The sequence below is a fragment of the Bacillus sp. SA1-12 genome (genome assembly GCF_000981385.1).
Lineage (GTDB): Bacteria > Bacillota > Bacilli > Bacillales > Bacillaceae > Metabacillus.
In genome coordinates this window covers 1-57,671 of the sequence record NZ_LATZ01000010.1, presented here as the reverse complement: position 1 = coordinate 57,671, position 57,671 = coordinate 1, and the positions used below count along the sequence as shown (strand labels likewise).

Annotated in this window: 53 protein-coding genes, 1 pseudogene and 1 riboswitch (1 of these 55 running past the window's edge); of the genes and pseudogenes, 9 read left to right on the top strand and 45 right to left on the bottom strand. The window is 37.5% G+C overall.

The genetic code is table 11. From position 1 onward, the window contains the following. The 18 genes and pseudogenes from WQ54_RS08950 to WQ54_RS08870 all read right to left on the bottom strand — a co-directional run. Positions 1-428 carry the 5' end (the start) of a carbohydrate ABC transporter permease gene (locus WQ54_RS08950; protein WP_046515182.1) on the bottom strand. It extends 520 nt beyond the left edge of the window, so only the first 428 of its 948 coding nucleotides appear in the window; its start codon is at positions 426-428; the stop codon falls past the left edge of the window. An 82-nt stretch (positions 429-510) separates the two neighbouring features. After that, positions 511-1,344 (bottom strand): carbohydrate ABC transporter permease, encoded by an 834-nt coding sequence (locus WQ54_RS08945; protein WP_046515180.1) that lies wholly within the window; start codon positions 1,342-1,344, stop codon positions 511-513. A 5-nt stretch (positions 1,345-1,349) separates the two neighbouring features. After that, a complete protein-coding gene (locus WQ54_RS08940) occupies positions 1,350-2,291 on the bottom strand; it encodes a carbohydrate ABC transporter permease (RefSeq protein ID WP_156177839.1) in 942 nt (313 codons plus the stop codon). A gap of 64 nt (positions 2,292-2,355) precedes the next feature. Next, a complete protein-coding gene (locus tag WQ54_RS08935; RefSeq protein WP_046515177.1) occupies positions 2,356-3,621 on the bottom strand; it encodes a sugar ABC transporter substrate-binding protein in 1,266 nt (421 codons plus the stop codon). A gap of 25 nt (positions 3,622-3,646) precedes the next feature. Beyond that, on the bottom strand, positions 3,647-4,627 hold the full coding sequence (locus WQ54_RS08930; RefSeq protein ID WP_046515175.1) for a Gfo/Idh/MocA family protein: 981 nt from the start codon (positions 4,625-4,627) through the stop codon (positions 3,647-3,649). Then, positions 4,627-5,634 carry a Gfo/Idh/MocA family protein gene (locus WQ54_RS08925; RefSeq protein ID WP_052737718.1) on the bottom strand — a complete coding sequence of 336 codons (1,008 nt, stop codon included), beginning with the start codon at positions 5,632-5,634 and terminating at the stop codon, positions 4,627-4,629. The genes WQ54_RS08930 and WQ54_RS08925 overlap by 1 nt, the downstream gene beginning before the upstream one ends. A 15-nt stretch (positions 5,635-5,649) precedes the next feature. Next, positions 5,650-6,642, bottom strand: a complete 993-nt coding sequence (locus WQ54_RS08920) for a Gfo/Idh/MocA family protein (RefSeq protein WP_046515170.1) — start codon at positions 6,640-6,642, stop codon at positions 5,650-5,652. A 14-nt stretch (positions 6,643-6,656) separates the two neighbouring features. Beyond that, on the bottom strand, positions 6,657-7,496 hold the full coding sequence (locus tag WQ54_RS08915; protein WP_046515168.1) for a sugar phosphate isomerase/epimerase: 840 nt from the start codon (positions 7,494-7,496) through the stop codon (positions 6,657-6,659). A 53-nt stretch (positions 7,497-7,549) separates the two neighbouring features. Then, complete coding sequence (locus WQ54_RS08910) at positions 7,550-8,761, bottom strand: ROK family transcriptional regulator (RefSeq protein WP_046515165.1); 1,212 nt, start codon at positions 8,759-8,761, stop codon at positions 7,550-7,552. Positions 8,762-9,245: 484 nt separating this feature from the next. Next, positions 9,246-9,938, bottom strand: a complete 693-nt coding sequence (locus WQ54_RS34240; protein ID WP_197089572.1) for a rhamnogalacturonan acetylesterase — start codon at positions 9,936-9,938, stop codon at positions 9,246-9,248. Positions 9,939-9,989: 51 nt separating this feature from the next. Next, a pseudogene (locus WQ54_RS08905) lies at positions 9,990-10,916 on the bottom strand (pectinesterase family protein); the annotation flags it as partial. Between the two features lie 11 nt (positions 10,917-10,927). After that, entirely contained in the window at positions 10,928-11,836 is a 909-nt protein-coding gene (locus WQ54_RS08900; protein WP_046515162.1) for a dienelactone hydrolase family protein, read from the bottom strand. Positions 11,837-11,861: 25 nt separating this feature from the next. After that, complete coding sequence (locus WQ54_RS08895; protein WP_046515160.1) at positions 11,862-13,220, bottom strand: glycoside hydrolase family 28 protein; 1,359 nt, start codon at positions 13,218-13,220, stop codon at positions 11,862-11,864. 18 nt (positions 13,221-13,238) lie between these two features. Next, positions 13,239-14,351: a glycoside hydrolase family 105 protein gene (locus tag WQ54_RS08890; RefSeq protein ID WP_046515157.1), complete on the bottom strand. Its 1,113-nt coding sequence runs from the start codon at positions 14,349-14,351 to the stop codon at positions 13,239-13,241. Positions 14,352-14,370: 19 nt separating this feature from the next. After that, on the bottom strand, positions 14,371-15,939 hold the full coding sequence (locus WQ54_RS08885; RefSeq protein ID WP_046515156.1) for a glycoside hydrolase family 43 protein: 1,569 nt from the start codon (positions 15,937-15,939) through the stop codon (positions 14,371-14,373). Positions 15,940-16,275: 336 nt separating this feature from the next. Further along, positions 16,276-17,799, bottom strand: a complete 1,524-nt coding sequence (locus WQ54_RS08880) for an extracellular solute-binding protein (protein ID WP_156177837.1) — start codon at positions 17,797-17,799, stop codon at positions 16,276-16,278. A 119-nt stretch (positions 17,800-17,918) separates the two neighbouring features. Beyond that, positions 17,919-18,533, bottom strand: a complete 615-nt coding sequence (locus WQ54_RS08875; RefSeq protein ID WP_231597490.1) for a YesL family protein — start codon at positions 18,531-18,533, stop codon at positions 17,919-17,921. Positions 18,534-18,593: 60 nt separating this feature from the next. Further along, on the bottom strand, positions 18,594-19,451 hold the full coding sequence (locus WQ54_RS08870) for a sugar ABC transporter permease (protein ID WP_269431557.1): 858 nt from the start codon (positions 19,449-19,451) through the stop codon (positions 18,594-18,596). A 418-nt stretch (positions 19,452-19,869) separates the two neighbouring features. Between WQ54_RS08870 and WQ54_RS08865 the strand changes: the two genes are divergently transcribed. Then, positions 19,870-20,784: a carbohydrate ABC transporter permease gene (locus WQ54_RS08865; protein ID WP_046515150.1), complete on the top strand. Its 915-nt coding sequence runs from the start codon at positions 19,870-19,872 to the stop codon at positions 20,782-20,784. Positions 20,785-21,005: 221 nt separating this feature from the next. On the opposite strand, the gene WQ54_RS08860 is transcribed toward WQ54_RS08865, so the two are convergent. From WQ54_RS08860 to WQ54_RS35225, 13 genes are all read right to left on the bottom strand, one after another. Continuing rightward, positions 21,006-23,273 (bottom strand): helix-turn-helix domain-containing protein, encoded by a 2,268-nt coding sequence (locus tag WQ54_RS08860; RefSeq protein WP_046515147.1) that lies wholly within the window; start codon positions 23,271-23,273, stop codon positions 21,006-21,008. Between the two features lie 219 nt (positions 23,274-23,492). Continuing rightward, positions 23,493-25,784: an Ig-like domain-containing protein gene (locus tag WQ54_RS08855; protein ID WP_231597482.1), complete on the bottom strand. Its 2,292-nt coding sequence runs from the start codon at positions 25,782-25,784 to the stop codon at positions 23,493-23,495. A 332-nt stretch (positions 25,785-26,116) separates the two neighbouring features. After that, positions 26,117-27,064: a rhodanese-related sulfurtransferase gene (locus WQ54_RS08850; protein WP_046515143.1), complete on the bottom strand. Its 948-nt coding sequence runs from the start codon at positions 27,062-27,064 to the stop codon at positions 26,117-26,119. 270 nt (positions 27,065-27,334) lie between these two features. Then, complete coding sequence (locus WQ54_RS08845; protein ID WP_046515139.1) at positions 27,335-27,922, bottom strand: nitroreductase; 588 nt, start codon at positions 27,920-27,922, stop codon at positions 27,335-27,337. 425 nt (positions 27,923-28,347) lie between these two features. Beyond that, complete coding sequence (locus tag WQ54_RS08840; protein WP_046515136.1) at positions 28,348-29,265, bottom strand: endonuclease I family protein; 918 nt, start codon at positions 29,263-29,265, stop codon at positions 28,348-28,350. A gap of 64 nt (positions 29,266-29,329) precedes the next feature. After that, positions 29,330-30,325 (bottom strand): S8 family peptidase, encoded by a 996-nt coding sequence (locus tag WQ54_RS08835; protein ID WP_046515134.1) that lies wholly within the window; start codon positions 30,323-30,325, stop codon positions 29,330-29,332. A 516-nt stretch (positions 30,326-30,841) separates the two neighbouring features. Further along, complete coding sequence (locus WQ54_RS08830) at positions 30,842-32,149, bottom strand: CitMHS family transporter (protein WP_046515132.1); 1,308 nt, start codon at positions 32,147-32,149, stop codon at positions 30,842-30,844. A 273-nt stretch (positions 32,150-32,422) separates the two neighbouring features. Continuing rightward, complete coding sequence (locus tag WQ54_RS08825) at positions 32,423-33,343, bottom strand: phosphatidylinositol-specific phospholipase C/glycerophosphodiester phosphodiesterase family protein (protein ID WP_084821910.1); 921 nt, start codon at positions 33,341-33,343, stop codon at positions 32,423-32,425. Positions 33,344-33,376: 33 nt separating this feature from the next. Beyond that, the gene (gene tatC / locus WQ54_RS08820; RefSeq protein WP_046515130.1) at positions 33,377-34,099 is read right to left on the bottom strand and encodes a twin-arginine translocase subunit TatC; all 723 of its coding nucleotides are present in this window, start codon (positions 34,097-34,099) and stop codon (positions 33,377-33,379) included. Between the two features lie 83 nt (positions 34,100-34,182). Next, the gene (locus WQ54_RS08815) at positions 34,183-34,380 is read right to left on the bottom strand and encodes a twin-arginine translocase TatA/TatE family subunit (protein WP_046515124.1); all 198 of its coding nucleotides are present in this window, start codon (positions 34,378-34,380) and stop codon (positions 34,183-34,185) included. Positions 34,381-34,719: 339 nt separating this feature from the next. Then, the gene (locus WQ54_RS08810) at positions 34,720-36,363 is read right to left on the bottom strand and encodes a PhoX family phosphatase (protein ID WP_046515120.1); all 1,644 of its coding nucleotides are present in this window, start codon (positions 36,361-36,363) and stop codon (positions 34,720-34,722) included. 528 nt (positions 36,364-36,891) lie between these two features. Then, complete coding sequence (locus WQ54_RS08805) at positions 36,892-37,860, bottom strand: S8 family peptidase (protein ID WP_046515117.1); 969 nt, start codon at positions 37,858-37,860, stop codon at positions 36,892-36,894. A gap of 153 nt (positions 37,861-38,013) precedes the next feature. Continuing rightward, the gene (locus WQ54_RS35225) at positions 38,014-38,145 is read right to left on the bottom strand and encodes a hypothetical protein (protein ID WP_269431556.1); all 132 of its coding nucleotides are present in this window, start codon (positions 38,143-38,145) and stop codon (positions 38,014-38,016) included. A 409-nt stretch (positions 38,146-38,554) separates the two neighbouring features. On the opposite strand from WQ54_RS35225, the gene WQ54_RS08800 reads away from it, so the two are divergent. Further along, on the top strand, positions 38,555-38,878 hold the full coding sequence (locus tag WQ54_RS08800) for a hypothetical protein (RefSeq protein ID WP_156177833.1): 324 nt from the start codon (positions 38,555-38,557) through the stop codon (positions 38,876-38,878). Between the two features lie 91 nt (positions 38,879-38,969). Continuing rightward, entirely contained in the window at positions 38,970-40,049 is a 1,080-nt protein-coding gene (locus WQ54_RS08795; RefSeq protein WP_046515115.1) for a sorbosone dehydrogenase family protein, read from the top strand. A gap of 77 nt (positions 40,050-40,126) precedes the next feature. Here WQ54_RS08795 and WQ54_RS08790 read toward each other — a convergent pair whose 3' ends face one another. Then, complete coding sequence (locus WQ54_RS08790) at positions 40,127-41,314, bottom strand: PLP-dependent aminotransferase family protein (RefSeq protein ID WP_046515112.1); 1,188 nt, start codon at positions 41,312-41,314, stop codon at positions 40,127-40,129. Between the two features lie 504 nt (positions 41,315-41,818). Between WQ54_RS08790 and WQ54_RS08785 the strand changes: the two genes are divergently transcribed. Then, positions 41,819-42,475: a TrkA family potassium uptake protein gene (locus tag WQ54_RS08785; protein WP_046515109.1), complete on the top strand. Its 657-nt coding sequence runs from the start codon at positions 41,819-41,821 to the stop codon at positions 42,473-42,475. A gap of 68 nt (positions 42,476-42,543) precedes the next feature. On the opposite strand, the gene WQ54_RS08780 is transcribed toward WQ54_RS08785, so the two are convergent. Then, positions 42,544-43,371 carry a glycerophosphodiester phosphodiesterase family protein gene (locus tag WQ54_RS08780; protein ID WP_046515107.1) on the bottom strand — a complete coding sequence of 276 codons (828 nt, stop codon included), beginning with the start codon at positions 43,369-43,371 and terminating at the stop codon, positions 42,544-42,546. 568 nt (positions 43,372-43,939) lie between these two features. On the opposite strand from WQ54_RS08780, the gene WQ54_RS08775 reads away from it, so the two are divergent. Continuing rightward, a complete protein-coding gene (locus tag WQ54_RS08775) occupies positions 43,940-44,695 on the top strand; it encodes a LysM peptidoglycan-binding and 3D domain-containing protein (protein ID WP_046515104.1) in 756 nt (251 codons plus the stop codon). Between the two features lie 129 nt (positions 44,696-44,824). On the opposite strand, the gene WQ54_RS08770 is transcribed toward WQ54_RS08775, so the two are convergent. Further along, positions 44,825-45,451 carry a metal-dependent hydrolase gene (locus WQ54_RS08770; protein WP_046515101.1) on the bottom strand — a complete coding sequence of 209 codons (627 nt, stop codon included), beginning with the start codon at positions 45,449-45,451 and terminating at the stop codon, positions 44,825-44,827. Between the two features lie 152 nt (positions 45,452-45,603). Between WQ54_RS08770 and WQ54_RS08765 the strand changes: the two genes are divergently transcribed. Continuing rightward, complete coding sequence (locus WQ54_RS08765) at positions 45,604-45,933, top strand: MGMT family protein (RefSeq protein WP_046515098.1); 330 nt, start codon at positions 45,604-45,606, stop codon at positions 45,931-45,933. 51 nt (positions 45,934-45,984) lie between these two features. On the opposite strand, the gene WQ54_RS08760 is transcribed toward WQ54_RS08765, so the two are convergent. Then, the gene (locus WQ54_RS08760; protein WP_046515096.1) at positions 45,985-46,314 is read right to left on the bottom strand and encodes a hypothetical protein; all 330 of its coding nucleotides are present in this window, start codon (positions 46,312-46,314) and stop codon (positions 45,985-45,987) included. 117 nt (positions 46,315-46,431) lie between these two features. Then, the gene (locus WQ54_RS08755; protein ID WP_231597481.1) at positions 46,432-46,635 is read right to left on the bottom strand and encodes a methionine aminopeptidase; all 204 of its coding nucleotides are present in this window, start codon (positions 46,633-46,635) and stop codon (positions 46,432-46,434) included. A 588-nt stretch (positions 46,636-47,223) separates the two neighbouring features. On the opposite strand from WQ54_RS08755, the gene WQ54_RS08750 reads away from it, so the two are divergent. The 3 genes from WQ54_RS08750 (at position 47,224) to WQ54_RS32520 (ending at position 49,479) form a co-directional block, all read left to right on the top strand. Then, entirely contained in the window at positions 47,224-48,393 is a 1,170-nt protein-coding gene (locus WQ54_RS08750) for a glucose-1-phosphate adenylyltransferase (protein ID WP_046515093.1), read from the top strand. A 533-nt stretch (positions 48,394-48,926) separates the two neighbouring features. Beyond that, positions 48,927-49,112 (top strand): hypothetical protein, encoded by a 186-nt coding sequence (locus WQ54_RS08745; protein ID WP_046515091.1) that lies wholly within the window; start codon positions 48,927-48,929, stop codon positions 49,110-49,112. 274 nt (positions 49,113-49,386) lie between these two features. After that, a complete protein-coding gene (locus tag WQ54_RS32520; RefSeq protein WP_046515088.1) occupies positions 49,387-49,479 on the top strand; it encodes a YjcZ family sporulation protein in 93 nt (30 codons plus the stop codon). Between the two features lie 155 nt (positions 49,480-49,634). Here WQ54_RS32520 and WQ54_RS08735 read toward each other — a convergent pair whose 3' ends face one another. The 9 genes from WQ54_RS08735 to WQ54_RS08690 form a co-directional block, all read right to left on the bottom strand. After that, positions 49,635-50,042: a disulfide oxidoreductase gene (locus WQ54_RS08735; protein WP_046515085.1), complete on the bottom strand. Its 408-nt coding sequence runs from the start codon at positions 50,040-50,042 to the stop codon at positions 49,635-49,637. Positions 50,043-50,051: 9 nt separating this feature from the next. Beyond that, positions 50,052-50,735, bottom strand: a complete 684-nt coding sequence (locus WQ54_RS08730; protein WP_046515082.1) for a DsbA family protein — start codon at positions 50,733-50,735, stop codon at positions 50,052-50,054. 40 nt (positions 50,736-50,775) lie between these two features. Beyond that, on the bottom strand, positions 50,776-51,162 hold the full coding sequence (locus WQ54_RS08725) for a DoxX family protein (protein ID WP_046515080.1): 387 nt from the start codon (positions 51,160-51,162) through the stop codon (positions 50,776-50,778). 170 nt (positions 51,163-51,332) lie between these two features. Beyond that, a complete protein-coding gene (locus WQ54_RS08720) occupies positions 51,333-52,181 on the bottom strand; it encodes a M56 family metallopeptidase (RefSeq protein WP_046515078.1) in 849 nt (282 codons plus the stop codon). Continuing rightward, positions 52,181-52,600: a BlaI/MecI/CopY family transcriptional regulator gene (locus WQ54_RS08715; RefSeq protein WP_046515075.1), complete on the bottom strand. Its 420-nt coding sequence runs from the start codon at positions 52,598-52,600 to the stop codon at positions 52,181-52,183. Before WQ54_RS08715 ends, WQ54_RS08720 begins: the two co-directional genes overlap by 1 nt. A gap of 157 nt (positions 52,601-52,757) precedes the next feature. Then, positions 52,758-54,176 carry a PAS domain-containing sensor histidine kinase gene (locus WQ54_RS31830; protein ID WP_052737717.1) on the bottom strand — a complete coding sequence of 473 codons (1,419 nt, stop codon included), beginning with the start codon at positions 54,174-54,176 and terminating at the stop codon, positions 52,758-52,760. 259 nt (positions 54,177-54,435) lie between these two features. Further along, positions 54,436-55,137, bottom strand: coding sequence for a TerC family protein (locus WQ54_RS08705; RefSeq protein WP_084821921.1), 702 nt, complete (start codon positions 55,135-55,137; stop codon positions 54,436-54,438). A gap of 228 nt (positions 55,138-55,365) precedes the next feature. Further along, positions 55,366-55,466, bottom strand: a riboswitch (yybP-ykoY riboswitch). 302 nt (positions 55,467-55,768) lie between these two features. Next, positions 55,769-57,129, bottom strand: a protein-coding gene (locus WQ54_RS32515; protein WP_156177831.1) for an IS3 family transposase whose coding sequence is annotated in 2 segments (ribosomal slippage) — positions 55,769-56,673 and positions 56,673-57,129 — 1,362 coding nt in all. Because the reading frame shifts where the segments join, the coding sequence is not laid out codon by codon here. A gap of 164 nt (positions 57,130-57,293) precedes the next feature. Further along, complete coding sequence (locus WQ54_RS08690; RefSeq protein WP_046515064.1) at positions 57,294-57,428, bottom strand: BA3454 family stress response protein; 135 nt, start codon at positions 57,426-57,428, stop codon at positions 57,294-57,296. Positions 57,429-57,671: the final 243 nt, after the last annotated feature.

The following is a 57,671-nucleotide window of genomic DNA, read 5'->3' as shown; positions in this document are numbered from 1 at the left end:
AGAATACTTGTAGCAACTAAAGAAACCACATTAGGTAAAAAGTAAACTCCCTTAAAGAAATTTCTCCATTTTAGCCAGCTAATATTGTGAATTAAACTTGCTAGTATAAATGATAAGGATACACCTAAAATAACGGATAATACGCCCATGTAAAACGTATTATAAACAGATTTCCAAAATAAGGAGTCCGTTAGGACATACTTATAGTTACTTAAGCCTGCCCATTCTCCTGAATAAGATTGTGATGATTTTTTAAAGCTGAGGATTAATGCACCAATCATGGGGTAAATTGAAAACACTATTATTCCGATCAATAAGGGTGCAGAAAATAAATAACCAGCCCAATCTCGGCGAGTAAAAAATTTTTTCCTCCTCACACCTGTTGTACTCACTGGAGTCCCTACGGAGGTTTTTAATTCAGTTGACATAACCTCACTCCTTTTAAAGATATCCAATCATTCAAACCATTTTGCCAATAGCAAAGTTGGAACAGATACTAAAAAAATACAATTACCCTTTAACTCCGCTTAGTGCAATTCCTTCAATAAAGTACTTTTGTAAGAATAAAAAAATGATAATCATTGGTGCGGTTGACATTAACGCTCCTGCCATTAATAGCGGATATTCTGTGGCGTATTGTCCTTGGAATGTCGCAATGCCAATCGATAAAACCCTCATTTCATCTGAGTTTGTGGCGATTAATGGCCATAGGAAATCATTCCATGCTGCCAAGATCGTAAAAATGGCAAGTGAAACAAGTGCCGGCTTTGACAAAGGCATGATGATTCGCCAATAGATCCCAAAAAAGGAACAGCCATCGATTTTAGCAGCCTCGTCCAGTTCTTTTGGAATAGCCATAAAGAATTGCCGCAAAAGAAATGTTCCAAATGCGCTAAAAATTCCTGGAACTATAATTGCGTAAAACGTATCAATCCATCCTAGTTCTCTCATAATGACAAAGCTTGGAATCATAACAACCTGTGAAGGTACCATCAGGACAGATAAGATGGCAATAAAGATTAGATTTTTTCCAGGAAATCTTAATCTAGCAAATGCATAAGCTGCCAGAGAGCAAAGAATGAGCTGAAATGCCGTTCTTGCAACTGTAATAATAATCGTATTCATGTAATATTGAGCAAAATTTATTTTTTCAAAGACCTCTAGATAATTTTCAAACTTAAGCTCTTTCGGAAAGATCGTTGGCGGTACTTGCATCGATTCGGCGAATGATTTTAACGATGTTGAAACCATCCATAAAAAAGGCATAATCATAATAATGGATCCGATTATTAACAAACCATGGACAACGATTTTCTTCCTATTTCCTGCATGCACCATTTCCATCCCTCCTACTGATAATGCACCCATCTCTTCTGGAGAACCATCTGAATGATCGTGATAATAAGGATGACAACGAATAATACTAACGCTTGTGCTGAAGCATATCCCATATTGAAAAATTTAAATCCGTTTTCCCACACGCTATATACAACTGTCCTTGTAGGATCTAATAAAGAGGCATTATCGCCTATCATGACAAAGATTAAATCAAACACCTGCAGTGAATTGATCATTGACATGACTAATACGAAGAATAAACTTGGTGTTAATAAAGGAACCGTGATGTTCATAAATTTTTGAAATTCATTTGCCCCATCTAAATTTGCTGCTTCATAATAAGTTGCTGAGATTCCTTGCAGGCCGGCTAATAAGATAACAGCGTTATATCCAACACTCATCCAAACACTAACAAGAATAATAGAAAATAAGGCAAATTTTTCATCAAACAGCCAACTTGGCTGTGGTAAATGAAGCAGGCCTAGAATATAGTTTATTAATCCGAATTCTGTATTGTACAACCAGCGCCAAACCATGCCGATCGCTATCGGCATCGTTACAACGGGAATAAAAAATAAAGTTCGATAGATGACAATCCCTTTTATTTTTTGATTAAGTAAAACTGCGATTATTGTTGCACAAATAATTGAGATAGGGACAGATATAACCGTAAATACAATGGTATTGATCATTGATTGTACAAATATTTCTTCTTGAAATAATGTGATGAAATTCTCCAGGCCGATGAAAACAGGTGCCGTAAGTCCATCCCACTTTGTAAAGGCCAGATAGAATGATGAAACAGCAGGTGCTATGTAAAAGATGGTTAATCCTAATACAACAGGTGCTATAAAGATGTATCCCCATAATGCTTCAACAGAGGCCATTCTTGATCTTTTTTTGCGGTTTGTTGTTTTAATCATTTGCTTAGAGCGGGCAGTTTGCGCTTCCATTAACTAACACCCCTTTGTTTAGATCAGGGGGAAGCCCGGTAAACCCCGAGCCTCCCATGCCACGTTAATTTTCGGATTCCTTCGCTAGGATTTTATCCATCTCAGAAGCAATTTTCTTCGTAGCCTCTTCAACCGATTTTTTCCCTAACAAAGCATCTTGAATTTCTTTATTCTCTACTTCCTGCCATTCCGCAGTATTTTTCGATACAGGATATGGTACTCCAAACTCTAGGCTATCAACGAATACGTTTAGATCTAAAGATGGAATAGACTCTAACCATGCATCTTCTGTGCCCGTGTAAGCAGGAATACTAAAACCTGATTCCGCCATCCATTTACCTGCTTCTTCACCAGATAACACTTTTTGCAGCTCCCATGCCAATTCTTCATGCTTTGTCTTTTCATTCATAACCCAGCTTAACCCATGAACAATACTGGCCTGTTCTTTTCCTTTAGGAAGAACCGCAACACCTAGGTCTTCACCTAGCATTTCATGCAAAACAGGAGCATTTACAGAAATATTCGGCAGCATGGCCGCTTTACCTGAACCGAAAATTTGGTTTACCTTTGTTTCAATTTGTGCCTGAGCTGAAGGTGAAATACCCTCATCCATTAAATCCTTTGTCCATTGTAGTGCGCTTTGCGCTTCAGGAGAGTTAAATCCTGATTTTGTTTTATCATCACTTATGATAAAGCCCCCTGCTTGATGAATTAAGTTATAGTAACCAGCTTGGTTGGATGATGAAGCAATATAACCATAAATTCCATTCTCTTTATCAGTTAGCTTTTTGCCAACTTCCTCTACCTTTGACCAGTCCCATGTCTCATCTGGATATGGAATGCCAGCTTCATCAAAAATTTTCTTATTATAGAAGAGACCAATTGAATCTAAAAAATAAGGTAATCCAAATAATTTATCCTCGTATGTGTAGAGGTCAACTAATGCAGGTGTATAGACACTAGTATCTAATTTGTCTCCATCTATTAACGGCTGAATATCCTTAATAAGTCCTGTAGATGCATATTGATAAAAGTTAGGACCATTCATCCAGAAAATATCAGGACCGCTGCCGCCGGCGAGACTTGTTTTTAACTTGGTCCAATAGTCAGCATAGGGAGTATAGGTTACTTTTACCTCAACCTCTGGATGCTTTTCTTTAAATAATTCAATGGACTTATCTACCACTTCACTAACATTCTCATCCCATAAAGCAACGTTTAATGTCACTTTATCAGACGATCCTCCTGAAGCACCTTCCTTGCTGCATCCTGCCAGAAAGACACTTCCAATCAGCATGACTCCCAGCAATAGCAAGAACATTTTTTTCATCCCTAATCCCCCCTTGTATTGAAAGCTATTTATTTAATGAAACAACTTTTTTCAATCTGTCAGATTCATAGGCTGCCTTTACAACTTCCAATGTTCTTAAGCCATCCTCACCGGTAATAGAAGGATTTCCGTTTTTCCTCACACATTGTAGAAAATCAGCAATCAGCCCTTGATCCATGTCATCAGCCCATGATAGATGCTGGATTTTTTTCTCCATATCGTTATAATAGGTCGAATGCTGTTTAAAGGCATCAACAGAAAGGGTTCCTTTTGTACCGACAAATTCTAATAGAACATCACCCCAGGCAGGGAATGTTTTTGGACGTGACCAGCTTGGGTCAATTGTCGCAATGACGCCTGATTCAAGCTCCAGGGTGACAATGCCGCAATCCTCTACATCTATCGAATAAAACTTGGTATCAAGCTCTGCATAAACATGTTTTACTTCATCATTTAAAATCCAGCGGATGAGGTCCATAACATGAACGATATGATCAGTTGCTGCTCCGCCACCTGATAATTCTTTTTCAATAAACCATCCGCCTGGCATCTGTCCGTGATTGGTTCCATTTATGGCAACTACTTCACCAATTGCTCCCGAACGGATTAATTCTCTAACTCTTTGAATGGCAGGAGCAAATCTTACAGGATAGGCAACTTGTAAAATGACACCAGCCTCTTTACATGCGTGTATCATCTCTTGTGCATCTTCCACTTCGGTTGCAATCGGCTTTTCACATAAAACATGCTTTCCAGCACGGGCTGCAGCTAGCACATGCTCCTTATGCATTTTATTTTCCGAACATACAACAACTGCTTGAATTTCTAATTGGAGTAATTGCTCTAAATCGTTAATATATTGACAGTTAAAGAGATTAGCCATTTTAGACCCTCTCTCATGGTCTTCATCCCATATCGCGGTAATCTCAACCTCAGGATCGGCAAGCAAATGCTTTGCATAGCTAAAAGCATGCATATGAGCAAAACTAATCATTCCGATCTTCATTAAACCACCTCTTTCTTTGACAGCAACGTAACAGGCTGCCCGCTTTTAGCAGATTCAATAGCTGCTTTTGCAACTTCAACTGCATGAATCACATCTTCAGCAGAGACGAGCATTTTTTCTTCCGCTACTAAACATTTTCTGAAATGTTCCAGCTGCTGTTCGAGCGGGGAAATGTTCCCTATCCTTTCAGGTACAATTACACCGTTACCGATCTCATTCGATGGAACTGTTATGTTCAGTTTAATTGGATTGCTTTCACGGTCATGATGAGCAAGCATCCCTTTATCCCCTGTTATCTCAAAGCTTGATTCAAAAGACTTTTTTGCCCAGGACAATTCAAGATGTGCAATTGTTCCGCTTTGCATGCGTAATGTGACAAACGCATGCTCAATTGGCGTCCCATCCTCACTCTCTCTTTTAATCTGTTTTGCCATCACTCTTTCAACTTCACCAAACGTCCATCTTAACCAATCAAAATCGTGAATTCCCAAATCCAGCATAACCCCGCCGCTCTTTGCTTCATCCTTATACCAAGCATCTATTCCCTTTGGGTAAGGGCCTCCTCTTGACAATCTGACGACACCAGGATTGCCAATTGCACCGTTTTTCACTTGTTCACGTGCATGTATATATTCTGGATAAAATCGCAGGGTGTGCCCGACAAGAAGCTGGACATTGTGTGCTGTGCAAAAATCATAAAGCTCCTTACACTCTTTTCCATCTAATGCAAGGGGTTTTTCACAAATAATATGCTTGCCGCTTTTAGCAGCTTTTCGAATAAACTCACTATGCAAATAGGTTGGCAGGCATATATCAATTACTTCAACATCTGATTTAAGCAGGTCCTCATAATCGGTAAAACCTTTTGTCTTGTATGTTTCAGATAGCTGTTCGACCACTTCATGGTTGCGTCCCGCAATCCCGTTAATTTTAACCGCTTTCATTTTTGACCATGCCTCTAAATGAAGCTTTCCCATTGTACCTGTTCCAACAACACCAATTTTCACTTCATTCACCTCTCTTTATAGCGAAATTTTATCCTCGATTAAGGAAGATAGTTTAATAGGTAATCCTAATTCATTTGACTTATTGGATGCCAGTGTTGCAGCAAGGGTTTTTACTCCATCCTCATAATCAGACAAGAGAATTGCAGGATCTCCTTTCATGACAGCTTCAATAAAGCGATTATCCTGTTCTTGGTAAAAGTTAACCTTTGATTTATACGTCATTGTAAAATCCTTTTCAACAATTGATACATTTACTCCATCTATTACAACGCGGAAATCCTTTCCAAGAATTTCAATTCCCGTACGATGATCGAGCTGGGTCATGGATGAATCTAGATGCCCCACTGCCCCTGATTCAAATGTAACGTTTACAGAGGTGACATCTGGAATATTCATGTTTGGTATGTCGGATAATACTTGAAGGCTCATATTAGCATAAACGGAATCAATTTCCCCTCCTAAATACCTCATCAAATCAAGTGTATGGGTGGATTGTTCAACCAGCTGACCACCTGATTTATTCATTTCCCGGTACCAAGGTGTTGGCACAAAGGATGTTATGTAATGCCCTCTTACCATTGCAATTGTTTTGTCATTTAAGTATTCCTTTGCTTTAGCAACTGTATCTAAATAACGTAAACAATAACCAACTCCGCAAATAACGCCTGCATCTTTAATGACTTTTGCTTTCTTTTGCACGGTTTCGATATCAAGGCCCAACGGCTTCTCTACGAGTAAATGAATGCCTTTGGCTACAATTTTTTCTTCTATATCACCATGTGCAAATGGGGGAACACAGACAAAAACAGCATCCAGCACTTCCTTCTCAAGCATTTCATCAAGATCTGTATAAGCTTTTGCATTGTATTGTAAACCTTTTTTCTTTGCACTTTCCTCAGCAATATCACAGACAGCGACAATTTCTGCATTTGAGTTTTTCGCTACATTTTCTAAATGCACACCTGCGATTCCGCCTACACCTACAAAACCTACCTTTACTTTACTCATTTTTTCCATCTCCTTTAATTTTTCACTTTAGAATGAGTTGATAAAATAACGTCCATATGACGGACTGTATCAATCGGCAGTTGTTTCGGTCCAATGGCATATGGACTAAGCTCTGCTGTAAGGACGTCGTCATAACCAATCTCTTCAAGTGCTTCCATTACAGCAGACCAATTCACATCACCAGCTAATAACGGGACAAACCCTGTTATATTGCCAACCTTTGTACTAAAATCCTTTACATGCACCTTTTTAATTCGATTTCCAAGGATGCGAATCCATTGCTCAGGATAGCCAAACTGAAGAACATTCCCGACATCAAAGTATGCTTTTGCATATTCGGATTGCAATTCATCGATATATCGTGCCATTTCAAGCGGTGATAGTAAAAATTTATTCCAGACATTTTCGATTCCAATTGCAACTTTTTGCTTCTCTGCTTCCTCAAGCACTTTTTTTAATTCTTCCTGACTAAACTTATAACAATCATCATAGGCAACTTCTTGAGACACAGAACCTGGAACAACGAGAACGGTGTCGATTCCCATAATCGCAGCCAATTCAATTTGTTTAAGAATAATTTTTCTTCCTTGTTCCCTTACTGCTGAATCAGGTGAAGATAACGGACTTTGCCACAATAATCCGGTAGATAAGCTTCTTAATTGCAATCCGTACGATAGGGCTAGCTTAGAGATAGCTTCGGCCTCGACTGGAGTTGTATCCATTGTTAAACCAATTCCTCCAGCATGATAGAGATTTAATTCTACAGCATCAAAGCCGGCTTCCTTGCTGTAAGTAAATACATCCTCCAATGATGTCCCTTCTGGGTAGCACCATTGATTAATTCCTTTTAACATTTACATCCATCCCCTTTATTTTCCATTCTACTAATCAATTAGATGGTTAACTTTTAAACTTGCATAAGTGAGAAACGAAACTTATCCTGCAATAAAACAGATGCTGCACCAATCATTTCAAGGTCTCCGCCTAAGGAGGGCAGAGATATTTTTAAGTCTTCAGCCATCGCTTCCATGACGTTCTCTAATACCGAGGTTCTAAGCTTTGCTAAATAAATAGGATTATTTGCTACAACATCACCTCCTATAATGATCACTTCTGGATTAAATAAATGAACAAGATTGATGACACTTTTTGATAAATACGATACCGTTTCATCTGTTAATTTAATGGCTAACTCATCCTCTTCGTGGAGGGCCTCACTGAAAATGGCAGGAGTGATATCCGTCATATTCCCATTCACCATTTCTAGCATTTTTGAGGATCTGCCGCTGGAAAGGGAGGAAAGGATTCTTGAGAAAATGGCCGGCCAGCTCACATAATTTTCAAGACAGCCAATATTCCCGCATTCACATTGAAAGCCTCCGCGGTCAATGCTAGTATGGCCAAATTCACCAGCCCCGCCGTTATGCCCCCTGTAAATTTCACCATTTACAACGATGCCTGCACCAACCCCGTCCCCTTGAGTAATATAGATCATATTTTGATTTGAGCTGTATAAACCGAAGTTTTTTTCAGCAAGAATATATGCGTTTGTATCATTGTCCAGATAAACCTTTTTCTGAAATTTTTGCTCCAGTAAACTCTTTAATGGGACATTTTTCAGTTTCAGCTCCGCATTGTACCTAACGACCCCTTTAGAAGAATTGACAATCCCCTGCGTAATCATTGAGATGCCGATACAATGCTCCTTATTTTGGGACCGACCCATGAATTCCTCTATCAAGTTAAGTAAATACTGGATGAATGCCTCGCCTTGATAGGATTTTGTTGAAACCATTTCCTTCCTCTTCACCTCTGCCTCTAAATTCATTTCCGCCATCGTGATCACAGAGTTCCGAATGGAAACCCCAATTAAATATTTAGAATCTGGTGAAAAACGGACAAGAATTGGCTTTCTGCCGCCGCTTGAATGACCAATTCCGTCTTCATAAACAAGGCCTTCATGAATTAATTCAGAAACCGCAGAAGTAACGGTTGTAGGGCTTAATTTATTTTTTTTTGCAATATCTGATCTTGAAATTGGTCCCTGCAATCTAATCGTTTCTAATACGATAGAACGATTGAGTTCTTGGATTAATTTTAAATCTCCTGTTCTCTTCATAAAATGTTTATGACACCCCTTATTTTGTGATTTATTTGTTTTTCCAGTGGGTTTATTAAGTGTAAATGCTTTTATTAAGGGGACTCCTATTTTTGTATTGTTGAATAATCCTTTTATAGGTAATGAATATCTCAGTATAGTCCAGTGTTTTCGTTGTTAGAAAGCGATTACATTTATTGATAAAATTAAATAACTTGATAGCTGTTGGTAGTAGATTAATTTTAAATAAGAAGATTTCTTGTGCAGTAAACAGACAGATGAAATAATGGATGTGAACACAATGATGATGTTGGTAACTTACTTTTTCCAATGACTTTATTAAGTTATATATCCATACTAACAAATTCATAAATGATTTCAATATTTATCTGCAACTTTTCGTTCGTCAAAAACTGACAAGCAGCAAATCTATTATGAAAAGTTTTTAAGCTAACAAAATAGGACAGTTCCTTAAAAATTAGGAAACTGTCCCTCTTTAACCAATCTATAAATGGACTATTCTGCTCACAAGGCATTTACTAATTTCAAGTTCTAGCTCTTTTATACTTTCTACAACAAGTTCCGCCATTTTCTTAGCCCCATATTCACTAAAATGGGTATCATCGGGTGGTGTGGTTTGAAGTGCCAATTCATCATACCATGCAAAGAGCTTTTTTGTCTCCTCTGCTCCCCATTTTTCATAGAGTTGCTTCGATTTCTGATTTAAATCAATGAGCGGAACATGGAGCAATGCTGCCAGCTGCCGCATCGCCTCAGGGTATTCCCCTAGCGTATCGATAAGTTTTCCGCGCTCATCAAATACTCTGCGATTTACCGGTGTGACTAAAATTGGAATGGCACCCTTATCCCTTGCCTGAATAATATAGTTTGTAAGATTTTCTTGGTAGGTCGTGAACGGTTCTGTCCCTCTTGATGCATCTTCTATTTTTTGATCATTGTGGCCAAATTGGATGAAAAGATAGTCTCCTTTTTGAAGAAGATTTATGATTTCATGTAACCTTCCTTCATCCATAAAGCTTTTTGTACTTCGGCCGCCTTTTGCTTTATTGAAAATGCGCACTTTTTTTGTAAAAAATGGATGTAACTGCTGTCCCCATCCTTGTTTTTTTCCATGTTCCGGTGATACATCTTCAACCGTTGAATCTCCAGCTAAATAAATTGTGTAGGTTTTTTTCAATTCTTCGCCTTTTAGCAAAGACGGCCAATCTTCCTCTGCACGTAAAATATGTTCAATCGTATATTCCTTTGCTTCTTCTTTTGTTAATACCTTCGACCATTTCGCACGCTTTTCCATACAACCGCCAGGACCGCAGCTGTTGAACTCTGCATAGAAGGCAGATTTTTCAGCAAGAGGCTTATTCCAATTATCCCAGCCCTCCTCCTTGATATGCTCCCCCATCCAACAATTAATGAAAACCGTTTTGGCATAATCCCGCCAAGGTCTTCCCAGGTACACCGTATTTGGGGCTGCATTGCTTGTTAAGCGGCAGTCGATAAAGACATAGCCAAACCTTTGATCAATTGGTGTCGAGGCTGCTGTAATATAACCGTTGATCTCGCTGGAACGATCCTTGCTAAAAATCTCACATTTATCGAAAACTGCCGTGGCAGAGCCAAAGATAAAATCAACATCACCTTCAAGATAACAGTTTAAGAAATAACTTCTTCCTGGTCGTCTTTTCAATCCATCCCTTGGTCCTCCAAAACGGTTGCCTTCTATTGGCTTAGGAGGCAGTGGCGCAGTAAATAAAGTATCTTGGCTCCCTAAAAAGGCACAATGATGGAACTCGAGTTTATCTGCATCAACATAAACCGCAACTGCTTGCCCTACTTCAGTCCCGCAGCCGGCGTCATTTTCAAAGGTTATATTCTGCGCAATAAAATGATCGCCCGTTATAAGAGTGGAGTAAGAAGAAAAAGTTCCCATCTTTTCTCCATTTGGCAGCTGCTTATTAGCATAATCGCCAAATGTAATTTTTACTTTCTCCTTATCCGTTCCAATCAAGGAAATAAAAGGTTTGTTAATCTCAAGCTTCTCACGATACACACCATCTTTAATATAAATGGTTACTCTCTCATTGCTATTCTCGGGTATGCTGTTAATCGCTTCTTGAATCGTTGTAAATTGGCCGCTTTGATCCTGAGCAACGATCATCTTATCACCCCTTATAATTTTCGTTGAAGAAAGGCACAAACTTCTGACCTCATAGCAGCAGTTTCAATATGTCCGCATTGATATCGAAGCATCTGCCAATTCTCTGGATGATTCTCCTGGGTATATTTTTCTTTTAATGCTTCATCAATGATTGTTAACCCCTCAAAAGGGGTAAGCCTATCATCATTTCCAACCACACTTAAATGCGGCCGCGGGGCAATCAGTGCTTGAATATCTGCTGTTTGAAAATATTTTAAGAGACTCGGAACATATGAATAAAAGCTATGATGATCTAGTCCGCGTTTTTCAATCAATGTTTGGGCATCAACTTGGCCTGCAATATCCACACATACTTTTATACGAACATCTAGCGCGGATAGCCACCATGCCATTAATCCCCCCATTGACATTCCAACGGTTGCGATTCTTGCAGAGTCAACATCCTCCCTTGATGTTAAGTAGTCAACTGCACGCATATTATCAAAAATCATCATTCCCCACATGACTTGACCCTTCCAAAGCATTTCTTTGAATAATTCACTTTCAGCCTTCCCTCTTCTTTCGCCAAACCCCCACATATCAATACATAGGACACCATATCCTAATGCAGTCAGCTCTTCTGCATACGATGCTTTCTGAAGATAATCACTGCTTTGGATCAGCTCAGTTTTCCCTATATGATAATTTCCGCCGTGGGAATGATTAAAAAGAACGACTGGCAGCTTCACGTTCCCTTCTTTCGGGCGGGCAAAATAAGCTGGTACAGGGTCATTTTCGTTCAAGTCTAATAATAGGACCTCAAGGATATATGATCCTTTATCTATTTCTGCTATTTTTCTCTCCTTTACTACATCTGTCTTTTCCGGCAAGTCTCCCAATAACGAAAACAGCTTTTGGCGTTGGCTATCTTGATAATCCATTTTTCCACCCTTTTCATGATCTGTATTATGAATGTAACGTTACATTGTTTAACACGATCATTGAATCTTCGGTTCGTGGTTGTTTTGACTTGCAGTCACTGAATTCAATATCATGTCCGTTCTCTACATAAAAGGCAGGACCTTCATGATTGCTGACTGTTACTCTATTAAAATGAATGCCTCTTACGTTACCGCAATAAAAGCCCCGTTGTTTCATTGGCTCAAGCTCGGACATCATGGCCGGCATTCCTGGCTCTGCATCATCTGCCATTGCCACCCTCACATCATCAAACGTTACATCTTCTACATACATTTCTGCTAAGCCATATAAAAATCCTGCAGCCGCACTTACCTCACGTGCCGAAATTTGGGAGAAATGTATTCTTCTAAAAGCTGGTGTTTCCTCTGTAATCGGATAAGGATGTTTATCCCAGACATATTTATCTTTGCCGCGTGGTCCGCAGAAATAGTAAAGATTTGCGATAAAAGGGCAGATTACTCCTTTCATAATGATATTGCTTACGCGAATATCTTCGACAACTCCTCCTCTTCCGCGCCTTGATTTCAAACGAATGCCTCTGTCTGTACCTTCGAACACGCAATTGCTTACCGTTACGTTGCGAATGTCACCGCTCATTTCGCTTCCAAGCACAACTCCGCCATGTCCATGGATCATCGTGCAATTTGTGATCGTAATATTCTCACAAGGGATCCGCTCTTTTGTGTCTTCTGTTCCTGCTTTGATGGCAATACAATCATCACCTACATCAATGTGACAATCTGAAATTCGTACATTTCGGCATGACTCAGGATCTATTCCATCAGTATTTGGAGAATGACTTGGGTTTACGATGGAAAGATTATGAATTGTCACGTCTTCACAGCAGATAGGATTGACGGTCCAGCTTGGTGACTGAATCATTTTCACACCAGATAGTAAAATATGTTTACAAGAGTCAAAGCTTACCAGCTTTGGACGAGGATATTTATTTTCTTTTTTGCGGAACAGGTCCCACCAAAATTGGCCATTCCCATCTAGTGTTCCATGCCCTGTCACAGAAATATTTTCACTGTTTTCTGCATAAATGCATGATGCATATACATCCTTTTTAACACCTTCCCAGCGAGAATGGACGATCGGATATTCGTTCACATCTGTACTAAATAATAGAGTCGAACCAGCCTCTAAAAATAGATTTACATTGCTTTTTAATAGAACTGCACCTGTTAGAAAACGGCCTGCTGGAACATAAGCTGTTCCTCCGCCAGCCTCTACGCAGGCATTAATTGCCTGGGCAATCGCTTCCGTATTGACTGTTTTCCCATCTCCAATTGCGCCATATTGCGTAATGTTGTACAAGCTTGATGTCATTGTCGATACCATCACATCCTCTCCTTTCTATTAGTCGTTTTCCACTTCAGCTGATGCTAAAATAAAAGCCCCTACACCCTTAAGATCATTTGTGATAATTGGTTCGCTTATATAATACTCAAACGTTCCATCCCGCCTATCCGGACCGCCTAGCCCTGCAACCTGGCAATTTTTATTTAAGTTAACCAAGCCTTCACTTGTAACTGTTACAAATTCATCAATAATGCCTGTATAGGCACGGTTTGCAACCTCAGCCCAAGCATTGTTTAAGTAACCAAGCCTTACACCCTTTGCAATAGCATATAAAATCATACAGGAGGCTGATGCTTCAAGATAATTGCCTTTGCGTTCTCCCTTATCAAGGACCTGATACCAAACTCCGGATTCTTCGTCCTGAACACTTTTTAATGCCTGTAATACATCTCTCAGCAAGGCAATTAAATCATTACGGTCTTTATGCGTTTCTGGAAGGAAGTCAAGGGTATCTACCAACCCCATAACAAACCAGCCCATTGATCTTCCCCAGAAATTCTTTGAATGGCCTGTCTCCGAGTTGCACCATGGCTGTACCTTCTTCTCATCAAATGCATGATAAAGGAGTCCCGTTTCATGATCTTTCGTGTTTTTGGCACATAGTAAAAATTGTTTTGTGATATCATCAAATTCCGCTTCCTTGCCGAACTCCTTTACATACTCAGCATAGAATGGGGAACCCATATACAGCCCGTCTAACCAAATCTGAAATGGATACACTTTTTTATGCCAGAAAACGCCTTCAGATGTACGCGGATGTGAATCCAATTGCTTTCTTAGAAGGTCTATCGCTTTTTTATACTTCTTTTCACCTGTTTCCTTAAATAAAGTAAGCAAAACCTTGCCATTATTTATATGGTCAATATTAAAATGATTAATGTCATATTCCCGGATTTCGCCATTGTCATTTACAAATGCATCCATATTTTTTTTCATATAATCAAAATACTTTTGCTTACCTGTTTTTTTCCAAACCAGCTCTGTCCCCTTTAACACAACGCCATAATCATATGACCATTTATCATTTTGCACTCCTTCACACAAAAGCGGTCTGCGCACGATAACAGAGTCAATCATTCTCTTTGACCAATTAAGTGTTGTTGTTTCCATCTTTATTCATCCCTTTCACCTATTCTTTTGGTTGGTAAATAAAATAATGAAAATCAGCATGTTTGTTTGTTCCTTGCAGATCCTGTACACATAATCCAATAAAGTTCCCAGTAAATCCGTTCCCTTCATCTGAAAGATGGGCAATACTGATCGGTCCTTCAATTTCTTGCCAATCATTTGTGTCAGTTGTATAAAAGAAGGTTGCTTCCGCATCTTTTACCACAGCTCTTAGTCTGCAGCTCGTTGTTCCTTCAATAGATATCCACAGATTTAGATGCTCAAACTCTCCCCAGACACATCTCATGATATTAAGGCATTTTCCTTTTTCCTCATCATGTGATAGATAGAAATAGACATAATTATCAGTGTTATAATAAAGAACAAGTCCGGCCATCTGTAAGAATGTTTCTGGTTCAAATTCTATTTCAGTTTCAGCCTCAAAAGAGAAATGCTGCTGCCTTCTTGCGATTAAATGTTGATCATGCAACGAATGAAGAGATTCCCCGCCTTTGATTCGCAAATATCCTTTTCGTTCTGATAATGAACACCAGCTTTCATCTGGTGCTTTGCGAAGCGTATTCCATGTTTTATGCAGGGATTGGCTCTTAAAATCATCGTGTTCATTTTGGTCTGGCGGAAAAGGATGCTGCGGGAGTTTAGGAGCTTTCACTTCAACCTGCGCTTCATTGCTTCCGCATTCCAGGCGAAGCCATCCATCTTCTGTCCACTTCACACGCTGGAGTGCTGTTTCACGGCCTAATATGGAATAGTTGCCATTGACGGGACGGCTGCATAAATGAGCCATAAACCATTCACCCGTTTGTGTACAGACTAAACTGCCATGCCCAGCCTTTTGCAATGGCAATTGTTCATCATATGCTGATGTTAACATCGGATTTAACGGATCTACTTCATATGGTCCTGTGATTTTTTTTGACCTGGCCACAGTAACGGCGTGAGTTTTTCCAGTTCCTCCTTCGGCTGTAATCAAATAGTAATAACCGTTTTGTTTGTATACATGTGGAGCTTCTGTTTTCCTTAATTCTGTCCCATCAAAGACTTTGTAGATTGGCCCCACTAATTTCCCCTCATCTGGTGAGTACTCTTGCATAACAATTCCAGCGGATTTATTCCTGCCATCAATCCGATAATCCCAATGAACATTTAAAAGCCATTTTCTCCCATCATCATCATGAAATAACGAGGGATCAAAGTTGCCGCTGTTTAAGAAGATCGGTTTTGACCAAGATCCTGTCATATCAGTTGCCGTAACCAAGTAATTATGGGCATCTTTAAACGGATACTTACTTCTCTTTACATCTGTGTACACTAAATAATACAACCCGTCATGATAGCTTAACGCAGGTGCCCAAACGCTGCATGAGTCCGGATTCCCTGTAAAATTTATCTCATCATTAACAATATTTGTAAGATGTCTCCAGTTTTGCAGATCCTTCGAATGATAGACAGGAACTCCCGGGTACCATTCAAAGGTGGAGGTTACGATATAATAGTCTTCCCCTGCACGAACAATACAAGGATCTGGATTAAATCCGGTTAAAATCGGATTTTTAATAAAAGATTCCATGTTTAATCTCCTTTCTTAATGAAAGGTCCTGCCTTCTGTAAAGTGAGACTTCCATCAGTGAGGATTTTCCGAAGTAATAATGTAAAAGAGCCGACTTTGCCAAAGGACTTGACATAGTAAGTCGGCTCTCTCCCACTGATGGTTAGCGAAACTAATCACGCTAAAATCGCCACATCCTGTGGCTCTCACCTGACTTGGACAACAATCCTTCGTCGGATCTTTACGGGCAGTAATCCTGTTCTTATCTTCTTAGATACAGATACACTCAAATCTTGATGAGGGTTTTTACTGCCCGCTAAGATTGGATAAAGAAGAAAGGACCTTCTAGTCGTTCCGTTAATTTTGTGCTTTCTTATACGCCTCTTCATATTCCTTCGTCATTGCATCTCCGCCAGATTTTTTCCACTTCTCTACTTCTGCATCAAAGCCCTTCTCATCAATTTCTCCCATGATGTATTTGATTGTCGCATCAGTAATAATTTTTTGTAACTCTGTTCCTCTTTCATTTGCTGTTTGTGAATCAAGCGGAACGGTAGGATCCAAGTCCGCAAATTCAGCATTTTCTTTGATTAATTCATTAACCAGTTGTTTAGAAGGGTCAGAATCTATTAAAGAATGAGTTATTTCACTTGGTCTTGAGCTGGAAAATGGCTGAACGTCTTTCTGCCATAAATCATCGTCTAAGATTTTAAAAGCTCCGTTTTCATCGGTTTCATAATGTGTCCCTTCAATACCGCCTGTCATGAGCATAAAGACTTCCTCATCGATTAAATCATTGACAAATTGCAGCAAGCGCTTCAATTCTGCCTCATTTTTAACCTCTGATTTTGGGAAAGCCATCAAGCCGCCTACTCCGCTATTTTCAGACCAAATATGATATTCGCCATCAGGACCTTTAATTTTATTAACTGGAACGATTTCCATTTCGTCTTGAATACCTTGTGCCAAGGTTTTTAAGTTTTTAATATCAACCAGACCTGTATAGATACCTGTTTTCCCTTGGGCAAATTTTTGCTGTTGATCTGTTTTAGCAGTTACGGCAAAATCTTGGTCTAAGTAACCATTTTCATATAATTTTCTTGAATAGTTCATCGTATCCTTATACGCTTGAGTCGTAAATTCCGGCGTAAACTTTCCATTTTCTTCAACCGCCCAGCCATTTGGTGTCCCAAAGTAAGAGCTTAACGTTTTGAAACTGCTGTATCTTAGATCACTTCTATCCCCAAAACCCACTGTGTCTGCTTTTCCATTTCCATCTGGATCATCTTCTGTGAACGCTCTCGCTACCTCGTATAATTCTTCTAACGTGGTTGGTACTTTTAGTCCTAAATTGTCTAACCAATCCTTACGTATTAATAGTCCAGAACGCGCTATATCTTTTTGAAACGGGACGCCATATAGTTTTCCATCAATGGATGCAGATGTGCGAATATCTTCAGAAATTAATTTCAAATTATCATAATCATTCAAATACTTTTCTACATCCCAAAACATCCCCGATTTTAAGGACTGTCTAACAGATGAGTTTGTCAGCATGGTTAAGGAAACCATGTCAGATAATTCCCCAGAAGCTAGGGCGGCTGTTATTCTTTCTTCTTTTGAAGCATCTGGAACCCAATTAAATTGAATGGTGGAATTAGTTGCTTCTTCAATCTCTTTTAACACCACATCAGTTGGCGGCGAAGGAGTGTGCAGAATTGCTGTCCAATTCACTTCAACTTTTGCTTCTGGATCATATACTTCAGAATTTCCGCTTGCTTGTTCATTTTGATTAGAACAAGCTGCAAGAAGAAGTTGCGATGCTACTAACACATTTACCGCTGCTAATTTTACAAAATTCTTTTTCTTTATCTTTTTCATATCAATAATTTTCCCCTTTCAGTACGTTGAGTTTTTTATAGACATCATCATACTCTTTTAGCATGATCTCCCCACGGAACTTTTCTTCGTTTTCTCATTTCCACCCCCTTAAACTTGTGTTAGAATCGATTCTCACTTTCTTGAATCCCTGCTTGGGTTTCAATTTTCATAAATACTTGATTTGTCATCCACATAACGGCGTAATTCCCAATACTAATCCCAAAGAATATGAGTGCGCCTGGATACATAAAGAGAATCAAATAGATCAGCGCCAATGCAACAAACAAAATCAATGTATACTGTAAATATGAGATTCCAAACAAGACAGAGCACTTCAGTTTAAGAATGGTGCTTTTCCAATCATAGTGGGCCATAATCGGAAAAACATAACAAAGCGAAACCATATAGATAAAACACACAAAGACAACTAATGCACGCAAGTAAAAGGACTGGACATATAAAAGATCAACATATAAAATCCAGCCGATGACAAAATAAATCACACCTATGACCGATGCTTCTTTAAAGCTGGAACGATATGTTTGCCAGAATGTCGTGAAAATAGGGATATCACTATTTCCTCGAATCCACTGCCTGATCACTGTAGTGAGTGCTAATGTAGAAGGGCCGATCCCCGCTAAACCTAACCCTAACAAGGTGAAAGCTATCCAAAGAACATTGAGGTAGACCAGCTGTAGAAGACGGATACATATTTCATTTAACCTCTCGGCCATTTTACTCACCAAGTCAACCTCCTTTCTATTAACATTTGATAACGCTGCCAATTAATTGTGTTAGTAAAGCCCGTCTTCCCCAAATTTCTTCGCTAATTTATTTGCTCCAATCACCAGGATTAATCCGACAATTCCTTTAAATAAACCAACAGCTGTACTATAGCTTAATTGACCATTTTTCAATCCCGCTGTATAGACATAGGTATCGAATATTTCCATTGACTCCCGGTTAAGTGAGTTTAGCAGCAGGTAAACATGTTCAAACCCTAAATCCAATGTTTGCCCAATTTTTAAGATTAATAGAATAATAATAACTGGACGAATAGCCGGCAAGGTAACATGCCAGATTTGACGGAGTCTATTTGCCCCGTCCATTTTTGCTGCTTCATATAATTGTGGATCTACTGCTGTCACTGCTGCCAAGTAAATGATGGTTGACCAGCCCATTTCCTTCCAGATAATCTGCAGAATGTAAATTGCTTGAGTCCAAGCACCATCAGTTAAGAAATCCATCTTTTCTCCACCGGCAGTTGCAATTAATTCATTTACAACTCCGCCATCAACTGTGAGGAAGACGTAAGAAATCGATACAATAATAACCCATGACATAAAATGGGGAATATAGATAACGGTTTGGATTGTGCTTTTAAAAATTTTCCCTCTTACTTCATTTAACATTAACGCTAAGATGATCGGAATCGGGAAAAAAATAAATAAATTTAAAGCAAACAAAAACAACGTATTTGTTAGTAACATAAAAAACGTTGGCTCTGTAAATAGCCGAATAAAATGTTTCATTCCTGCCCATGGACTGCCGAGGACCCCTAAAAACGGCTGATAATCCTGAAAGGCAATGATCAGTCCTCCCATTGGCACATATTTAAAAATGATAAAGTACAAGAGGCCCGGCAATATCATAAAATATAAGTATTTGTTTCGGCCAATACTTGCGATGTTCTTTTTTCTTGTTTCCAGTTTAATTGCTTTCCTATCAAGTACAGGTTGATGGCCGTGTTGATCTTTTATAGGAATCATTGTCTCTCTCACACTTAAACCCTCCTTTTATTTTGTCAGTTACGAATGTTTCGTATAGATCAAAAGTAAAGGATTGTTTGGCATTCCGTCTACAATCATTCTGTAAGAAACAGGATTTTTAAAGCTGTGGTAAACGCTTACTAAGCGCGATCTGTTTTAATGATTACTTTTCATCTCTCATGATTACTTGAAGGAATTTTCTAGGTTTCTTCTATATTTTTTTTCAGTTTCATAATCATTGCCTATATAAAACTCATGAAGAAATGATTATAGACGTACTTATTTTTCCATTGCTATAGTAATGCTAGAAATAGAAGAAAAAAATAGCTATGGAGGGATCAATTTGAAGTATGAAAATTCAATAGGCAATCGTATCTTTAACTTTTTTAACTATACGATCCTGCTATTAATCGGGTTAGCTTGCTTTCTCCCATTTGTTAACGTTATTGCAAGTTCATTTGCAACATCGCAGGAGGTTGTTGAGAAAACGTTCATCCTTTTCCCAACAACTTTTACATTAGATGCTTATCACTATATTTTTTCGACACCGACGATTTTTAAGAGCTTCGCCGTATCAATAGGAGTCACAGGGGTTGGGACCTTCGTCAGTATGGTTTTAACCGCTTTTATGGCTTACGGCTTGTCCAGAAGATATTTATATGGAAGAAAGGCCATCAATTTTATTGTCGTCTTCACCATGCTGTTTAGCGGGGGAATGATTCCCACATACCTTGTAGTAAGAAATCTGGGGCTTATTGATTCCTACTGGGCGTTAATTCTTCCTGTCGCAATTAGTGCCTTTAACTTAATCATTATGAGAAACTTTTTTCAAGCGATCCCCGATAGTCTCGAGGAATCCGCAAAGGTGGATGGTTATAACGATATTATGATTTTCTTTAAGATTATTCTGCCATTATCACTTCCATCGATTGCAACGATCTCATTATTTTATGCTGTTGCCTATTGGAATGAATATACGAATGCAATTTTATACTTAAACGATTCCGGCAAATGGCCAATTCAAGTATTGCTTCGCCAGATTGTTATCGTATCCAGCGGCATGCAGGCCGACAATTCTGCTGTAGATATTGTTCCTCCTGCCCAAACAATCAAAATGGCTGTTATCGCAGTTGCAACCATACCTATGTTAATCGTCTATCCATTCCTGCAGAAGTATTTTGTAAAGGGAGCCTTTGTAGGTTCTGTGAAGGCTTAAGAACAAAAGTGCAAGCGCTTTAAATAACTTTGAGCAAATAAAACGATTTGGAATAGAAGCCGCTCTTTGCCTTCAATTCCAAATCCTCAAGACCTGGAAGGGGTAGTGAGCCCTGGCAGTCAAAAACACGGCGTTAATCGCCTGACTGCAACTTGCATTAAAAGAATTTTAATTTACTAAACGACAAAAAAGTTGAGCAGGAGATTTTCCTGCTCAACTTTTTAAAAGGATAGTGTCTCACCTCGATGTAAATCCCGGTATTTCCCTGGTGTCGTTCCTTCAAATTTACGAAAGGAACGGATAAAATTTTGCGAATTTTTATATTGCAGCTTTTCCGATATCTCTTTAACTGACATATTTGTTTCCTTCAACCATTTCTTTGCCATATCGTATCGATAAAGGGCAAGGTATTCGCTAAAAGATTGCTTGAATTCCTTTTTAAAAATGCTGCTTAAATAATTTTTATTATAATGAAGCCGGGCTGCGATACTTTCTAATGATAGCTCTGTATCAAATTCATTTTGAATAATATAAACAATTTTATCGGAAATGGTCTTATATTGAGAATCGGTACGCTCCGTAATCGCATTGATCATCGGATAAACGATTTTGTGTTTGACAAACATTTCAATTTCTTCAGATGTTTTCATTTCAGAGATCGCGTTATATAGTGTTTTATGATCTTCTATCATCAATGTATCCATCCCCACAATATGCATGAAGCTAATTAAATCATTTAAAAACCGCATGATATTAACTTCCAATTCATGAGGATTTGTATTATTTTTAAACAAGTCTGCCAGCAATAGATGCAAAGTTTCCTTTGCTTTATCATTTTCACCTAATTTAATCGCATCAAACAATTGATTTTCCAAGATTTTGGGAAAATAGGTTTTGATGTGATTATTTTTAAAAATGGAAGAAACACTTTCATAGAAAATAATGGATTCTTTTCCTACCTTTAAGCGGTATTTTAACGCTTCAATCCCTTGTCCCAGCGCTAATTTACTATCTGCCAGCCTTTTAAAAGGACTGCTTATCCCTATGCTTATCGTTAAATTAAAGATTTCCTTAACCGCTTTCTGTATCTTTTCAGCATACTGATTAATCACTAAAACATGCTGATCTGTTTTTGAATTTTGGCAAATAAAAATTGTTGCCTGGGTCTGCGAATCAATTACTGTAGGAGTTAGATGCTCTTCTTCGCCAATAATTTCTGATACAAGCTGGTTGATCGAAAACAATAGTACGTCTTTATCTTTCCTCGTATAGTTTTTGTTGTCTAAATGATCAAATTGGATGGCCAGCACATAGAGGTACTGCCAGTTTTGTGAATACTTAAAAGCCTGCAATTGCTCGCTGATTTCTTGCTCATTCATACGCCCATGAAATAGATTTAACATAAACAACGTCTTTAATTGTTCATATTGACTTGTGATAATATGTTCAAGTGATTGGTTTTTATTCATAACTTCACGAATCGATTTGCCAATAAGTTCAAATTCATCTCTATATTCATTCCTTTGCATTTTCGGAATGAATTTCTGCAGCTCACGAATCGGTTTAGAAAAATAGTCAGAACTGACATAGGCAATAATGACGGTAACGATTAACATAAAAACACTCATTAACACAGTGCCGATAATCGTTGGTTTCATCGCTTCGGAAAACTCCGAATCACTTATTTTCGTTAAGTAAATCCATCCATTATACCCTGATTTTGCATAGGCTACTTTATACTGCCCCACTCCTTGTATGTCAACTGGAATGACACTTGTCTGTCCTTGATGATCATGTGTTAGGTCATTGATGATTTTTTGATTGATCGCCTGTTCATCTGAATCACTCTGATAGATGAGTGTTCCATCTTGGCTATAAATATAAATTGGACTTGATTCAGCTTGTTTATAAAGAAGACTTGTTAATGCCTTTAATGGGATATGAACAATGAGAACACCATTCTTACTTGACTGATAATAGGGGGTTTGTTTTACAAGCTTAATCTCATTTTTTACCTTCTCTTCCTTTAACCATGTGGAGGGATGCTGGAGTGACAAGTAATGTGATGTTATGTAATCCTTCTCTGACTTAGTAAGTTCCTTTAATCCGTTTTGATTTATGACCCAATTCCCTTTTAAACTTACTAAATCAATTGTAGTTTGACTCGGTCCGAAGGAAGAGATATAGTTTAATTGTTTATCTATTGATTGATACGTGTCAAAATTCTTGACCGTTAACGTCTCGTTAATATATCTCTTGAATCCGGAATCATGAACATAGGAATTTAGAGCATAATCTAGTGTTTGTAATTTCTGTTCAAATGTATTCATAGTCTGAACGACATTTTCCTGCTTTTCTAATATGATTTTCTCTTCAAATGAATCCTTTGTAAAAAAATACGCAAAACCATTAAATAAGATCATGGCAAGAGTTCCTACTAAAACAAAAGGTAAAAAAATACGATAAAAATACTTTGGTTTATGTTTCATTGCTAATCAACCCTTCCCACCACTATTAAAACGCTTACATCTAAAATATTATATGACTCTCGTATTTTACCTGTCAATATACGTTAAACGCCCCATCATATTTCCCAGACAATATTATCTTTTTAAGATGGGTGAAGAAATTTCTACTAAAAAGAGAAGCGAACGCTCCTGCGAATGCTCCTCTTTATCATAATGGAATACTCACTTCACACTAGTTTATTAACGTATATCTCCTATTAAGGAAATGGCAGAGAACATTGCTGTATTATAATGATTAAAATCGCTCGTATTTTTGGCTGCATCTACAGCAAATCCGATATATATCTTTTCGCCCATCTTAATTTCTTTGCGGCCAACCTCAGTCCAATTTTCTCCGTCTTCAGAGGCATACCCTGTTAGGACATCCCCTTTCCTCGTGATTTTCAACCAGAAAGGAAGTGTTGTTCCCTTGATGGAAGGGACACCGATTTCCTCTGGCCGATCATATTCACCAGGAGCTAAAATAGCCTCTCCCTCTTTTGTACGTGTTGAAAAATGGACAGAATAAGGCGTGTCTTGTTGATCCGCTTTTACAACAGATGAACTAATAATCGCTGTTGCGGCATTTCTTTCAAGACTGTCACGTATCATTAATCCAGAAATGGCATTATTGTCAACTCTGGTTAGGGAATCAATTTTTGCAATTAGTTCTGCATCTCCCTTCACTTCTTTAAAAGCAAAGTGGAAAGCATCAGCCTTTTGATCAATACGTCCTGAGCCCTTGACCGTCAGTCCATTTGCTGTTTTCGTGGTGTTTCCTTTTATTGGGACATTTCCAATATCTTTAGCTTTCCAACCACCAGTCTGTTTAAATGTGTTAACATGGATCGGCATAGAAGTCGTTTGAGTGGCATTTCCATGTATATCGATTGCTTTAGCGGAAATATACCAAGTGCCATCAGGCGCATTCTCCCAATTAAAATCGAAATTCCCCTTTGCAGACTCGCCAATTTTCACATCATTCTGGTAATACTCTACCTTGGAAATACTCTGTTTATCCTCTAGCTTTACGTTTAGTTTAATCGTTGAACCTGCTTTATACACTTCGTTTAATTTAGGTGAAAGCAGCTCTGCCTCTGGATTAACAGGTTTATAATCCATATTTACAAGGGAATGCAGATATAATTCCAAATTTGAATACCCTGATGCTGAAATCTCTTTTCCATCCCCCTTATCATGAGGGTTTAATCCGTTTGCGTCCTCCCACTTATCTGGGATTCCATCATGATCTGTATCAATTGGCGCCTTAGCAGATGTTAATTCTGGATATCCCCCTGTTTCCCATTCATTATTAATAAATCTGCCGGTTCCATTTCTGACATCACCTACAATCCGAGCATCAACAGCATCTCTGCGCGGATAGGTTGCACCTGATTTTTTTAACACTTCTTCATAGGCTTTTTCTGCAGTTTTTATGTTTAGTGAGTCATGGCCTAGCACTTTATACGGTGTGTCAGCAAAGATTGTACCAGTTTTTATGTCTTCAATTCCTAATGTATTATCTTCAGTCACAGCTTTATTGCCATCCATATAATTACCCTTTATATAAAACCAACTGGATTTGCCGGTTTGACCAGGACTGACAACACGCTTCATCACCATGTCATGTGTCGATGGACCAGGCTTGTAGTAATTATTGATGATATTATTCTCTTGATCATTTCCGCCATATGTTGAATTAAAGCCCCAATTATAGATCACATTGTTTACCATATCGGTGCTTGATACAGGGTGAAGTTTATTCCCTGTATTGCCTAGTGCAGGAAGGCGGCTAGTATGGCTGGCGATTAAATTATTAGCAAAGGTTGCATTCTCACCGCCCCAAATTCCGCCATAACCATGTCTTCCTTTTGCATGTCCTGAAATATACAGGCTCTCGCTAATAATGCTCCATTGCAGGGTTGTATTATCATTTCGATAAAAAGAGAGCGTCTCATCTACAGACCAGCTTGTAGAGATGTGATCAATCATGGCATTTTTGACATCACGTCCGCCAAAAGCATCAGGCTCTGTTTCAAGATTGGCACTGCCTGGTCTAAATCTCATGTAACGAATCATAATATTTTCAGATCCAGAAATATCAGTGCCAAAGCCAGCTACAGTAATTCCATCACCTGGTGCCGTTTGCCCGGCTATTGTAAGATTCTTTTGTTCAATTCTTAATTGCTGCTTAAGATGAATTGTTCCCGATACTCTGAAAACAATCGTTCGATTTCCTTGACTGACTGCGTCTCTTAATGATCCTTTTATTGGTGTTTCTAAACCATCATAATCCTCTAAGGTTGTTACCTCATAGACATCTAAGCCGCGTCCTCCGCTTGTATACATTCCCCCTCCTTCTGCTCCCGGAAAGGCTAAGACTTTATGATTCTCCTCTGCAGCCTGACCTTCTTGAATAATGAATGAAAACTCCCCTAATCCAAAACATAAAATGACTGCGGAAAGAACAAGAAACACCTTTTTCCACTCCAATTCCTCAACTCCTTTAAACATTTACTTTTTATTAATAGCGCTTACATTTTTGTGGACTATGTTACAAAAATAAAGCGATATTTATTTTTAAATCAAAGATCGGTCATCATAGAAAGAACAAAGACGAGGAATGTAATAGAATCTTAGCTTATAAAGACATGTAACGGATATAATCATAACGTTAGGAGAGGAATCAACACGGGGCTTTCCAACTGAAATCTGAAAGAATGAGCATCCTCAAATTAAATGATTATCTACAGAAAGAAAAGCATAAGAAAAAAGAGCCCTATTGTGGACTCTTTTTTACCTTAGTGTAAAGAAAGGCTAATCAATTAAGCCAGTACGGAAAGTCTTTCCTTCACTTGTTCTTCAGTTAAACCATGTTCTGCTACATATCTGTTTCTTGGGTGAACGCGGCATTCATGGCTGCAAGAACGCATATATTTATCCTCATTTTCTTCTGAGCAGAGTATTTGTTTATTACATTCAGGATTAGCACAATTTACATAACGTTCACAAGGCTCGTTTGTAAAATAGTCCTTTCCAACAACGACAGGATTTACTTGATTGACGGGTACACTTATTCTTTCGTCGAATACATAGCACTGTCCATCCCAAAGCTCACCCTTTATTTCCGGGTCTTTCCCATAGGTTACGATTCCGCCATGGAGCTGGGCAACATCTTCAAAGCCTTCTTTACGTAACCAGCCGGAGAATTTTTCACATCGTACGCCGCCTGTACAATATGTTAAAATCTTTTTTCCTTCAAATTGTTCACGATTCTCACGAATCCAGTCTGGCAGTTCTTTGAATGTTTTAATATCAGGCTTAATCGCATTGCGGAAATGCCCTAATTCATATTCATAATCATTTCTGGCATCAATAATAACAGCATCTTCCTGCTGCATTGCTTCATAAAATTCCTTTGGACTATAATATTTGCCAGTTAACTCAAGCGGGTTCACATCTTCTTCTAATCTGAGCGTAACAAGCTCTGGTCGAAAACGCACATGCATTTTTTTAAAGGCATGACCATCTGCCTCATCTATTTTATATACCATATCTTTAAAGCGGGGATCCTCTTTCATATATGCCATATATTGATCCGTTTGCTCAACTGTACCAGACACAGTACCATTAATTCCTTCATTAGCAATTAAAATTCTTCCTTTTAACCCAATGCTTTTACAAAATTCTAAATGCTGTTGAGTATATTCTTCAGGATTTTCGATTGTTACATAATGATAATATAATAAAACTCGATATTCTTTGTTCTCCATAAATTTTTCCACCTTCTATATTTATATTTGCAAGATATAACGTACAGAGATGTTTACTTGCTTGTTACTTCTTTACAAAAGGAGATTATTTGTATAAAAAGTAACATCTTATTAAAACAAAAATATTAAATAAATGCAACCCTTTGGTACTGGTTGATGTAACCAATTAGGCAGGAAGTTGCTGGAGACACAAGAGAGCACCTGAAGATGTAAGTCATATAAAATCTTATATTTAAAAAACACGGTCCTAATGAACCGTGTTTCCAACCATTATGAAAAGTCTTTATCATCCTCAATCCACTTTGTTACTTCTGAAAAATGTTTTCTTTTGCCTTTAAGCTCTTTCATATCCGGATAGCCAATATAAATGAAACCAAGCATTTCTCCGTGATCAGATAAGCCAAATTGTTTTTTTACTTCTTGTGAATAACATACATTTCCGGTTCTCCAGATAGCGCCTAACCCGAGTGCATGGGCAGCTAGCAGAATATTTTGAATCGAAGCATTTACTGCAGCATATTCTTCTTTTACTAAGACTTTATGATTAATTGTCGGCTCAACTGCTACGGCAATCACAACTGGTGCTCTCAATGGTTTTTGCTCTTCTTTTAACAGCCTTTTTTGGCTTTCCTCACTGTTAAGGTCATCCAATGACTTTTCAACAATTGAAGCAAGGGTTTTACCGAGTTTTTTTCTTCCTTCTCCTGTTAAGACAAAGAACCGCCAAGGCTCTGTTCGATGATGTGCAGGCGCATATGTACCTGCTTCAAGAATTTGATGAATTAGTTCTGTTGGAACTGGATCTGGTTTTACGATACCAATACTTCTTCTTGTCATTATCGCTGTCATGACATCCATGTTTTATCACCCTCCTGTTTCTAGTTCTATCATATTCATGAATTCATTATAATTCACCTATCCATTATTGATTGGCAAATCACTACATGTTTTTAAGTAAGATAAAAAATAAGACTGTTTTCGCAAACTTTGTTGTATTTACCAAGTAGTGCGACTAGTTAATTTCCAATCCAGTTGTTCGCTTTCCGCGGGGCGGGCGGTGAGCATCTTCGGCTTAAACGCTGTATAAGTCTCACCTGTCCCGCTGCTCCCGCAGGAGTCTCGCATATCGTTCCAATCAACCTTAAACAGTTTTAATCGGTCAAATAATCTATTAAAAACAAAAGAGCCAAAAGGAAAAGAAGTTGTAACAGGTAGGGTCAGAACCTACCTGTTACAACTTCTTAATTATTACCCTAATAAGAGTTCGTTCACATTTAAAGTAATTATTTTGATAAACCAAGGGTAAAATCGATTTTTTCTGCATACTGTGGGAAATCAATTAACGGATTTCTATTTTTTTGAATTTCGAAAATAGCCATATTTCGGTGTTTTTCATAGATTGACACTGGATCATCTAAATGCCATTTCACCAGCATTTCTACGTCCTCTTTGCGATATTGGCTAATCTCTCCTGGATATCTTAATAAAAAATATAAAGTGGCCCGGGCAGCCTCGCCTTTGCCGCTTTCAGGCTCAAATTTATTTTCCTCATATTTTCCGCAATTTGTTTTAATCGCTCTCAGCTGCATTTCTGGGGAATAATCAATGAAGTCAAAATAAGGCAAATTTGATCTTGTTGAGTTACATTTAATTTCACAGGTGAATAAATGGTGCAAATCACCTCTCATAGGGTTATCCTTTTCAAACCAGGACTGCGGAACGACATGCTCACAATTGTACATATTCTCACTTTCAATCAAGGCGATTTTTTCTTGAAGCGCTTTGTCGTTCTCTGTTTGAATCTTGATTAACTTTTGAAAAGCTTCATTCCTTTTCAGTTCTGCCTCATAATCTTCTATGATCACTTGCTCAGGATCCTGTTTTTCACCTGAATAAATACTCTTCAACTTTCCGTCCAATTGAAGATCAACCCATGAATATAGAAGGTTTCTTGTCTCGGAATTGTAAGGAAGCTTATTTTCATGTGTATTTGTTACTAAGAGATTTAATTGGTTATACAGATCCTTTTGGTCTGCTTCGAATTGAATGCCGCGATAATAGTCATTGACTATATTCAAATCCTGCTCTGGATCATAATATTCCTGCTCATTCTTAATTCGCTTTCTATTTTGCTCCAGCCTAATTAACATCGCTTTTACATCTGTAGATTCATTCATAGCTCCGATTCTGCTTTCTCCCATCTCATTCACCTCTCTCGTTTATTTAAGCTAAGGCGATGATTCAATTGATTTTATAGCCAAAAGATTATTTTTGATTATCAGTTACTTGAAATCGGGCTACATTGATAATTTCGTAGATTTTTTCTACTAAATTTAATAAGAGGAACCCATTTCCTTCTGAGCTTTTTCTGTTTCCCAATGGTAAAGTTCGTCTTATAAGCTGGGCATAGATTTCGGATTCAATAAGAGAACGATCAAACTGTTTTTCAGTTAAGTTAATAAGTAAAGCGATAGCACCTGCTACATGGGGAGTCGCCATTGAGGTTCCAGAGAGCGCTGCATATTTATGATCTAAATAAGTTGAAACAACCTCTACACCAGGAGCCACAAGGTCGACTTCCGTATTCATATTTGTAAATGGCGCAAGCCTTAAATCATTGCTTACTGCCCCTACTTGAATAACCTCGTTATAGCTTCCCGGATAAGAATATTCAAAGGTATCCTCTCTGTCGTCACCTTCATTTCCAGCGGCAACTACAACAGATACATTTTTATTAACAGCATTTTGAATCGCTTTGTGCAATTCAGGAACGTCCTCTGGACCGCCGAGTGACATTGAGATAACTCGAACTCGTTGATTTTGCGGACCACGCCAATCAACCGCATAGTTTATGGCATCAATGATCCAATCATAATTACCGGAGCCTTCCTCTGACAATACCTTTAAACATAAGAGTTTCGCTTTTGGTGCAACCCCAACCACGCCATTATTATTCAAACTAGCAGCAATGGTGCCAGATACGTGAGTACCATGGCCGTTATTATCCTCAAATGAGTCAGGGTCACCATTATAGTCAGTTGTAAAATTTCGTCCACCAATAATCTGATCTTTAAGATCTGGATGATCAATGTTAACACCAGTATCAATAACAGCTATGACAATGTCTTCGCCTTGGTTGCTTTCTTCCCAAATAACAGGGGCCTGTATTAAACTAACACCCTTTGGAGTTTCGTTCGTTTGTTCAATGATCGAATTAATCGTATAAGGAACCAATTTCATTTGTAACGGTGTTTTTTCCATTTTTCTCCTCCTAGTAGCGGGAATTTTTACTGACCTACTCTATGTATACCAAATTATGGCTAAAATTCAAATAGAAAGAAAGAATCATTAATCTCTCAATACGAAGTATCATTTCATATTATTTATGACTGAAGTCATAGGAAACATTAAAAAGATAAGTATTTTTTTAAAATGATAGTTCAGTTAATAACAAAAGAAGACGATCTATATAGGGCACTGTCCCCTTTGAGATCGTCTCTTCTTAGTGTTACCTCTTTACTTTAGGCTTGATTGTTGTTTTGAATAGGCAATTTTAAAATTTGCCGTTGATTCCGCTGCAGGAGCTCATCTTAAGCGGGTGGTCTGAAAGCCCCTCCACGCTGTGCATATGTTTTGGTCTTCCTTCTACCGTGCTCCCGCAGGAGTCTCACATATCCGTTCCATTCAACAAATGGCAGAACAATATAACACAGCATTATTTTAAAAGGAACAAGAATTTTAAATCATTTTTCCAACTGAATTTCCTGGATCAGCTATTTAAAAAGTAATAACTCCAATAAGCAGTGCAACGGCAATCATAACAAAGCAAGAACCTAACGCCCATTTAAAAATAAATTTCTGATGATCACCAAATTCAACTCCTGCCATCCCTACAAGTAAATAGGCAGAGGCCATTAGCGGGCTCATGGCATGAACCGGCTGACCTAATATCGATGCACGTGCTATTTCAACCGGGTCGACACCATAAGCTGCGGCCGTTTTTGCTAAAATTGGCAGAACGCCGAAATAATAAGGATCATTCGCCATAAAATACGTAAATGGGATACTTGTGACAGCCGTAATAACGGCAAAATACGAACCCCATGTTTCAGGAATAACGGCAACTAAACTGTTCGCCATAGCATCAACCATTTCGGTTCCAGATAAAATGCCTGTAAAGATACCTGAAGCAAACACTAAGCCGACAACAGCTAGAACATTTCCGGCATGATTAGCTATTCTCTCTTTTTGATCATCTAAACTTGGGTAATTAATCATAAGGGCAACAACAAGCGCTATCATAAATAAAATTGGCAGCGGTAAAACAGATAATACTAAGCAAACAAGCAATGCAATCGTTAAGATTAAATTAACCCATAACAGCTTTGGCCGCTTGTGGTCCTCATATTCTAATGCAGCACTTTGTTCACTTAAGGCGAGATTTTCATTGTTCGAATAATGAATCTTTACAATTCCTAATCTTTTACGTTCCTTCTTTCCGAGGATAAACGCAGTAAATAAGGTCCATAAAGCACCGCCAAGCATAACAGGGATTAGCGGGGTAAATACATCTGCTATATCAAGCTGCAACGCACTAACAGCTCTAGCTGTGGGACCGCCCCATGGCGTCATATTCATAAAGCCAAAGGAAAGCATGGCAATACATGTTAAAATAAGCGGATTCATGCCAAGGCGTTTATAAAGCGGAAGCATGGCTGATACGGTAATCATATAGGTTGTTGTCCCATCACCATCCAGTGCAACCATCATAGAAAGAATAGCTGTCCCTAATACAATTTTTAATGGATCACCTTTTACAATCCTTAATATTTTTGAAACAAGCGGATCAAACAAACCGGCATCAATCATAATTCCAAAATATAGAATCGCAAACATTAACATGATACCCGTAGGAGCAACTTGTTTGACCCCTTCAAGCATCATTTCACCTATTTCATTCCCAAACCCTCCAAATAAGGCGAACAAGATTGGGATAATAATTAACGCTACTAATGCAGACATGCGCTTCGTAATAATTAGAAACATAAATACACCGATCATCAAAAATCCTAATATGGCTAACATTTTATAGTCTCCCCCTCACTTTCAATCATACATAATGACAAATATTCAATATTTTCAATTTAGTAGTTTCATTGTAAGGGAGCGAGAAGAATCTGTAACCGTTTTCAAATTATTGTTCGTTTAATTTTTTTCGGAGGTTTTGTTCATTTTGTACATGGGTTGATTGAGTAAGCACAACGTCCTGAATGGGATGCTCTGAAATCATTTGTAGAACAATGGAGGCTGTCTCAAAGGGGTCAGACCCTTCCTGAGACAGCCTCTATTACAGATCGTTTATTCATTTTCATTAGTGCTTCCTTTGGTTGTACCCCAATTAATAACTGGTTCAGATGGATTTGGATCATGTTTCATAAGGAATGTTTGTAAGCCTGCCAAGTCATCCGTGTTGATAAAATCTACACCTGCGTTCAAAAGTTCATGCCAGATTGATTCCCGCTGAGGAGAAGCAATATCAGGTGTTGCCCAGAATCGAACTTTTTGTCCGTTAGCATGTGCTGTGGAAACAATGTCGTTTAACTTCTCTTTTTCTGATTCAGGCATCTCACCGACACCAATCCATGTGAAATGCTTCGTCCAATTATCACTTATAATCGGCATAAATTCATTTGAGGCATCTGTCCCAAGGTCGCTCATTCTCCCGTCATAAGCTGTATATCGAACAGTCTGGTTTTCCATTAGATCGCGAGGGCGATTTCCTGAAATATAAACGGTTACTGCACCTGGTTTCACACCTGAAGGAGTAAACTTTGTCAGCATTTCTTGATAAGCCTGAAGCTGCTTATGAATAATACGGTAAGTGGACTCTCCTTCTGATTTAATATCAATCCAAAGAGTAAATTCATAGCCATAGTCGGTGTAAACAGATCCGTGGTTACGTTTCACTCTTTCATTTAGCTGGTCTAGATAAAGAGATTTTAAGGTACGGTCAGGACTCACATCCTCTTTATCATGTGCCACAAGCAATTCTCCATCGACAAGCCATACGTCTGCTTCAACACTTGTAAACCCATGATCTAAAGCATCCTGTAACGGACGAGTATGTTCATAATCATTATGAGCGTGAGCTTTTGCCAGAGGTATAGCTGAAACTTGATCCGTTTGTTTTTGATGGTTTACTGCCGCTGCAGATCCTTCAGTGAACGGTGCCACAAACGCCGTGATGATTACAGTAACCAATAACAACCATTTTTTCATTGTGTTCTTCCTCCATTGTACTTTTTTTCTAGATTAAACTGTCAAGACAAGCTTTTGTTTTCGCCGATAAACTACTTTTGATAATAGGACACTACATTCGTATAGAAATAGAAGCGGGATGACGACAATAACGTCTGAAACAAAATCCGGCGGAGTGATAAGAACGGCTGTTAAAATAAGGGCAAAATAAGAATACTTTCTCGCCTTTTGTAATCTGTATGGATTTAACACCCCAAGGCTAGTTAAAAACATAATAATCACCGGAAGTTCAAACAGAAAATCAAATGGGAGAATGATATGAATCATAAATTGAAAATATTTCTCTGTTGTGAAAAAGGTCATAAACATATTTTCTGATAGGGATAACAAGAAGTTAAATACCGTTGGGAAAATAACAAAATATCCAAAAGAAATCCCTGCTATAAATAGAAGAAACAAAGCTGGAATATACGCGAGCGTTACTTTCCTTTCCTTCACATTTAATGCTGGCCGAACGAAGAGCCAGGTTTGATGCGCTGTAATCGGGATCGTACCAGCAATAGCGATGATTCCTGCCAGCATAAAATACACCCATAAAATGTCACTGGGACCTAAAATGGCAAGCTTCATTGGTAAATCCTGAATCAACAAACTGTATATATCCTGTACATAGATAAAAGATAGGATAAATAAGAGAATAAAACTACCAAGTACGATCAGCAGTCGTTTTCGCAATTCACTTAAATGATCAATAAGATTCATCTCAATATTATCCATTATTTACAATCACCTTCTTGTTGATAAAAAGGAGATGCTAGTATGAAATAGCTACCAACATCTCCTCTTTTGAAAAATATTTGTTAAACGGCCTTCTGTTTTTTCGCTTTCTCTTCTGAACTCTGTTCATCGTCTGAAACTAGTTCACGAGTTGATTTTTTAAATTCTCTTAATGTTGAACCAAAAGCACGGCCTATTTCAGGCAATTTGGATGGACCAAAAATAATTAAGGCAATGACGAGAACGAGAATTAATCCTGGAATTCCTATATTCTGCAACATGAGCATTCTCTCCTTTTGTTACATCGCTTTTTTAGCTGCTTGTTTCCGCTGGGATATAAAATTGTATAACTTAAAATTCGCTTGCTTTGAACAAATTCGGCATGTAAAATTTCTGCTTTGCTCCTCTGGTATTGGCTGTACATGTGGAAGATGGATCATTCGCAAGCCTTTATTGACATGATTTTTACAGACGAGAATCACGTAACATGCACCTTCCTTAGCTAATGGAAATGAATGAAGGTGCAAGCGAGCGTACCCGTCTGCATCCTTCTATTCAGTTAAGTAGTCCGTAGTTCACTAGCTTCTTTACTTTAAAACTATTTTTTGATTGAAAACTTATTATTTGAATGATCCGCCTTGAACAGCTACCAAGCAAGAACGGCCAAATTTGTAACCTGGATATGGATTCCAAGTAGAAGGATGCTGTACATCCAAGAATAAAGTACGTTCATCTGGTGTTAACCAAGGACCCGTTACTTCACAGCCTTGTGGGCCTGAAGCAAATTGGAACGGCTCGCCATAATTTTCACCATCGGTCGGAATCATGAATACACCGCAGTTTTTATAGTCTGCATAAACATTCTCTTCAGTTGCGGCATAGTCCTCAACTACCCACAGATTTCCTTCACTATCAAAATGAAGATTATCTGGACAAGTAATGCCGCTTTCACCACCGCCTGCCACAAATACTTGGAATGTAAACTTATCACTTCCATGATCACCATCAGCAGGAACAAAACGAACGATTTGGCCATGAAAATTTCCGTGTCCAGTATTGTTTGTCAATGATAAAAATACACTTCCGTCATGAGGATGAATTTCTACGTCTTCTGGACGGTCTAATTTGGTTGCACCAACAGCAAGTGCTGCTTCACGCGCATGTGTTAAAACATCTGCCTGGCTGGTAAAGAATTTTTTACCGTCTTTTACGTAATTTTGTAACTTTGTATTTGTTGCATAATCCAGAGCAACCCATGCCTGTTGACCAAGGTTTGCCACATATAATGTTCCGCTTTCTAAAATATCGAAATTGGCTGCACGGTTGTTTCGATTGAATTTTTTGCTGCTAATAAATTTATAGAAGCATTGATCTTGTGAATCATCCCCCATGTAAACGACAACTCTTCCATCATTTGTAAGTCCCATTGCCGCATTTTCATGCGCAAAACGCCCAAGAGCGGTATGTTTTCGAACCGGCGCTTTCGGATTAAATGGATCTACTTCCATAACCCAGCCATAATGCTCATTTGTAAAGTTCGGCCAGCCATAATCGTCTGCATATTCCGTATTTTCTTCACAAGAAAGAGCAGTATTCCAAAGAGTACGCCCGCCACTGCAGTTTCCAAGTGAGCCCTCTACCGTTTTTGCTCCATTTACTGCACTGCTTCCAGCTGCAGGACCAGTTAATTGAATAGGAGTTGTCCCATCTACACGGCGGTTATATTGATCATCCTTCACTAACTTCCATTGGCCTTTTTCTTTTTTTACATGAATAACAGATCCGCCAACTGCTTCTTTTTGCATAGCTAATAACTTAGGATATTTGCTAAGATCCGATTTTTTATATGTATCTTTGTTAATCCCTAACATTTCTAAATAGTTATCTGGTTCAGGGAACTCATGATTTACCCATATTAATCCCTCTTCCGAATTATTTCCGCCTTCTAAACTATCAATTGGGAAATAAACAGTAAGGTCTGCTGCGTCTCCAAACTTCTCTCCTTTTGAATTAATCACATCACCATATGAAGCAATGATGTTATAGTGATAGCCCTTTGGAAGTACGAGGTCATTTTCCCATGTGCGTCCAATTTCCTTAAAAGGAGCTGTAAGAGATTTACCTTTTCCTTTAGCTTGTCCATCCATTAAATGATTTGCGGTCAACGCATCTGCTTTATGTGCCAATACTCCTAAGCCAGAAGATGCAGCTACTAATGCTGCTGTACCGCTTCCCACATAAGTTAAAAATTTACGACGATCCATCGATTCACTCGCTCCTTCAGTGTAAGTAATAGTTTGATATGCTTATATAAAAAGTTTATTTATGTAATATTAAGCGAGTATTAACAAGGCTTATAGTCTTTGTAAATTGCTGTAATTCAGGAATATATACTTAGAATGAATTTTGAACCTCCTCCTTTTTTCACACTCTAAAAGAATTTTGTCGAATACGATGCGAGATTTGTAGTAATTTTTCGAATGTAGATAAATAGGGGCAGGAAAAAAGTAACAGTCGAGTCTTTTTATTTTTTTACAGAAAATTAAAATGACCTTAATAAATTAACACTTTGATCATCTTCAATTAATAAATAAAAAAAGAAGAAGGAATTTGGTGAAATGAGGAGAGAAAAGATACGTGAAAGGAGTTACCTCTAGACAGAAAAGCAAGACGTAGGGAGGCTGTCCAAAGGACCAGACCCATTTGTGACAGCCTCTAAAATTTGTTTGGTATATCTTTTGTTTGAGGGAGAATATTATTTCAATTTTGATGTTCTCCCATTACTGTGAGTGTTAGTTTGCGGCAGCTGCTTGATGGTTCTGTGTTGCGGAGAGGATGCCGGGTGCTAAATGTAAAATCCCATTTCCTTGAAAACGTCGGCTGTATTCCAGTGAAATGGTTCTTTTAATAAGCTGTGCATAAATTTCTGGCTCTGTCAGCGGACGCTCAAACTCTTTTTCACATTGCTGAATAATGAGCGCTGCTGCAGCGGAAACATGAGGCGTTGCCATCGAGGTACCAGATAAGACAGCAAACCTATTGTTCAGATAGGTTGATAGAATGTCTTCCCCAGGTGCAACGAGATCGATTTCTTTATTGGTATTACTAAATTCGGAAATTTCCTTTTGCAAGTTAACACTTCCAACTTGGACGACTTCAGGATATGCCCCTGGATAGGCGTGTTCATCTGTATCATTTTTTCCATCGCCCTCATTACCTGCTGCACAAACAACAAGAATATGTTGATCGACCGCTTCTTTTATTGCTTGATGCAGATCAGGCTCATTGTCTTTTCCTCCTAAGGACATTGAGATAACACGTACACGTTCACCATTAGGTCCCTTCCAATTTGTAGCATAGCGGATCCCTTCTATAACCCATTTTGTATCTCCGTAACCTTGACCCGCCAATACTTTTAAAACAAGAACCTTTGCCTTTGGTGCTACTCCGATTACTCCGGAATCATTTTCTTCGGCGCAAATGGTTCCACATACATGAGTACCATGTCCGTTATAATCAATAAACTTTTTCGGATCGCCATGATCGTCTGTTGTAAAATTATAGCCATCAATAATTTGATTTTTTAACTCTGCATGGTTAGAATCACAACCTGTATCAAGAACCGCTATGACAATGCCATCGCCTTTAAGCCCTTCCTCCCAAGCAGCAGGAGCACCGATTAATTCAATACCCGGTGGAATAACATTTGTGTCTTTAACGATTGTTTGAATGGTAAAAGGAATTAAACCTACTTTACTCATGTGATTCCTCCTAAAAGTTTATTTAAAAGCGACATAATTCCATATATCCCTAAGTACCATGAAAAAAATTTGCAATTTTTTTGAATTTTCCCTCATATTTTGTTTAGATTTGTATTATAATTTACTCGTAGCACATTTTTTTTGGCGGTTCCCTTAAGGGAATCGTCTTTTCTTTTTAGGTTTTCTTCTTAACTCATCGATATTTTTTAATCCAAGTGTGATGGAAGAGAAAAGTGTGGCAGCAGCAACTAACAATTTAATAAGAAGCTCTAACCACTCCAACACAATTATCACCTCCTTTTTACAAAAATAGCCCTACACAGCAATGGGTTGACTGGTAAGGCTAGTAAATATGAAACAATTAATATCCTTTGGGTACTATAAGGATAATTATGGAATATATGTCTCTTCCATTGTACCATGTCCAAGAAGATTCGGCATTAATATTATGAATTTTCATACAATTATACCGTAAATTGGATACTCCACGATTAGCTACCACTTACTTAATTCCTATATTAAAAAAGCGGACTAGGTATTTATTCACATATATTTTTTCACACCCAAAAATCTAATCACATTATGTCACCTTATAACCCCCATAAAATAAGAGTTTTTTCATAAATAGTGTATTAGATAATGGATAGTCATCTACTATAGTACAAAACGAATAAGCTGCTAAGGAGAGGTACAATTGAATTCATATGTTAAAGATGCTCTATTAGAATGGAAGGAAGAAATGCTGCAGCAAAAACGTGAAATTGATGAGGAATATGAAAAGATTAAATGTGACCTTCAGCTCTACTCCTATAAATCCGGGATAACTAAGCAAGTCATTCAATCCACAATAAATGATGAGATCATTACTAATATTAAAACAGCATATCATATTCCTTTTGTAGAAAAATATGAAGAACTGAAACAATATATAAAGGAATTAGAAGAAAAGCGAAAAGTATACCAAATGTTTGTGGAAAAAATTGAAAAGGTAAGCGAAACTGAGGATAATGAGGCTTGATTCTCATTGATGCATTGGTTTAAATTTTGATTCTCTTTCCCATACTTGTTACTATAAATACAAATAATTTCCATTGATGGGGAGAGAAACAATGTATAAAATATGCATTTTGCTTATACTATTATTATTGTTTACTGGCTGTTCATTAGATAATGCTCAAAAAGAGACAAAACAGGATCAAGAGGTTGAAGAAGCGGTTGCAGGTTCCATGGAAATCATCGCGACCAATTTATCGATCCCTTGGACAATTACAAAACAGAATGACATGTTCTACATGACTCAACGTGAAGGGAAGTTAGTCGCAATTAACCAAAAGTCAGGAAGTGTGATTCCACAGAAGTTAACTCTCACTAAAGCAGTTCTGCATGATGGTGAAGGCGGACTTCTCGGTTTTGTGCTAGCCCCTGATTTTAAAACAAGCCAGCAAGCTTTTGCCTACCATACATATACACAAGATGGACAGACAAAAAATCGCGTTGTGATTCTTCAAAAGAATGAAAACACGTGGACTGAGACAAAGACACTATTGGAAAAAATCCCAGGCGGGCGAATTCATAATGGCGGAAGAATGCGGATCGGTCCTGATGGAAAGCTTTATGTGACTACCGGAGATTCCGGAGTTGCAGAGCTATCACAGGATCGGAACAGTTTAGCCGGAAAAATCCTTCGCATGAATTTAGATGGATCAGTTCCAGGAGATAATCCATTTCAAAACTCCTATATTTACACATACGGACACCGAAATCCTCAAGGACTGGCTTGGGATGACAAGGGGAATCTATATAGTTCTGAACATGGTCTAAGCGCTCATGATGAAATTAATCTTATTAGACCTGGCAGTAACTATGGCTGGCCGGTTATTCAAGGCGATGAAGAGTCACCTGGCATGGTGAAACCAATCTATCATACTGGTAATATTACATGGGCACCATCTGGAATTGACTATCATGATGGAAAACTTTATATTGCAACCTTAAGAGATTCCAAAATCCGCAGCTATGACATAACCTCTGAGTCAGTCAGCATTGTACATGATAAGAGCGGCAGAATGCGCGATGTATATATTGAAGATACTCAATTGTATACAATTACGAATAATCGTGATGGCCGGGGGACTCCACAGAAAGATGATGACAAATTAATAAAAATTGAACTTTCTTCTCAAGAGTAATACTGAATACTTTTCAGCGGAAAATGCAAAAATGAGGAATCGCATAGCGGATTCCTCATTTTTTATTCTAACAGATTTTAAACAGTTATTGGACTTAACAATACATCAACTAATCGATCCATACCCAATTTTATCTTTTCAGGTGTAGAATGACTAAAGTTTAATCGGAAAGTATTGTACTTAGGCTGATTGACATAGAATGGGGCACCAGGTACAAAGGCAACACCTTTTTCTACCGCACTTTTGAGCAAAGTCGGTGTATTTAAATGCTCCTGCCCTTCTACCCACAAAAACATTCCGCCTTTCGGCTCTTTCCACGTAAATATACCTGGTTCCAATTTATTTAAATAATCCTTCATTATGATCATTCGATTATAATATTCCGTCCTCAGCGTTTGAATATGGCCTTCGAGGTTAAAATCGCGTAATAAAAAGTATAATGCTTGTTGATCAAGTGAACTAGAGTGCAAATCTGCCATTTGCTTTGCTTGTGTCATCATTTTAATAATTGGTGAAGGACCTGTAACCCAGCCTGTTCGTAAAGCAGGAACAACCGATTTAGAAAAAGTGCTTGTGTAAACCACATGGCTTTGGTCATGATCAAATGAAGCTACAGAAGGATATTCTTCCTCTTCATGGAATTGGATATCTCCATAAGGATCGTCCTCAAGGACAAGTACCCCATATTCATAACAGAGATTCAACAGCTGCTTTCGCCGTTCTGTACTCCAAACCTTTCCGTCCGGGTTAGAGAAGGTCGGAATAATATAAATAAATTTTGGACGATGTGCTTTGATTTTCTCTTCTAAATCCTCATACTCCATACCATATTCATCACTGCTAACCGCAACTACCTTTGCTCCATAGGAACGAAAAACCTGCAAGGCAGACAGATATGTAGGATCTTCCGTTAGTACAACATCTCCAGAGGATAGAATAACCCTTGAAAATAAATCAATTGCTTGTTGTGATCCAGTCGTGATCAGCATGTTTTCAAGCTCCGTATTTATTCCTTTTCCAGCCATTCTTGCTTGAATCGCCTCTCTAAGAGGTTTAAATCCTTCTGTCAGGCCATATTGCAAACTTGATTTTCCCGATGCAAATACCTTATCATAAGCAATTTGAACATCAGCTAATGGAAATAAATCTTCAGATGGCAATCCTCCTGCAAAGGAAATCACGTTCCCTTGCTGAATAACAGCGAGAATGTCTCTAACAGCTGATGATTTATAATTCTTGGTTTGTTCAGAAAATGAGTAATCCATAAAAAATCCCTTCCTCTTTATCTAAAGTAATTATTCACTACAAATAAGTCCGAAAAATTCAACGTATTTATAATATAAAAACAGAAAATTTGCCGCATCATCATCTACATATCATATACCACACACTATGGATCTATCAAGTATTTAAACTAAATATTCAGAAAACTTTAACATTCTATTCAAAATTAGTGCATGATCCCAATCATATAATTCCATACACTTTGCAGAAAGGAATCATTGTTTATCCCCCTTCATTTCAGGAAATATAAATAAAGTGAGACTTCCATCAGGGGGAATTTTTTCATCCCGCTGATGGTTAGCGAAACTTATCACGCTTTTAACGCCACGTACTCGCCTGACTTGGACAACAATCCTTCGTCGGATCTTTACGGGCAGTTTTCCTTTACACTCCTTATACTTTTCTAAGATTTTGACTGCCCCTTAAGATTGAGGAAAAAGATCAGGGTTGATTGGTTAATAGCATTGGTGGGAGTGAAATGAGAAATGACAACAAAACAATATGCTGTTATTGGTCTTGGAAGATTTGGGACAAGTGTTGCTCGCAGATTATATGAGGCTGGACAAGAAGTTCTTGGTATTGACATCGATGAAGAACGAGTCGAGGATGCCAGTCTTTATTTGACACATGCTGTTATTGCGGATTCAACGGAAGAAAAGGCACTTACCTCTGTTGGAATAAGAAATTTTGATTGCGTCATCGTAGCGATTGGGGATGATATGCAAGCAAGCATTCTAACCACTATGCTTCTTAAAGAACTAGGTGTTAATAAAATTATCGCAAAAGCGCTCGACAAGCTGCATGGACAGGTGTTAGACAAAATAGGGGTCGACTTGATTATTTTTCCCGAGAGAGATATGGGAGAACGAGTCGCCAATCAACTTTTGTCACCTAATGTGCTAAACTATATTGAACTCTCTAAGGATTACAATATTGAAGAAATCATGATCCCTTCAAATATGGCTGAAAAGAGCCTGAGGGAGCTCGACATTCGTGCTAACTATCATTTAAGTGTTATTGCTATCGTTACAGAGGACAATATTACCGTATCTCCTCCTCCAGATCAGATTATTCGCCACGGAGATTTATTGGTGGTCATCGGTAAACGGGAAGATTTAAGCGATTTTTCAAACCTAGAATAACTTAATAAAGCATACATAAAGAGAGACCAGCTCACCATTGGAGCCAGACTCTCTTCTCTCTTTAAGTGTTAATTTCTAGGATCCACATAATCAGGATAATCGGTAATAATAGCGTCTACTCCCATTTCAAAAAGGAAATCAGCTGCCTCTTGACTTCGAACAGTCCAAGATGAAATTCCCATTCCCATTGAGTGAACTTGATTAACTAAATCCTTTGTCACAATTCCATAGTGTGGATTAAAGTAATCAGCATAGGTAGAAAACTCCTCTAAAGCTTCCTTTGTTGTGTCTGATGGCGAACCTGTTAAAACGCCGATCGGAACCTTAGGTAGCAATTTATTTGTAAGTTTCATAGATTCAAAGTTAAAGGATTGAATAATAATTTTTTCATTTTGCGGTTTATCTAGATTTCGTTCTTTTAATTCCTGAGCGACACTCTCTTCAATTCCCGGATAAAGCTCTGGAGCCTTTAACTCGATTAAAATTCCGATCTTACCATGATAGCGATCAAGAATTTCATCAAATGTCGGGATTTTTTCTCCAGTAAATTCCTCACCCTTCCAGCTTCCTGCATCAAGGCTTCTCAGCTTTTCAAATGTTAATTCGCCTACTTTTCCAGTACCATCCGTTGTACGGTCAACTGTCGTATCATGAATAAGAACCAATTCGCCATCCTTGCTTCGTTGAACGTCGATTTCGATATAATCAGCTTTCATTTCTACTGCTTTATCGAACGCAGCAATTGTGTTTTCCGGTGCATATGCTGAAGCACCGCGGTGTGCTACATTATCAACCTTTTTCGTATCCCCTGTTGAAACTTCTGCAAATGTTTCGTGCAACGGACTAAATAATAACGTAAATGCAATCGAAGCACCTGCTAATAATTTTCTGTTCATGTTTTACATCTCCTATCTAATTTGAATGAGTACGGATTTATTTTAGATAAGAAATATTGATCCAATATGTAATTTAAGTTAAAACAAATTATTGTTTTTGTGAATAAAAGTAGGATGAAGCTCTTATTTTTATTCACAAATATCTATCTTACTACTTTAAAGCTTAACTGCATAAAAACCAGGACAAAAAACCCATACCTCCCTTAAAAATATATAGTTACTTAGTTAGATCATCCTTGGATAAACAAGGTAAATCATCACGTATTGAAATTGGATTTTTTCCATCCTAATTTCTAATGAACTATTTATTATGAAGCATTTCCTTTTTACAGATCTGTTTTTCATTAAAAACTGGCATGGTAAAATTGGCTTGTAAAGGAGAATGATTCTATAATTTTACTTCTACTGGATAACCTGGATATAATTGGTTGAGTTTGTAACACTTCTATTACATGATTGTAATAACGTAAAGGAACTGTTAGGTGCTTGTCCTTTTTAAAGTAGCTTTTCATGTTAAGATAGGACTCATTGATTAGCATAATACAAGCTAACAAGGAGGACATTAAACATGAAAAAAGGCATAGTAACGTTTATCACAACGGCTGTATTTTCAGCAGGATTTGCTGTGAACGCTTCTGCTGAAGAAATAAAAATTAAAGAAGGAGACACTCTTTCAGAAATCGCGAAACAAAAAGAAGTGTCTGTTGCTGATCTTAAGGAATGGAACAACTTAACTGGGGATATTATTCACCCTAATAATACATTAGAGCTTCCAGAATATTATGAGATTGTGGAAGGAGACTCTCTTTGGGATATTGCACAGGAAAATAACTTAACTGTTGATAAGCTAAAAGATCTGAATGATATTGATTCACATATCATCCAACCTGGGGACGAATTAATTCTTAATGATGTTGATGCCACTAATGTAAAAGCTGCAAATAAGACAAAAGCTGCAACTAAAGCAAAACCAACAGAAAAAGTTGCTTCAGAGGTAGAAAAAGCCCCGGCAAAACAAGCAGAACCATCAGTTGAAAAAGAGTTAACTGTCACAGCAACCGCTTATACGGCAAACTGTGAAGGATGTTCTGGAGTTACCAGTACTGGTATTGACTTAAATGCAAATCCAAATAAGAAAGTTATTGCTGTTGATCCAAACGTCATTCCACTAGGTTCAAAAGTTCATGTTGAGGGATATGGCGAAGCGATTGCAGGAGATATTGGCGGAGCAATAAAAGGCAACAAAATTGATGTCTTTATCCCTTCAAAAGCAGACGCAAAAGAATGGGGCCGTAAACAAGTCGAAGTGAAAATTTTAAATTAAGCTAAGCTCTGTATGTTTCCAAAAAACAACAAAAGGGTAAGTTCCTCTTAAAACACCAATAAAATGTGTTTAAGGGGACTGACCCTTTTGTTTTTTGGGATACCTTTTTTGCTGCAAAATCAATATTATTTAAAATTCCTTTGAAGAAAAAGGCAAGAAAATTTTCACACCACGCTTATTAAATGGCAGTATTTTCATATCAGCAAGTAAATGACTGATATAACCTAAGAGACATGCTAGAAAAACACCTTCGATCGCAAGTGAAACTTCTAAGTAATAAGCAATAATGGCAACATACCCAATTCCTAAAAGCGAGTGAGTATAGCTCCGATGGGGAACAAAGGAAGCGATGATTACATAGATCCCTAATAGGATCAGCCACTTTTCAGATAAAAGCAATCCCCCTCCAAAAACACCTAAACCTGTCACTGTCAACATATGCCGCTGCTTAATGAATGAAGAGATAATGATAATCACAGCGCCAATGCTAACTCCCACCCACCTATTTGTACCCGTTTCTTCAAGAAGGATATAAACAATCATCATCAAGCTGATCAATTGCGCTACAGAACGAATTAACGTATGTGAAAATGTAATTTTATTGGTTAATTTGCCGTCGATATCCAAATCAGGCATTAATCCAGCCACACTGCCGATACCGATTAAAAGCATCATTCCAGCTGGCTCAGCCTGAACAGATTGAGCAGCAATAAAACCCACACCGGCACCAATTGTGGCATGTGCTGTTCCGTTCATGACAACCACCTTTTTCTATGTATTTTTGCATGTAAAATACAAGTATACATGAAAATAAGGAGAAAAAAGCAACTATTTTTTAACAAATAAGACTTTTATGATACTCTATTTTTAGAACATGAAACACTGCTTGATAGAAAGAGGTTGTCACCATGCTTTCCTTTACAGAAAGAGTCATTACGATCATCCAAAAAATTCCCCCAGGAAGAGTTATGACATATGGACAAATTGCCAAGATTGCCGGCAGTCCTAGAGGTGCGAGACAAGTTGTGAGGATCCTTCATTCCATGAGTGCCAAATATCAGCTGCCATGGTATAGAGTTGTCAATGCTAAAGGAGAAATTGCCTTCCATGATGAGGAAATGTTCTTGTCGCAAAAAGAGTTTCTTGAGGGTGAAGGAATTATTTTAAAACATAATCATGTTATAGACTTAACGAACTATCAATTTCACCCCTTACTTGATGATGAAATAATGAACTAAAACCCTTACGATTGAAAAAAGCCCTCATAAATAAGGGCTTTTTACATTGGATTATTCATCCTTGTTATTTTTATCACCAAGATCTTCTGCATCTTCTATAGGATCTTCAGGATCTGGAGCTGCATCATTTTCATCATCTTTATTCATCGTGTCATTTTTGTCAACGCCAGGAATATTTTCTTCTCCCTCGATTGCATCATCAAGGTTATTGTTGTCATTGTTGTTTGTTCCGTCGTCATTATTGTTTGTTCCGTTGTCATTATTGTTTGTTCCATTGTTATCCTCTGGCGGTGCAGGATCCAGGTCGGCATTATTACAGCCAACTGAAACGAATGCAGCTAATAAAATACTTATAAACATGAGTAACCATTTTTTCTTCATGGGTCAATCCCCTTTCATAATGTTTATGTAAATCATTGTTATCTTCCCCTGGACATAAGAAAATATGTATTAAAAACAAAAAACTTCTAACAAATGTCAGAAGTTTTTATCATCATTCTATTCGTTATTTTTCTCCCATTCGGAATATAAACCTGTACCGTTGCATGCGTGGCAATCAAAAGTATTCGCTGCGTAAGGACTCGGAATTGACGTAAATCCATTTCCATGACAAACGGGACATTTTCCAAGTTCCTTCATCTTTACTATATATCTTTCTTTATAAGCATGATACCAGCCTTTGATAAGTTTAACAATCTTCACTTGCATCACCTAAAGTTGTTTTCTTCAGTATATTCAGCTGCTGAGGACAAGGTGAATTTAATTTTACGAAGTTTCTCTAGATATAAAACTGCCATCTCATTGGGCTAACGTATGAAAATTCTAAAAGATCATTAAAAAAAGTTCGACAAATTCATTAAAATTCAAGTGAATTTCTACAAGATCGCCTTTAAAACGCCTGTAATTTCCCAATAATTCCCTTACATTTGTCGATACTCATCTAAAATAGGCGTAATATTTTGATTATTTTCACAGATGAATTTTGTTAACATAAAATCTGTTAATTCCTAAAAATCAGGACAACTCAGAGGAGGATTTCAATGGAGGACATTGTTTATTTAATAAAACAAGATGAGGAACATCATCAAGTTTCCCTCGATGATGAAGAGCTTGAGTACTTTTATAAGTTATGGGAGGAAGACCGCTTATAAAAGCTTGAAATAAATAGAAAAGGTAAAACACCCTGATCTCAGGATAGAAAATAAAAACATCTTATATCCTGAGTCACAGAGCATGAGTAAAACGTAATACTTTTACTTTTTTAAAAAGAAAACGATACCAGGAGGGACAATTTTGAAGAAACAATGTATTGCCATGCTTTTAGCTGGTGGAAGAGGGACAAGATTAAAAAACCTAACAGAAAATTTAGCGAAGCCTGCAGTTCACTTTGGTGGTAAATATCGAATCATTGATTTTACATTAAGCAATTGCAGAAATTCAGGTATAGATACAGTTGGTGTTTTAACCCAGTATCATCCTCATGTTCTACAAAGCTATATTGGCGATGGCAAGGAATGGGACTTAAGCCGAAGAGACGGTGGTTTAAGCATCCTCCCTCCATACCAGTGTGAAAATGGTGAAAGATGGTACGAAGGAACAGCACATGCTATTTATCAAAATCGACATATCGTTGAACAATATGACCCAGAGCATGTCCTCGTTATTTCAGGTGACCATATCTATAAAATGGATTACAGCAAAATGCTCGAGCATCATATCACTTCATCAGCAGATGCCACGATATCAGTCATTGAAGTCCCATGGAACGAAGCAAGCAGATTTGGTGTAATGAAAACGGAAAACCAAACAGGAAGAATAATTGATTTTGAAGAAAAACCTAAAAATCCTTCATCAAATTTAGCTTCAATGGGAGTCTATATTTTCAAATGGAAAACATTAAAATATTATTTGGAGCAGAAAGAAAAAAATCCATTTTCCTCTAAGGATTTTGGTAAAGATATCATTCCTGCCATGCTCCGAAACAACCTTAAGCTGGTAGCCTATACTTTTAACGGATACTGGAAAGATGTCGGAACCATTGATAGTTTCTGGGAAGCAAATATGGATTTGCTTAAAAAAGAGACAAACATTCTCCTCCATGATCAAGATTGGAAAATTTACACGGCTGGACAAACTCACCCGCCTCAATACCTTGATGCTGCTGCTAAAGTATCACAATCACTTATAAGCGAAGGCTGCGAAATCTATGGAACAGTTGAAAACTCTGTTCTATTTAGTGGTGTTAAGGTTGCGAAAGGAGCAACCATCAAGGATTCTGTTATCTTACCTAATGCAATAATTGGGAAAAATGCACAGATTGAAAAAGCTGTCGTCTGTCCAGGTATAAATATAGGAGATGAAGTTACCATAATAGCCAATGAGGCTACAAGCGAAATCACTTTAGTTGGGGGAAATATCGCAAAACAAAACATTGAGCGTGTATTATCAAGTGTTATTTAAGAACTAAAGCTCAGGGAGCGTTGAACAGCCCATGGTAAGGCAAATAAGACGATTTGGAATAGAAAGGGGTCCCTTTGCCTTCCATTCCAAATTGGCTTATAATCTTGAGGGCTAGGCGCTGACGAGACGTCTTGTCACACTAATTGCACTTGTACATCCCTTGCTTCTAAGCTGGATGTCGTTCGCCTATCTTCATTATTAAAAATTTAATAATATCCTAAACGACAAGACAGCAGTGCCTGTTCTCCTCCCAAGGAAACATGCACTGCTCCTTTTTGCTATTAGATAGTCTATTTTAAGCTCATTGTCCATTCCATTACTGCATTATGGAAAAATCACTCTAGACCTAAAGAATTATTGTTACATATAGTCGTTATTTGTTAAATAACCTCTAATTCTTTCCGATTATTATATAATCTGCTGATAAATGTAGATAAATTTTCTGTGCTACATGCAGGAAAACATGATTGTTTTCGAAAAATATTAAGGAGGACAAAAGTCTATCAAAAATGAAGGAAAGGTGGTCGTTGTTGGTGAGAGACGATTTGACCTTACAACAAATTGCTGAAGGTCTTCCGAAATCCGTTTTAAATGCATCTGACAAAGACTTGGAAGGATTCCAAAGAATCATAGAAGAAACAATTAAACTTCGTGAAGGACATAGAAATTTACAAAAAATGATTAAAAGTTTTTCAACTTCTGGAATTCAGCGCACTTAAGCAATTGAAGCATTTGTTTCTGTTTGCATTTATTACTAAGACTATTTCTTTCTATCATCTTAGGAACCCAAAGGTAGGTCTTTGATTATATCTCCTTTAGAAAAAGGGGTATAGTCAGAGACCTATACAAAAGGGTACCGAAAGATACTCTTTCATTCTACTCCTTTATAGAACCTATGAAACCGCCCGTTTTTCATTTCTCCATGCATGTACCTTACAAAAATATTCCCTTTACCATAAGATGTAGTATCTTTTACGTAAGGTGGTGAATCGTATGGGCAGAGATGGCGGCGGAATGGGTTTCGCATTAATCGTTGTATTATTTATCTTATTAATTATTGTAGGTTCAGCATTTGTTGGCTACTAACAACTAATCTCCTCTTTAAACCCTAGGTTTAATTAACATCATCTTATTTAAATCTATGAAAAAAGGCTGCCTCAAAACAAAAGGGTCACCTCAAAAGCACCAAAAATGGGTGGTTATTGGAGGAATTAGACCATTTTGAGGCAGCCTCTTTCAAATTAAGCAATTGATTTCTTTCTAAGCAAAACCATCATCACGGTAATGATTAAAAATGCAATGAAGGCTAAAAACGGGATCGTGATAAATCCCAGCAAATTAATATACTCACCTGAGCACGGAACTCCGCTTGTACACATTTCAAACTTTTGCACAAATGGTATTTTCTGCAAGGAATAATGATAAGCTGAAATGATCATTCCGAGAATCGAGAACGGCAACACATACTTATAAACGTTACGATCATTATTGTAAAATGCGATGCCTAATAAGAATGTTAATGGGTACATTAGAATTCGTTGATACCAGCATAGTGTACATGGGATAAAATGTAATACCTCACTAAAAAATAAACTTCCTAATGTCGCAAGAAGAGAAGCAATCCAGGAGATCAGTAATGATTTATTCATCTCTATTCACTACTCCCCTTGTGAAGCCTCTTCAACCATCGCTTTAAAGTCTTCATAGCTATTGCCTTCAAACTTTTTGCCGTTTACATAGATAGTTGGAGTACCTGTTATTCCAAGCTTATTGGCTTTCTCCATATCCGTATTCCAGGCAGTCTCTGATTCATTGCTTTTAAATGCTTGCACCACTTTTTGAACTTCTTCTTCTGAGACAATTTCCTTTAATGTATCTTCAAGAAAGGTTTCTGTAAAAACATCCATTCTTTCATATTTCAAGTCAGCTGGCTGTTTTGTAAAAAGAAGTTCATGGAATTTCCAAAACGTCTCATTTCCAAGTTCCTGGTAAACAGCCTCGCCAAACTTCGCCGACCGGATAGAATCAATGTTTATAAAGGAATAATTCATAAAATAAAATTTTGCTTCCCCTGTATCAATAAAATCCTGTTTGATCTGAGGCAAAAACGACTCATTAAAATTTTTGCAGATTGGGCATTTATAATCACCAAACTCAACGATTTGAACAGGTGCTGCTTCCTCACCCATAAATGGTTGTCCGCTGTAATCAAATGCTTCAACCTTTGTTGATGTATTGGTTAGAAAAAGCAATCCTCCCATACAAATTGCCAGCAGGCCGACAATCCAAAATATAAGTTTAGGGGACTGCGTTTTCGACTTTTTTCTTCTTCCTTTTGACATGTTTACACCTACTTGAATATTTGTCAGTACTATCTAGATCCTAGGCTGCTTCTTTATTTAAAAGCTTTGCATCGAGTGAGAATGTTGATTTCGAATTAAGAAACAGGAATAATGCAATGGCTGCATATGTAAGATCCAATTCATATCCTGTAAAACCTTCAGATAATTTCACCTTAAAAATCACTACCATCATAATGATAAAAAACAATGGGGTGATATAACGTGTGCCTAAACCCGCAATGAGCAGCAAGCCTCCAACTATCTCAATAACCGTAACAACATATGCCATGAATCCAGGGATGCCCATGCTTTCAAACCAGCCTGCCGTATTTTCGACACCACCTTGAAATTTTGTAAATCCATGAATAAAAAATGCTAATCCTAAATAAACACGCAAAATGAGAGTTCCGATTTCAAAAGACTTCATTTAAACTAGCTCCCTTCAGTTAGTTTTACAAGCTAAACACTACACTTCGTAGTGTTTAAGGGATAAAAAAAATGACATTCCTTTTTACCCATTGTATATATACACTACACATTGTAGTGTATATATACTTATTGGTCAAGAAAAAAATAATTGATAAGAAGCTAGACTCATTAAACAATATCCATTAAGACCATCATCACCATAATCATGTTGATGGAAATAAAAATCGATCTTGTTTGTAATTTGACAGGAATGGACGGCTCTGGCTCAATCAATTGCTTTATACGGTAATCAACCGTTCCTCCGGTAAAATGCACAAGAGCTGGAGCGGAGCTTCCTCCTATGCGTGTTTTAATAAGTTTAAGAAGTGCACTGCCTAACCCTAATTCAGATCCCATCCGCCTAACTGCATATTCATCAGCTACAAGTTCAACTAAAATTTTATAATTTTGATACGCCCATTTTGTAAGCGGAATATACCACATAACCTCAGAGATCAATTGTAATATAAATGTTTTGATAGGATCGAAGGATTTCTGATGAGCAGTTTCATGATAGACTACGGCAGCCAATTCCTCTTGATCCAGCATCTTTATTAATTCTGTTGATAGGACGATCGTTGGACTTGCAAACCCAAAGGTGAAGGCAACAGGTTCATTGCAGGTAATCACTTGAATATCCATTTTTTTTCGTTGAAAGCAATGATTTAAAGATAATGTAAGTGGTTCATTTTTTAACAAGGTGATTTTATTCTTAATCTTTTTTATTTCTATAAATTGATTAATCATTTTCTTGCAAATACTAAAAATCGTGAAGGCAATAAAAGAGTTAATAGCTAATAAAACAGAATGATACAAGAAGGTATTTCCCATAAATAAACTAATGCAGAACTGAAAGATATTCAGGTTAATCATTGTACCAAATACGTGATTAACCACATACATTCCCATTTGAGCACACATGATGATCCCAAGAAAAAGGCCTAATCCGAAAACAAATTGTGATTTATATCTCCACATTATTTATTTTTTCCTTTTTTCAATTGATCAATTTTTTCTTCCAAGCGAATAAGTAACTGTTGGTCTACCTCTGTTAGAGAATCAAGCATATGGTTCACAACTAGGCCTCCAAACTCATCTAATAGATTATCTGTAAGCTTTTTCGATTGCTCTTCAATAAATTCCTGTTTCGTTTTTACTGGCTTAAAGTATGACGTTCTTCCGACGGCCTTTTTTTCGATTACTCTTTTATCAACCAGCCGATTCATCACAGTCATAACCGTATTAAAATTTGTTGCTTTTTCTTTTTCAAGCTGTTGTTGGACCTCTTTAATACTCATTTCCGGTCCTTCCCAAAGAATATCCATAATTTTTGACTCTAAAGGACCAAAAAATCGATTCAATCCTACTTTATCAAACCGAAAGTTGTTTATGTTCATGTTTTTCACCTACCATTACATATTGTAGTGTAAAAAAGGGAATTCTTCAATAGTTGTAAACTTTGAAGCCGCTGATAAAAACGGATACTCAACAATGAAAGAATGGCCTCTATTTTTTATTCTCATATATAGATAGTCCCCTTCTCCCACACTATCTTTAAAGTTGTACAGGGAGAATCACATCAACAGTAGTCCCTTTGTGAACTTCGCTGCTTACTGAAATTCTCCCATTATGCTCCTCAACAATTTTATAGCAGACCATCAGCCCTAAGCCTGTCCCCTTTTCTTTCAGACTATAAAAAGGTTCTCCGAGATACGGAAGCCGTTCTGGAGAGATTCCGCACCCGTGATCAATACATCGAACTAAGACTTGGTCATCCTCGAACATAGTTACTTTAACAATCACTTCTCCGCCTTCAGGCATTGCTTCAATTGCATTTTTTATAATATTTATAAAGACTTGTTTTAATTGATTAGCGTCACAGTTAATCTCCGGAATGTCTTCCTCAAATTCTGTATTGATTTGTACATTTTTCAAAAGAGCTTCAGGCTGAAGAAAGGATGTCACACCTTTTAATAAGCTTTGTAAATCTCTAAGGCAAAATTTAACGGCCAATGGTTTAGCAACCGTCATAAATTCATTTGTAATCAACTCAATTCGTTCTAACTCGGCATGAATAATGTCCATATAAAAATCGATCTTCTCTGGTGATGATCTTATTAGTTTCATCAATCCTTTAATTGACGTCAATGGATTCCGGATTTCATGTGCCACTCCAGCGGCCATTTGACCAATAACGGATAACCGCTCCGTTTTTCGCAATAATTCTTCTGTTTTGACACGTTTTGTAATATCCCTCGAAAAGATTAACAACTCAGTAACACTGCCCTTTTCGTCTTTAACTGCCTTACCCACAGATTCAAACCAACTATAGCTTCCATCTTTTTTACGTATACGAAAGATACAGCTATTCAGATCAATGTCTTCCAGGATATTTTGATGATGTTCGGCAATCATGGCAATATCATCTGGATGAAAGATATCATAAGGGGACTTTTCCAATAATTCTTCGGGCTCATAGCCTAAAAGCAGTTTGCATGAAGGACTTACAAATTTGAAAATGCCATCTGGAGAGTGCCTGGCAATCATGTCAATTGAATGTTCGGTTAAGAGACGATACTCTTTATCGAATAAAATATGACTGTTGATTTCAACTAGATTGGAAACAAGCAAAAAGTGATTATTCTCTCCCGTTATAACAGTTGTAGATACTAGCATCCAAACATCATAACCTTTATGGTGGATAAAACGATACAAGCGAGGTTGATTCATGATTGACCCTTTTATAAGTTCTCCTACATGTTTAGTATGGTCAGGTAAACTGTCGGGGTGTATAAGTTTGGAAATGTTGAAATTTTTTAGTTCATCTTCATGATATCCAAGTATTTTACAAAGCGAATGATTGCTCTCGATCATCTTCCCATCTTCTGAAAACACAACTATTCCGGCAGAGTTGTGTTTAAATGTCTCATTGTATATAAGAAATTGATGCGACAACTTCCCATTCATACTCATCTATACTCCCCCCCTCATTCTCACCTTGTAATTTTTTTTGAATGACAAGTGCTAAATCCATTCTAAAACCGCAACTGAGACACCAAATTGAAATCGTTTACATTTTAATTCATAAGAACATAAACACCACTTAGTATCCTCTACTTTTTAAATTGCTTTAAGACTATTATACAAGAAATCATGTATTTCCCACAAAAGAATTCAGAAAATAAAGAAAAAACGCTCCCTCATTGGTAAGCGTCTTTTCTTTTAAACTATTTTAGTTAGAACCAGCCTTTAACAAGGAATCTTGTTCATCACTTTCAGCTTTTTCCTTTGCCATTTTTGTTTTTTTATATTTCCCTAACCCAATGACAGCAGCAATAACTAAAATTTCAAAGCCATATTTTACAAAGCCGTTAGCAAATAATCCGCTTAAGAAATGTTCTCCAACGATCATCTTAGCAGATGTCCAGGCTAATACACCGGCCCCAATTGTAACAATAATCGGGTAACGATCAATCCATTTAAGAATGATTGTACTTCCCCACATAACTACTGGAACAGAGATTAATAATCCAATGACGACTAGAAGCATATTTCCATGAGAAGCTCCTGCAACAGCCAATACATTATCCAGACCCATTAATGCGTCAGCGATAATTACGGTACGAATCGCTGCCCAAAAGTTATCCCCAGCCTTGACATCTCCGTGGTCATTGTCATCAACAAGCAATTTATAAGCAATAATCACTAGTAAAAGTCCGCCGACTAAATGCAGACCAGGGATTTCCAATAACCAAACGACAGCTAGTGTAGCCACAATACGTATCGCAATTGCTCCAAATGATCCCCATATAATTACTTTCTTTTGTTGGTCTTTAGGCAGGTTTCTTGCCGCAAGTCCGATTAGAATGGCATTATCTCCAGCTAAAACTAAATCAATCACTATAATAGACAAAAGTGCAGTGAGAAATTCCATTTCCATTTGTTCTACCTCCTAAAAAATATATTTTACTACTTTCAAATTCTTATAGAATCAAAAATAGTTTTAAACCAAAATCCAAAGCGCGACGTTAATCACCCTGGCTGTACTTGAACATCCTGTTCTTCGGAGCTGGATGTCGAAGCACCATCCTCAATACAGAGTTTCAATAACTTTCCAGGCAAAAATAAAGAGACCTTTGCCAAAATGGCAAAGGTCTCGCTAAGCACAATTTTATGCCAACAAAGCCGATGAACAATCAAGGTTCATGGAATGACGACTTTGTTTCAGGAATAATCCTGACGCTACTCCCCTTTACGGTGGAAGGTTATTACATATTCAAAAAACTAATTGTTATTGCCATTATACTTTAGTCTTGAAAATATGTCTATATTTTTGATTTATTTTATGCCTCAACATCAATAAAATGCTCTTTCCTTTGCATTATACCGACTATCAGGCTATAACCATTAAAGTTCTGAAAACGGACTTGTAAGATCGTTAAAAGATACCACCAAACAGATTCAACGTTTGTAAACAACCAAAAAGAATATTTCATCTAATATGAAAAAAGCTATCTCAAAAATTTTGCCCATTTGATCTGACCCAATAAAGTTAGACAAAAAGATTAGGCAGCTTCTAAGACCTGAGTCCGGTATTCTATTGGACTTAGGTCATTTAATTTTGCCTTCATTCGTTTGTGATTGTAATAATAAATATATTCTTCTAATTCTCGTTCAAAATGTTCCATACTCTCAAACTCTTGTAAGTAAAGAAGTTCCGATTTTAATAAGCCAAAGAAATTTTCCATGACTGCGTTGTCTAAACAATTTCCCTTACGAGTCCTGCTTTGACGGATACCATATTCTTTTAATTTATTTTGATACTTATCCATCTGATAATGCCAACCTTGATCTGAATGGAGGATGACCTTATCTCCGGGCTGTATTCGCTTCACTGCTTCATCTAACATCTCTCCAACCAGTGGATAAACCGGACGTTTCATTACTTTATACGCAATAATTTCTCCATTACATAAGTCTAAAATTGGAGATAAAAAACGTTTTTCTCCAAATAAGTGAAATTCTGTTATATCGGTTACCCATTTTTCATTCATATTGTCTGCGTGGAAATCGCGATAAAGTATATTAGGTGCGATATTACCTACTTTTCCACGATATGAACGGTACTTTTTCATACGCACTTCGCATTTTAAGCCCATCTCATTCATTAAACGATTAATGGTCTTTGGATCATAGTGAATGTTCCTTTTCGCTAATTCTTTGTGGATACGGCGGTAACCATAACGACCTTTATGCTCATGATAAACGGCATCAATAACTTCTTTTACACTCGCATATTTATCCTCTCGATTTAATTGTTTTTCCCAATAATAGTATGTACTACGTGGAATGTCAGCGACTTTAACTAATTCCACGATATCAAATTCATTCTTTAGCTCAAAAATTACTTGCGCTTTGACTTTGTTTGTAATTTTTCCTGTGCTTGAACTAAAGCGTTCAACTTTTTTAAGTAGGCGTTATCCATACGTAAACGCTCATTTTCAGCCTGTAGAGCCTCAAGCGATCCTTCAACTGGTAATTGTTTTTTAACATTAGTTTTTGTTTCTTTTTTCATGGATGATCGCCCCTTTTTCTTTGGATGTAGGGCATCAATTCCTCCAGTCTCAAATAACTTGCGCCAGTTTCGGATCAAGCCTGGTGAAGAAATATTGAAAATGGCAGCTGCGTCATAAGAGGATATACCCGTGTCTTTCATAAACTTGAGTACATTTAGTTTAAACTCTACAGAATAACTTGTATAGGATTTAATAAATGCTTCTAAACCAAATTGTTCATAAAGGCGTATCCATCCACTTAAGATAGGAGGACTAACATTAACTTCTTCCGCAACTTTATTAATACTTTCATTTCTTTTTAAATACCTTAATACAATTTGAATTTTTTCTTCCGTTGTAAATTTGGCCATTAAAACACCCCGTAAATGTTAGTTTGGTGTCTAACATTTACGGGGCAGATCAAGTTGGCACTTAGCTTTTATTTATCTTCAAATCATTGGTTTTGACCTATATGTATATGGCAAAAGGAGCATGTTTCACTTTAATCGGTGAAATTAATAACCTATGTTGTTGTTTAACCTGCCCATTGTTTCAAAATTTGCTCTTTTGCAATTTGATACACTTCTTCTTCTGATTTGTTTTTGTTAGCTATTACATTGGTTTGATAAATTTTCCCCTTGAATAATACATTAATTATATACTTGTACATTTTGGTCTTTCCCCTTCCTTTTTTTCTATATTGTAAATGTGATTTTTTAAGTTTTGATAGATTTTATGTAAAAGTTTATTAAAAAGTTTATCCCTCTATTTGATAACATGTTGCATTAGCTGAGTGTCAACCTAATCGAAACTTCTTACCTAGCTTAAAAGCTTTACTATCCTGTACCTAACGCGTATTAATATCTTGTATCAAGAATAAGCTAAAAATGTATTTTAAACTATTAAAATGTAA

Excerpts from the sequence above, each read along its gene's own strand:
- WQ54_RS08775 (WP_046515104.1), top strand. The coding sequence starts at position 43,940 with ATGAAAAAAGGCATAGTAACGTTTATCACAACGGCTGTATTTTCAGCA.
- WQ54_RS08850 (WP_046515143.1), bottom strand. The coding sequence starts at position 27,064 with ATGGAGAACAAAGAATATCGAGTTTTATTATATTATCATTATGTAACA.
- WQ54_RS08815 (WP_046515124.1), bottom strand. The coding sequence starts at position 34,380 with ATGTTGCAGAATATAGGAATTCCAGGATTAATTCTCGTTCTCGTCATT.
- WQ54_RS08865 (WP_046515150.1), top strand. The coding sequence starts at position 19,870 with ATGCTAGAAATAGAAGAAAAAAATAGCTATGGAGGGATCAATTTGAAG.
- WQ54_RS08825 (WP_084821910.1), bottom strand. The coding sequence starts at position 33,343 with ATGAAAAAATGGTTGTTATTGGTTACTGTAATCATCACGGCGTTTGTG.
- WQ54_RS31830 (WP_052737717.1), bottom strand. The coding sequence starts at position 54,176 with ATGAGTATGAATGGGAAGTTGTCGCATCAATTTCTTATATACAATGAG.
- WQ54_RS08940 (WP_156177839.1), bottom strand. The coding sequence starts at position 2,291 with ATGGAAGCGCAAACTGCCCGCTCTAAGCAAATGATTAAAACAACAAAC.
- WQ54_RS08795 (WP_046515115.1), top strand. The coding sequence starts at position 38,970 with ATGTATAAAATATGCATTTTGCTTATACTATTATTATTGTTTACTGGC.
- WQ54_RS08840 (WP_046515136.1), bottom strand. The coding sequence starts at position 29,265 with ATGGGAGAAAGCAGAATCGGAGCTATGAATGAATCTACAGATGTAAAA.
- tatC (WP_046515130.1), bottom strand. The coding sequence starts at position 34,099 with ATGGATAATATTGAGATGAATCTTATTGATCATTTAAGTGAATTGCGA.
- WQ54_RS08830 (WP_046515132.1), bottom strand. The coding sequence starts at position 32,149 with ATGTTAGCCATATTAGGATTTTTGATGATCGGTGTATTTATGTTTCTA.
- WQ54_RS08690 (WP_046515064.1), bottom strand. The coding sequence starts at position 57,428 with ATGTACAAGTATATAATTAATGTATTATTCAAGGGGAAAATTTATCAA.
- WQ54_RS08935 (WP_046515177.1), bottom strand. The coding sequence starts at position 3,621 with ATGAAAAAAATGTTCTTGCTATTGCTGGGAGTCATGCTGATTGGAAGT.
- WQ54_RS08730 (WP_046515082.1), bottom strand. The coding sequence starts at position 50,735 with ATGTCAAAAGGAAGAAGAAAAAAGTCGAAAACGCAGTCCCCTAAACTT.
- WQ54_RS08705 (WP_084821921.1), bottom strand. The coding sequence starts at position 55,137 with ATGGAATTTCTCACTGCACTTTTGTCTATTATAGTGATTGATTTAGTT.
- WQ54_RS08910 (WP_046515165.1), bottom strand. The coding sequence starts at position 8,761 with ATGAAGAGAACAGGAGATTTAAAATTAATCCAAGAACTCAATCGTTCT.
- WQ54_RS08885 (WP_046515156.1), bottom strand. The coding sequence starts at position 15,939 with ATGGAATCTTTTATTAAAAATCCGATTTTAACCGGATTTAATCCAGAT.
- WQ54_RS32520 (WP_046515088.1), top strand. The coding sequence starts at position 49,387 with ATGGGCAGAGATGGCGGCGGAATGGGTTTCGCATTAATCGTTGTATTA.
- WQ54_RS08915 (WP_046515168.1), bottom strand. The coding sequence starts at position 7,496 with ATGTTAAAAGGAATTAATCAATGGTGCTACCCAGAAGGGACATCATTG.
- WQ54_RS08945 (WP_046515180.1), bottom strand. The coding sequence starts at position 1,344 with ATGGAAATGGTGCATGCAGGAAATAGGAAGAAAATCGTTGTCCATGGT.
- WQ54_RS08720 (WP_046515078.1), bottom strand. The coding sequence starts at position 52,181 with ATGTGGAGATATAAATCACAATTTGTTTTCGGATTAGGCCTTTTTCTT.
- WQ54_RS08920 (WP_046515170.1), bottom strand. The coding sequence starts at position 6,642 with ATGAGTAAAGTAAAGGTAGGTTTTGTAGGTGTAGGCGGAATCGCAGGT.
- WQ54_RS08790 (WP_046515112.1), bottom strand. The coding sequence starts at position 41,314 with ATGGATTACTCATTTTCTGAACAAACCAAGAATTATAAATCATCAGCT.
- WQ54_RS08770 (WP_046515101.1), bottom strand. The coding sequence starts at position 45,451 with ATGAACGGAACAGCACATGCCACAATTGGTGCCGGTGTGGGTTTTATT.
- WQ54_RS08760 (WP_046515096.1), bottom strand. The coding sequence starts at position 46,314 with ATGAAGAAAAAATGGTTACTCATGTTTATAAGTATTTTATTAGCTGCA.
- WQ54_RS08900 (WP_046515162.1), bottom strand. The coding sequence starts at position 11,836 with ATGGATTATCAAGATAGCCAACGCCAAAAGCTGTTTTCGTTATTGGGA.
- WQ54_RS08805 (WP_046515117.1), bottom strand. The coding sequence starts at position 37,860 with ATGAGTAAAGTAGGTTTAATTCCTTTTACCATTCAAACAATCGTTAAA.
- WQ54_RS08735 (WP_046515085.1), bottom strand. The coding sequence starts at position 50,042 with ATGAATAAATCATTACTGATCTCCTGGATTGCTTCTCTTCTTGCGACA.
- WQ54_RS08880 (WP_156177837.1), bottom strand. The coding sequence starts at position 17,799 with ATGAAAAAGATAAAGAAAAAGAATTTTGTAAAATTAGCAGCGGTAAAT.
- WQ54_RS08875 (WP_231597490.1), bottom strand. The coding sequence starts at position 18,533 with ATGGCCGAGAGGTTAAATGAAATATGTATCCGTCTTCTACAGCTGGTC.
- WQ54_RS08785 (WP_046515109.1), top strand. The coding sequence starts at position 41,819 with ATGACAACAAAACAATATGCTGTTATTGGTCTTGGAAGATTTGGGACA.
- WQ54_RS08715 (WP_046515075.1), bottom strand. The coding sequence starts at position 52,600 with ATGAACATAAACAACTTTCGGTTTGATAAAGTAGGATTGAATCGATTT.
- WQ54_RS08890 (WP_046515157.1), bottom strand. The coding sequence starts at position 14,351 with ATGGAAACAACAACACTTAATTGGTCAAAGAGAATGATTGACTCTGTT.
- WQ54_RS08765 (WP_046515098.1), top strand. The coding sequence starts at position 45,604 with ATGCTTTCCTTTACAGAAAGAGTCATTACGATCATCCAAAAAATTCCC.
- WQ54_RS08930 (WP_046515175.1), bottom strand. The coding sequence starts at position 4,627 with ATGAAGATCGGAATGATTAGTTTTGCTCATATGCATGCTTTTAGCTAT.
- WQ54_RS08845 (WP_046515139.1), bottom strand. The coding sequence starts at position 27,922 with ATGGATGTCATGACAGCGATAATGACAAGAAGAAGTATTGGTATCGTA.
- WQ54_RS08725 (WP_046515080.1), bottom strand. The coding sequence starts at position 51,162 with ATGAAGTCTTTTGAAATCGGAACTCTCATTTTGCGTGTTTATTTAGGA.
- WQ54_RS08870 (WP_269431557.1), bottom strand. The coding sequence starts at position 19,451 with ATGATATTGCCGGGCCTCTTGTACTTTATCATTTTTAAATATGTGCCA.
- WQ54_RS08895 (WP_046515160.1), bottom strand. The coding sequence starts at position 13,220 with ATGGTATCGACAATGACATCAAGCTTGTACAACATTACGCAATATGGC.
- WQ54_RS08860 (WP_046515147.1), bottom strand. The coding sequence starts at position 23,273 with ATGAAACATAAACCAAAGTATTTTTATCGTATTTTTTTACCTTTTGTT.
- WQ54_RS08780 (WP_046515107.1), bottom strand. The coding sequence starts at position 43,371 with ATGAACAGAAAATTATTAGCAGGTGCTTCGATTGCATTTACGTTATTA.
- WQ54_RS08810 (WP_046515120.1), bottom strand. The coding sequence starts at position 36,363 with ATGGATCGTCGTAAATTTTTAACTTATGTGGGAAGCGGTACAGCAGCA.
- WQ54_RS08835 (WP_046515134.1), bottom strand. The coding sequence starts at position 30,325 with ATGGAAAAAACACCGTTACAAATGAAATTGGTTCCTTATACGATTAAT.